Below are 55,275 nucleotides of genomic sequence, written 5' to 3' on the forward strand. Positions count from 1 at the left end.
AAGGCCTCGGCGAGGAAGATCACGTCGGGGTCGGCGCGGTTGATGTCCGCGATGACCCGCTCCCAGAACACGACCGGCTTGGTGTGCGGGTTGTCCACGCGGAAGATCCGCACCCCGTACGACATCCAGTGCCGCAGGACCCGCACCGTCTCGGCGATCAGGCCCTTCATGTCCGCGTCGAACGCCAGGGGGTAGATGTCCTGGTACTTCTTCGGCGGGTTCTCGGCGTAGGCGATGGTCCCGTCCGGGCGGTGGTGGAACCACTCGGTGTGCTTGTGCACCCAGGGGTGGTCGGGGGAGCACTGCAGGGCGAAGTCGAGGGCGATCTCCAGACCGAGCTCGCCCGCCCGCTCCACGAACCAGGCGAAGTCCTCGATGGTCCCGAGGTCCGGGTGGACGGCGTCGTGGCCGCCCTCCGGCGAGCCGATCGCCCACGGCACCCCGACATCGTCGGGCGCGGCGTTCAACGTGTTGTTGCGGCCCTTGCGGAAGGTCGTGCCGATGGGGTGGACGGGCGGCAGGTAGACGACGTCGAAGCCCATCGCGGCGATGGCGGGGAGCCTGCGCGCGGCGGTGCGGAACGTGCCGTGCGGGCGCTCGGCGGTCCCCTCGGAGCGGGGGAAGAACTCGTACCAGGCGCCGTACAGGGCGCGTTCGCGCTCGACCAGCAGCGGCAGCGGCTCGGAGGCGGTGACCAGCTCCCGCAGCGGATACCGGCCGAGCACGGCGTCGACCTCCGGCGTCAACGCCGCCGCGTAGCGCTCGGCCACCGGGACCGAGTCGTCGAGCAGCTTCTTCGCCGCGTCCCGCAGCAGGGTGCGTTCCGGTCCGCGCGGGGCCCGGGCGGCCGCCCGCTCGTGGAGCTGACCGCCCTCCTCCAGGACCAGACCCGGGGCGATCCCGGCCGGGATCTTGATCTCCGCGTGGTGGCGCCAGGTGGCGATCGGGTCGCTCCAGGCCTCCACGGTGTACGTCCAGCGGCCCATGGCCTCCAGGGTCACATCGGCTCCCCACCGGTCACTGCCGGGGGTGAGTTCGCGCATCGGTGTCCAGGGCCCGCGGCCGCCGTCGGGGTCCTTGAGGACCACGTTGGCGCCGACGGCGTCGTGACCCTCGCGGAACACCGTCGCGGAGATCCGCACCGTCTCCCCGGTCACGGCTTTCGCCGGCCGCCTACCGCACTCCACGCGCGGTTCGACGTCCCGTACCGGGATACGGCCGATCGCCCTGGTGGACTTCACCCTTGCACCTCCGCTGGCTCGAAATTGGCTTCGTCCGCCCGGTGTTGGGCGAACGGACTGCACCTGCGCGCCGGGCTACGTCTCCGCGGGCAGGCAGGGGAGCGGCCGGGTCGCGGAGAGCCGCGCGACGCCGTTCCTCCGGCTCAGGCTCCAGCGCTCCCGGTGCAGGGCGTCCACACCGGCCCGCAGATACTGCTCGGCGGCGTCCGCGGCCTCCCGTGCGCAGCGCTTGCCCATCAGCACACAGAGGGTGTAGCCGCAGTCCTCGAACGCGGCCCGCGCCGTGCGGTCGTCGGGCCGCGCCAGCATGTCCCGCTCCCAGGCCCGGTAACTGCGCAAGGTCCTGGCGACTTCTGTCTTCGCTGGTTGCAGCATCGCGCTGTGCACCTTCCGGGAGTTCAAGCAAGAGGGAGGTCGCTCGAGGCGGCCGGGTCGGCCCGTTGCGCGGAGGCGCGAAAGTGTCGAACCCTGTGAGGCCTTCACTTATGGTGCACGGCGCATCACCCAACGTCCTGTTGGATCTTGGTTGTGGTGTGCTCGTGTTGCACGAATGGCGTAGCAGCCCCACTGTGGTTGTGACTCTGAAGCGATTACCGCTCACGCTTCGTATTGGGGAACTCTGGCCCGTCGGGCCGAGCAGGAGTGGGAGCCTCGCCGGTGAGGAGCGAACGACGATGAAGACAGCAGTCCCCTGCTACTACCACCTCGATGTGGACGTCTGCCCGGAACGGGTCGGACAGGTCAGGCGGATCCTGGCCGCCCATCTGTCCCACTGGAACCTCGAAACACATGTGGAGACCGTCTGCCGCGGCGCCGAGATGCTGCTGACCGCTATCGACGAGCACGCCACGGACAAGCACACCTCGATCGAGATGTGGTGGAACGGGCAGCACCTGATCACGGCCGTCGGCGGTCACGACCACCGGCTGCGTCCCGACCAGGACCTGCGGGCCTGTCTGGAGCGCATCGCCGTGATGAGCGACGGCTGGGGGTGCTGCGCCACCGGCGCCGGGAGCCAGGTCATCTGGTTCTCCCAGCGGGCCCGCTCCGGCGAACGCGTCCCACTGGTGCCGACCGCGCCGGCGCCGAGCCTGCGCGAGGTGCGTCAAGTACCCCGCGAACTGCCGGTGGCGGCCCTGGCCGCCCCGGTCACGGCGGGCCGGGCGCACGGCGTCCTGGTGGCCGCCCGGTGACCTCACGGCCGAACCGGAAGGACCGCAGGACCCGGACGGACCGTACGGACCGCATGGACCGTACGGACCGTACGGACCGCAGTGCCGGGGTGCCCGCCTGGAGCGGGCACCCCTTCCCGCTGGGGGCCGACTTCGACGGAGAGGGCACCAACTTCGCTCTGTTCAGCGAGGTCGCCGAACGCGTCGACCTCGTCCTGGTCGACGACGACGGCACCACCCGCGGTGTCCCGCTGACCGAGGTCGACGGCTTCGTCTGGCACGCCTACCTGCCCGGGACCGGTCCCGGGCAGCGCTACGGCTTCCGGGTGCACGGGCCGTGGAACCCCGGCTCCGGCCACCGGTGCAACCCGGCGAAACTGCTCCTCGACCCCTACGCGCGCGCCGTCGACGGCCAGATCGACAACCACGCCTCCCTCTTCGAGCGGGCCGGTGACCGCCCCGACCCGGCGGACAGCGCCGGGCACACCCTGCTCGGCGTGGTCACCGACACCGCCTTCGACTGGGGCGACGACGAACCGCCCAGGCGCCCTTACGCCGACACGGTGATCTACGAGGCCCATGTACGCGGCCTGACCCGCACCCACCCCGAGGTTCCGCCCGCCCTGCGGGGCACCTACGCCGGCCTCGCGCACCCCGCGGTGACCGAGCACCTCACCTCGCTGGGCGTGACGGCGATCGAGCTGATGCCCGTGCACCAGTACGTGCAGGACGGTGTGCTGACGGACCGGGGCCTGTCCAACTACTGGGGCTACAACACCATCGGCTTCTTCGCCCCGCACAACGCCTACGCCGCCCACGGCACCCGCGGCGAGCAGGTCACCGAGTTCAAGTCCATGGTGAAGGCGCTGCACGCGGCCGGCCTGGAAGTGATCCTCGACGTCGTCTACAACCACACCGCCGAGGGCAACGAGAAGGGCCCCACCCTCTCCCTGCGCGGCATCGACAACGCCTCCTACTACCGGCTCGTGGACGGCGACTGGGCGCACTACTACGACACCACCGGCACCGGCAACAGCCTGCTCATGCGGCACCCGTACGTCCTTCAGCTGATCATGGACTCGCTGCGGTACTGGGTGACGGAGATGCATGTCGACGGCTTCCGCTTCGACCTCGCGGCCACCCTCGCCCGCCAGTTCCACGAGGTGGACCGGCTGTCCGCGTTCTTCGACCTCATCCAGCAGGACCCCGTGATCAGCCGCGTCAAGCTCATCGCCGAACCCTGGGACGTCGGCGAGGGCGGCTACCAGGTGGGCAACTTCCCGCCGCTGTGGTCGGAGTGGAACGGCCCCTACCGCGACGCCGTACGCGACTTCTGGCGTGCGGAACCCGGCTCGCTGGGCGAGTTCGCCTCCCGGCTGACCGGCTCCTCGGACCTGTACGCCCACAGCAGGCGCCGTCCGCGCGCCGGCGTCAACTTCGTCACCGCGCACGACGGTTTCACCCTGCGTGACCTCGTCTCGTACAACGACAAGCACAACGATGCCAACGGTGAGGGCAACCGGGACGGCGAGAGCACCAACCGCTCCTGGAACTGCGGGACCGAGGGACCCACCGAGCGCCCCGCGGTGCTCGCGCTGCGGGCCCGGCAACAGCGCAACCTGCTCGCCACGCTGCTGCTCTCGCAGGGCATCCCGATGCTCGGCCACGGCGACGAACTCGGCCGCACCCAGGGCGGCAACAACAACGCCTACTGCCAGGACAGCGAAGTCTCCTGGGTCGACTGGCGGTTGACCGACGAGCAGCGGAGCCTGGCGGACTTCTGCCGTCGCCTCGTCGCGCTGCGCGCCGCCCACCCCGTGCTGCGGCGGCGCCGCTTCTTCCGGGGAGAGACCGCCAGACGCGTACGTCAGCCGCTGCCCGATCTCGTCTGGCTGCTGCCGGACGCGCGCGAGATGACGGACCTCGACTGGCAGCGCGCCGACGCGCACAGCGTCGGCGTCTTCCTCAACGGCGACGCGATCGCCGAACCCGACCCGCGCGGCCGGCCCGTCGTGGACGACTCGTTCCTGCTGCTGTTCAACAGCTACTGGGAGCCCGCCGTCTTCCGGCTGCCCGAGGCCGCGTACGGCGAGCGCTGGACGGTGTGCGTCGACACCGCGGAGCCCGACGGCCGCCCGGACGAGACGGAGTACAAGGCGGGCGCGGAAGTGACCCCGGCGGCCCGCAGCCTGATCGTGCTGGCCCGGCCCCCGCGCCGTTCCGACTGAGACGGCCCGCTCAGCGCCCCCGGCGCGAGGTCACCGTGAACTGGGCGCCGTCCGGGTCACGCAGCACGGCCTCGGCGGCGGTCTCGATCAGCACGCTGCCGCCGTGCTTCTCCGCAGCCCGGGCACAGGTCGTCACGTCCGCGACGGCGAAGTGGACCTGCCAGTGCGGACGGATCGTGGGGTCGGGCGCCGCCTCCAGCGCGCCCGACTCGATCCGGGCGACGACATCGCCCCCGCTGCGCAGCACGACCTCGCCACGTTCGTAGTGGACCTCGACGCAGCCGGGACGGTCCGTGGCCCAGTCGAGGATCTCGCCGTAGAAGATGGCGGAGTCGAAGGCGTCGCGGGTGTGGAGCCTGATGAAGGCGGGCGCGTCCTGCCGCCAGGCCTCCCAGTTGCCGATCAGCTCGCCCTCCCAGACCCCGAAGGTCGCGCCGTCCCGGTCGGCCAGCAGGGCAGCCCGGCCCGGCGGCAGCGAGATCGGGCCCACGGCCACGGTCCCGCCGCGCTCCCGGGTCCGGGAGGCTGCGTCGTCCGCGCTGGGCACGGCGAAGTACGGCGTCCAGGCGACCGCCATCTGCCACATCGAGGCGACGGCCGCCACCCCGGCGACCGGGACGGTGCCGACCAGCGCCGTCCGGAAGTGGTCGCCGAGCACGCCCCGGCGCCACTGCCAGCCCAGGACGGCTCCGTAGAAGCCCTGCGTGGCGTCCAGATCACGACTGGTCAGGCTCACCCAGCAGGGCGCACCGAACACGGAGTGCGTGGAGACGGCTCCCCGTGCACCGGGGGCGGATGTGGGGCGACGGTTCATGGCACTCGCGTTTCTGGTCTCTCGGCCGGCGGGCGGGGGCTACCACCAGTGTCCGGCCGGAACCGTCCCGGGCGCCTGCCGAGCGACCCGGTGGCACGATGGAGCGGTGGCACGAGTACCGCGCGGAACGGCCGACGAAACGGCCCGGATCTTCGCACTCCAGGAGGAGGTCGACCAGCTGAAGGAGGCGGTCGCCTCCCACGCCGTGGTCGACCAGGCGATCGGCGTGATGGTCGCCCTGGGGCGGATGACGCCCGACCAGGGCTGGCTCGTGCTGAAGGAGGTCTCCCAGCACACCGACATCAAGCTGCGCAACGTCGCCGATCTGATCCTCGTCCGGGGGCGCACCGGAGAGATGCCCGACGAGATCCGGGCGCGGCTGGAGGAGCTCCTGGACCGGTACGGCCCCACCCAGATTCCCGGGTCGCCGCCCTTGCGTCCCTTGGAGTGAAGCCGCCGGGCGAGAGGCCCCTCGGACCGGCGGTCAGTCCGTCTCCGCGGCGATCTCCTCGCGCAGCCGCGCGAAGCAGCCACTGAGCAGACGTGAGACATGCATCTGCGAGATGCCCAGCTGCTCGGCGATCCGGCTCTGCGTCATACCCGCGAAGAACCGCATGTACAGGATCGTCCGTTCGCGTTCCGGCAGGGCCCGCAGGCAGGGCGCCACGGCCACCCGGTCGACGACGGCGTCGTAGCCGGGATCGGGGTCGCCGAGGGCGTCCTCGAGCGCGTAGCCGTCGGTGCCGGGCAGTTCGGCCTCCAGCGACAGCGCGGAGAAGCACTCCAGCGCTTCCGCGCCGGTGCGCACCTCGTCCTCGGTGAGCTGTGCGTACGCGGCTATCTCGGTGATGGTGGGCGGGCGTCCCGGAGTCGTCTGCGACAGCTCCTTCGCGGCGTTCCGTACCCGGTTGCGCAGATCCTGGACCCGGCGCGGTACGTGCAGGGTCCACATGTGGTCGCGGAAGTGCCGCTTGATCTCACCGGTGATCGTCGGCACCGCGTACGCCTCGAAGGCGCGGCCGCGTTCCGGGTCGTAGTGGCCGACGGCCTTGACGAGTCCGAGGGCGGCGACCTGGTACAGGTCCTCGAGGTTCTCGCCGCGCCCCCGGAACCGGACGGCGATCCGCTCGGCCATGGGCAGCCAGAGGCGGACCAGCTCGTCCTTGAGCGCCTGGCGCTCCGGCCCGTCGGGCAGACCGGCGAGCCGCACGAAGGACTCGCCGGTGTCCGGCGCGTCGTCGTGGGGGTGCTGCTTCGTTCTGACGGTGCTACGCATCACGCGCGCCTTCCAGGAGGAATGCCGAGGGAGGTTCGGACACCGTGGGAAGCACGTACTCGGGCGGGCCGACGGGAGAGCACCCGGGACCGGCCGCTCGGCGGCATCCCACGGACGTGCCTCCTGTCCGAAGCACTAGCTTTCCGATTCCCGTCTTGGAGTAGCTTGAAACAGTTTCACCCTATTTGTTCCGTGTCGCTCTTGACTCTCGCTCGCGACTCCTCGCTCTTGACCCTTCCTTGGGTGGATTACCTCTGACACAGAGGTAATCTCGTCGCGTGGATCAGGAGCGATGGGACCAGGAGACGTTCCCCGAGGAGCTCGCCGACGCGCTCGTCGGCGTCCAGCGGCTGCTCAGGCGGCGGCTGCGGGCCGGCCTGACCGTGCCGCGGCTGCGCGGCGCCGAGGTCGAGCTGCTGCGCCTGGTCGAGGCGCGGCCCGGCATCGGCGTCTCGGACGCGGCCAGGGAGCTGTACCTGGCGGGCAACTCCGTCTCGACCCTCGTCAACCAGCTGGTCAAGGACGGTTATCTGGTCCGCGAGACCGATCCGGCAGACCGGCGCGTCGCCCGGCTGCTGCTCACCGAGTCGGCCGAGGCCCGGCTGCGGGCGTGGCGGGAGCGGCGCGCCGCGCTCGTCGGCCGGCAGCTCGCCCGTCTCGACACCGCCGACCGGGAGGCCCTGCGCGCGGCGCTGCCGGCCCTGCGCGCGCTCGCCGTCAACCTGCACGAGGAGGCCGAGGAGTCATGACGACCGACAACGCCACGGACGCCGTCGCCTGTACCGGGCTCGCCTACGCCTTCGGTGACACCAAGGCGGTCGACGGACTCGATCTGATCGTCCGGGAGGGTGAGGTCTTCGGCCTGCTCGGGCCCAACGGGGCCGGCAAGACCACCGCCATCCGCTGCATCACGACCCTGCTGCCGGTCCCGTCCGCGATGGTCCGCGTCTTCGGTCACGACGCAGCCGGCGACCGAATGGCCGTACGGCGGCTGCTCGGCTACGTCCCGCAGCAGTTGTCCGCCGACTCGGGGCTCACCGGCCGGGAGAACGTCTCCCTGTTCGCCCGGGTCTTCGACGTGTCGCGGCGCGAGCGCGCCGAACGCGTCGGCCAGGCGCTGGGCGCCGTCGGCCTCACGGACGCCGCCGACCGGCTCGCCGGCACCTACTCCGGCGGAATGGTCCGCCGTCTCGAACTCGCCCAGGCCCTGGTCAGCGCGCCCCGGCTGCTGATTCTCGACGAGCCGACGATCGGCCTCGACCCGATCGCCCGAACGGGTGTCTGGGAGCACATCACCGCCGTCCGGGCGGCCACCGGCATGACCGTCCTGGTGACCACGCACTACATGGACGAAGCCGACCAGTACTGCGACCGGGTCGGCCTGATGCACCGCGGCCGGATCCGCGCCCTCGGCACCCCCGCCGAGCTCCGGCAGGGGCTCGGGGAACGCCGGCGCGCCGAGGGCACGCCGGCCACCGCCCCGCTGCCGACCCTGGAGGACGTCTTCCGGGACGTCGCCGGCAGCGGCCTCGACGAGCAGGCAGGAGATTTCCGCGATGTCCGAAGCACCCGCCGTACCGCTCAGCGCGTCGGCTGACCACGCCCGCCCGCAGAACATCGACCTGCTGCTGCGGCCGCCCCGGCCCCGGGTCGGCTGGCGGCTGCTGCCGGCCCGGGTCGCCGCCCTGTGCGCCGTCGAACTGCAGAAGCTGCGCCATGACCGCACCGAGCTGTACACCCGGGCGGTCCAGCCCGCCCTGTGGCTGCTGATCTTCGGTCAGACCTTCACCCGCATCAAGGCGATCCCGACCGGCGGCATCCCCTACATCGACTACCTGGCGCCCGGCATCATCGCCCAGTCCGCGATGTTCATCGCCATCTTCTACGGCATCCAGATCATCTGGGAGCGGGACGCCGGCGTCCTCAACAAGCTGCTCGTCACGCCGACCCCGCGCTCCGCGCTGATCACCGGCAAGGCGTTCGCGGCCGGTGTGAAGTCGGTGATCCAGGCGGTCGTCGTGGTCGTCATCGCCGCCCTGCTCGGCGTGGCCCTGACCTGGAACCCGCTGAAGCTCCTCGGGGTCGCCGCCATCGTCGTCCTCGGCTCGGCCTTCTTCTCCTGTCTGTCGATGACCATCGCGGGCATCGTCCTCAGCCGCGACCGCCTCATGGGCTTCGGGCAGGCGATCACCATGCCGCTGTTCTTCGGCTCCAACGCCCTCTACCCGGTGGACATCATGCCGGGCTGGCTCCAGGCCGTCAGCAAGGTCAACCCCCTCAGCTACGAGGTGGACGCGCTGCGGGGGCTGCTCCTCGGCACGCCCGCGCACCTCGCCCTCGACTTCGGGGTGCTGATCGTGGCCGCCGCGCTCGGCATCGCCGCCGCCTCCTCGCTCCTGGGCCGGCTGGCCCGCTGACCCGGCCCGGGAACGTGATGTGCGGCACGCCCGCGACGAGCCCTTTCGCGGCCCGTCGGCGGATTCTTCCTGCGCACGGCTTGATCAGCGATCAAAAGGGATGAATTCCCTGGCCACAGCGCATTCTGCTCATTTGACAGTGCGATCGGCGCACGGATAGGAAGCAGCCGGTAGAAGTCGAGAGGTGGACTGTGTACGAGCCGAACGTGGTCGGGGACTGGCAGGAGTACGACGAGCATGCCGGTCTGCGGGTCAGCGTCCACCGCCTGGAGCAGAGCGAGCCGCCCAGGGGACGCGACGACGCGGCCGAGGGGCTGACGTACTTCTGCCTGCGGGTGACCGTCGAGAACCGGGGCGGCAACCACTCCACGATCCACCTCGAGGACGGCCAGATCGACGTACGGCTCGGACCCGAGGGCGAGAGCGCGTTCATCGACTGGCGCAACTCGCAGTTCATCGAGGGCTTCGACATCTACCCGCTGCGCCGGGCCACCGCCGTGCTGTACGCGGCGGGACCCGAGGCGTCGCTCGGCCAGGTGGACGTCCAGATCCAGCTGCGGGTCGACGACGACTGGGCCGACCGCCGGTTGTGGACGGGCGGCATCGGCCTGGCCGAGGGATCCGGCGGGGCCCCGGCCGGGGCGGGGCGCGACAGCCTGGCCCGTCAGGTCAGCAACTTCCTGCGCGACCAGGCCGAAGAGGGCAGCGCCTGAGCGGCGCCGCCCTCTTCGATCGACCGATGAGCCGATGAGTCAGTGAGACGGCTGGCCGGCGGACGGTCAGTGCGGGATGCCGTCGATGATCTCGCGCGCGCCCTGACGCAGCAGTGACACCGCCACCGACGTGCCGAGCGTCGCCGGGTCCAGCGGCCCGGCCCACTCGTGGGCGTTCAGCCGGGTCTTCCCGTCCGGGGTGAACACACAGGCCCGCAGGGACAGTTCGCCGCTGCGGTCGACGCGCGCGAAGCCGGCGATCGGGCTGTTGCAGTGCCCCTGGAGCACATGCAGGAACATGCGTTCCGCCGTGGCCTCCCGATGGGTGGCCGGATCGCCCAGCCCGCTGACGACGTCGATGACGTCGGTGTCGCCCTCGCGGCACTGGAGGGCGAGGACGCCCGCGCCGATCGGCGGCATCATCGTCTCCGGCGACAGCACCTCGCTGATGACGTCCTGGCGCCCGATGCGCTCCAGGCCTGACACGGCGAGCAGCAGCGCGTCCGCCTCGCCCGCCGCGAGCTTCTCCAGCCGCCGGTTGGCGTTGCCCCGGAAGGGCACGCACTCCAGCTGGGGATGGGTGGCGGCGAGCTGGGCGACCCGGCGCACCGAGGAGGTGCCGATGCGCGTCCCGGCCGGGAGCTCGTCCAGGGTGCGGCCACCCGGATGCACCAGGGCGTCGCGGATGTCGTCCCGCTTCAGGAACGCGGCGAACACCGTGCCCGCGGGCAGCGGCCGGTCGGCAGGCACGTCCTTGACGCAGTGCACCGCGAGATCCGCCACGCCTGCCAGCAGCGCCGCGTCGACCTCCTTGGTGAAGGCACCCTTGCCGTCGACCTGGGACAGGTCGCCCATCCACTTGTCGCCGGTCGTCTTCACGGGGACGACCTCGGTGCGCACACCGGGATGCAGGGCGGCCAACTCCGAGCGCACACGCTCCACTTGGGCCAGCGCCATGGGCGAGTCACGGGAGACGATACGGATCAATTCCGGAACGGACATGCGGGACACGATAGACCCTCGGGGACCGTGCCCCGTGCCGCTCGCCGGTTTCGGCCACGGGCGGCCGGCCCGTCGACGGCGGCTCCGCGGACACCCGGACGAGGGGCCGGCGACCGCTTCCGCGCCGTCGGGAGGTCACGTCCGGAGGTCTGCTCCGGGAGGTCAGGTCCGGAGGTCTGCTCCGGGAGGTCAGGTCCGGGGGTCAGGTCCGGGAGGTCACGTCGAGGACGAAGCGCCGTTTGTCGGTGCCGAGGGCGCCGAGCCGGGCGTAGAAGCGGATCGCCCCCTCGTTCCACGCCGGGGTCTGCCACTGCACCTCGCTCATGCCCAGGCTCCGGGCCTGGGCCGCCACGGCGCCCGTCAACAGGGCGCCCAGACCCAGCCCGCGGTGGCCGGGGACGAGGAACAGACAGTCCATGAGGAGGTACTCGCGGCCCTCCCAGGTGGAGAGCTCGGGCGCGCAGGTCGCGTAGCCGACGATCTCGCCGTCGGCCAGTTCGGCGACCAGGCAGTACAGCCGGGGAGTCGGCGCGTCGAAGAGGAGCCCGGCCAGCCGTTTCGCGAGGTCGGGCACGGGCGGCGCCGCGCGCTCGTACTCCGCGTGCTGGGCGGCGAGTTCGGCGACACGCGCCAGATCGGACCGTTCGGCGTGCCGGACCCGTGCGACGGCGCTCACCTGACGTCCCCCTCGACCGTGTCCGCGCCCCAGGCGGCCAGCCGCTCCGGGAGGGGGCCGGTGCCGTCCAGGACCTGCCGTGCGAAGGCGTCGCGTTCATGGGCCAGGACGGCCGCCTCCCACACGCACGGCGCCAGCCCCGCCCGCCCCGGCCGCAGTTCCGCCGGCCGGTCGGCCGGACCCGTGAACACCGCCAGGTCCGACATGTGGCCCTCGATCCAGGTGTGAACGAGGACATAGTCCCCGTCGCCGCCCGCGTGCACCAGCACGACGGCCAGGCCCAGCGATCCCCGCAGCGCCCCGAGTTCCAGATGGCCGGCGGCGACCCGCAGCGCCTCGACGGCGGCGGGCTCCGTCACCGTCCGCCCCGGCGCCTCGAGCGCGTATGCCTTGACCAGGTGCCCGGCGACCTCTCGCGTGCCCAACGGCCGTGCGGCGCGGGCGTGATGACTGTCGGCGAGGGCGAGCAGCTCCTTCGCCGGCACGGCCGGCGGCAGTTCGTCGTGAAGATCCATCCGGACATCATGGGGCGTGCGTGCGCCGCCGTCCACGGGTCGGGGAGCGCGCACCCCGACCGCGGACGGCGGCCATGGCTCACGCGGCGGGATCGAAGGCGATCCCGGACGGCTTCGCCGAGGAGAGGTGGTTGTTGAAGTTGGCGTCCTTCAGGCCGAAGTTGGCGCTGCCGAAGTTGTACGCGCTCAACTTGTCACGCAGGCCCGCCGGGTAGCCGTTCCAGCCGACCAGCGGCGGGTACTGCCAGGTGCCCTTGTGGTTCTCCGGCGGCTCGTCGTTGGAGTTCGCGAGCCGGAAGCAGTGCGTGCTGATGCCGTCCTTGTGGTAGACGACCTTCGCGTGCGAGCCGTCGAAGCGCACGCCCGAGGCCGCCGTCACCGTGAACGAGCCGTGGTTGGACGTCGAGACGTACTGCACCTGGCCGTTCTGCACCCAGATCACGACGTGCTCCCAGTCGTGCCGGTGCCCGCCGATGCTGCTGCCCGCCAGGGCCTGGTCCTTCTCGAAGTAGAGGCCGTACAGGTACGCGCACCAGCCGTTGTTGCACTTGTAGCGCGAGTAGCTGTTGGTGTTGTCCAGGTCGGAGGCGTCCCGGCAGCTGCCGTTGAGGGCGCCGGTCGGGTTCAGCCCGCCGTTGATCGTGCCGTCGGGGCCGATGGCGGGCGTCGAGTAGCAGCCGTCCGTGTCGTAGTCGAACGCGGGCTGGTACGTCAGCTCGGCGGCTTCGGCGTTGGACGGCAGGGCCGTCGGCGGGGCGGCGAAGGCCGCCGACGGGAAGGCGACGACGAGTGCGGCGGCACCGGCCAGCCCGGTCAGCCACCTCCTGCGGTGGACCTTGAACTTCGATGACGACACTGCGTCCTCCTCGGGGTTCGGGCGCAGCCGAACGGCTGTGTGGGGAGAGGGAGTTGAAAAGCAGCTCAGCTTCCCCGGTTTTCCCCTCCACGCCAAGAGGTCGCAGGCGTATCAGTGGTGAAGCACAGCCCAATAGTTGGCTGCCGAGGTGAGGTCAGGCGGATATGTCCGGCAGGTCCGCCGCCGACTCCTCGGGCGTCAGGTCAGGCCGCAGCCGAAGCCAGGACGGCTGGCGCAGCAGTCCCGCCCGGGTCCGCGTGCTGTACCGGACCTCGCCGACCAGCCTGGGCAGGACCCATCGCGCGCCCGGCGCCTGCGGTACGGCGTCGAAGGGGCACTCGTCGGTCGAGGCGGCCCGCAGGAGTGCCGCGAGTTCCACCCGCTCGGCCTCGCTCCAGCCGGTGCCCACCCCGCCGACGTACCGCAGCCCCGTGGCGGCCCGCTGCCCCACCAGGACGGCGCCGGGCAGCCCGGTCAGCCGTCCCTTGCCCGGCAGCCAGCCGCCGACCAGGACGTCCGCGACACGCATGTTCCGGATCTTGATCCAGGCCCGGGAGCGCACCCCCGGCTCGTACGCCGAGTCCAGACGCTTGCAGACCAGCCCCTCCAGGCCGTGCGCGCGGGTCGCCTCCAGGGCCTCCCGCCCGTGTCCGACCAGGGCCCGCGGCGTCGACCAGAACGGCCCGTCCAGCGCCAGCGCCTCCAGCCGGGCCCTGCGCCGCGTGTACGACAGCGGGAGGAGGGACTGCCCGCCGAGATGCAGCACGTCGAACAGCACGAGGTGCACGGGGGCCGTCGCCGCCAGCCGCGCGGCCTTGCCCGGCGCCTGGACCAGGCCCATCCGGGACTGGAGCAACTGGAAGTCGGCCCGGCCCTGTCCGTCCAGGGCGAGGACCTCGCCGTCCAGCACGGCAGGCGTGGCGCCGAGCGCTTCGGCCAGTGGCCGCAGCTCGGGATAGGCGCCGGTGATGTCCTCGCCCGAACGGGCGCGCAGGGTGAGACTCCCGTCTCCGGTGAGGTACACCACGGCCCGCTGCCCGTCCTGCTTGGTCTCGTAGGCCCAGCGTGCGTCCTGGGCGGTGGGCGGCAGCCGGCCCGGGGTGGCCAGCATGGGGGCGATGCGAGGGAGGGTCACGGGTGAGTTGTGGACGCGGCCGGGCCGCAGCACGCGGAAGAGGCCGCGGTTTCGCCTGAACGGCGCTGTGCCGGTCGCGCGCTCAGTGGTCGCCGTGCAGCGGCTCGGGCGCCCGGACCAGCCCCGACCGGTAGGCGATGACGACCAGCTGGGCGCGGTCCCGGGCGCCGAGTTTCGTCATGGCGCGGTGCACATGGGTGCGGACCGTCAGCGGGCTGACGAACAGCTCGTCGGCGATCTCGTCGTTGGAGCGGCCCTGCGCGACCCGGGCCGTCACCTCGCGCTCGCGGGCGGTGAGTCCGGCGAGGTCGTCGGGGGAACCGGGCCGGGCGTCCTCCGCGGGGGAGGCGAGGAAGCGGGCGATCAGGGAGCGGGTGGCGAGCGGGGAGAGGAGCGAGTCCCCGGAGGCGACGGTGCGGATCCCGTCGAGAAGGGTGTCGGCGGTCACGTCCTTGCCGAGGAAGCCGCTCGCGCCGGCCCGCAGCGCCCGGGCGACGTACTCGTCGATCTCGAAGGTCGTCAGGATCAGCACCCGGGTGTCGGACAGGTCCGGGTCGGCGCAGACGACGGCGGTGGCGGCGAGGCCGTCGGTGCCGGGCATGCGGATGTCCATCAGGACCACGTCGGGGCGGTGCAGCCGCGCGAGATCGACCGCCTGGGCGCCGTCGCCTGCCTCGCCCACCACCTCCATGTCGTCGCAGGTGTCGATGAGGATCCGGAAGGTCGCCCGGAGCAGGGCCTGGTCGTCGGCGAGCAGCACGCGGATGGTCATGGCGTCCGTTTTTCTGTGGGGCCGGGCTCGGCGTTCACCATACGCACGACAGTTCCACCTCGATGACCGTCGGCCCGCCCGCCGGACTGGTCACCCGCACGGTCCCGTCGAGCGCGGCGACCCGGCGCCGCATGCCCAGCAGCCCCGAGCCGGCGCTCTCGTCGACGCCGCCGCACCCCTCGTCGCGGATCCGCACGCGCAGCCCGGTCCGGGAGCGGGCCAGCACGACCTCGGCCCGGTCCGACCCGCTGTGCTTGGCGGCGTTGGTCAGCGCCTCGGCGATCACGAAGTAGGCGGCGGACTCCACCGCGGCCGGCGCCCGGGGCCCGTCGGGCAGCTCGTCCGTGCGTACGGTCACCAGCAGCCCGCTGCTGCCCGCCAATGCCCGTACGGCCCCTTCGAGTCCCCGGTCGGTGAGGATCGGCGGATGGATGCCGCGTACGACGTGCCGCAGTTCGGTGAGGGCCTCCTCGGCCTGGTCCTGCGCGTCGGACAGCAGCTTGCGCGCGGTGTCGGGGTCCGCCCCGTACGCCCGCTGGGCCAGCCCGATCCGCATCGACAGCGCGACCAGCCGCGCCTGGGCGCCGTCGTGCAAGTCCCGTTCGATGCGGCGCAGTTCGGCGCCGTGCGCGGCGACCGCGTCCGCCCGGGTCGCGGTGAGCTGCTCGACCCGTCCGGCCAGCAGCGCCTCGGGGGAGGGCCTGAGCAGGGCGGCCGACCAGCTCGCCTCCAGGTCGGCGAGCCGGACGAGCAACGGCAGGACCAGCGCCTCGCGGCCCAGTCCGCGCCGCACACCGTCGACGAGGAGGCCGGCCGGCCACAGCGGCAGCACGAGTACCGTCAGCCAGCCGTAGACGTAGTACGCCCCCAGCCAGCGCAGGTCGGTGAGCGTGCCGGGATCCCCGACGGCCGTCCGCAGCCGCTCGCGGAGCGGGCCGGTGACCGTGCGGTACGCCTCCGGTATCTCCCGGCCGGTCCAGGACGCCGTCGACCGCCGTTTCGCCCCGGCGATCCGGCGGATCAGCAGCACGGTCTCGGGCAGCAGCCAGATCCCGACCCCCGCGACCGCGCCCGTGGCGGCGATCAGCAGGACGGTGATGAAGAGGTACGACCCGAAGGCCATGGCGGCGGCCAGGAGGAGGTGGACCGTGGCCCGTGCCGCCTGTCGCAGGGTCGCGCGCATGGAGTGCCGTTCCTCTCGTGAAGAGAAGCGGGGGAGGGGGACGGTGACGGAGAAGGACGCGGGCCGCCGGCCGGTGGGCATTCCCGGACCGGCGGGCCCGCGTGCGGAGTTCCTAGTCGTCCAGCGTGACGACGATCTTCTCCGCCGCGCCCGGGGTCAGGGCCAGTTCGAAGGCGCGGCCGGCCTCGGAGAACGGGACGCGGTGGCTGATCAGTCTGGCGAACCGCTCCTGGTGCTCGACCAGTTCCGGGGTCACCTCGAAGATCTCGGTCGGGTAGCCCTGGGAGGCGATGAGGGTGAGCTCGCTGCGGAGCATGCCGCCGAGGTCGATCTCGCCCTTCTTCTGCACGGCCACCATGACCAGCTTCGCGTGCCACTTCGCCGACTGCACCACGGTGTTGAACACCGCCGGGGCGCCGGCCGCGTCGATGAAGATGTCGGTGCCCGGCCGGGGCTGGCCGAGGGCGTTGGCGCTCTGCCCGTGCAGTTCGGTGAGCCGCGCGGCCACGTCCTCCTCGGCCGAGTGGATGACGGCGTCCGCCCCGACGGCCAGCGCCTTCTCCAGCCGGGAGGGGATGACGTCCGCGACCACCACGTGCTCCACACCGCGCAGCTTCAGCCAGATCGCCGCGCCCAGACCGATCGGACCGGCGCCGAACACGACGACCTTGTCGCCCGGTCCCGCCTCGGAGCGGTTGACGGCGTGCCGGGACACGGCCATCGGTTCGTTGAGCGAGGCCACGTCGAACGGCACGGTGTCGGGGAAGACGGCGACGCTCTTTCCGACCTCGGCGTTCTCGATCAGCAGGTACTCGCTCATCCCGCCGAACCTCCCGCCGCAGCCGATGATGCCGGTGGGCGCGTCCTGCGGGTTGACGACCACCCGGTCGCCCGCCTTCAGGCCGGCCACCTCGGCGCCGACCTCCACGACCTCACCGGCCGGCTCGTGGCCGAGCGCCACCGGGATCAGCTCGCCGCCCAGGTGGGCCCGGGCGGGCATGCCGCCCATGTGCAGGAAGGTGACGTCGGTGCCACAGATGCCGCAGGCGCGGATCCGTACGAGCGCGTCCTTGGGACCGGGCACCGGACGCTCGACGTCCACGACGTCGATGGTGCCGACCCCGCCGGTCCGGACGGACTTCATCGTGCTCATGAGGGAGCCTTTCTCACTGGGTGACTCGGTTGCTGGAGACAGGTGTTGCCGGGCCGGGGGAAGCCCCGACGCCGTCCGGGGGGACCGCGTCCCACTCGGCGGGTCGGCGCGGGGAGGCCGCGCACGTCAGACGCCGAGGGCCTTGAGCACGGCGTCCGCCGTGCCCCGCTCGCCGCGCTCGTTGGGGTGGACGGAGGAGGCCGGGGCTCGCGGTACGAGCGGTTCGACCCAGCGCACCCGACGGTCGGCGCAGGCGTCGCGCCCCACCGAGGGCGTGCAGGTGTCGACACAGCCGGCCCCGGCCTTGCCGGCCCGCTCCCGCAGCATCGTGTTGAGCTGCTGCTCCTTGTCGTGGAGGTAGGCGATGTCGCCCGCGGCCAGGCCCATTTCGGCGCCGCAGCCGGTGGTGCGCGGCGGCGGGGCCGCCGTCCTGGTCCGGGATGTCGGGACCGGCTGTGCAGGAGTCGCCCAGTGCCACGTACGGGCCGCTGGGCGGCGCGGAGCCGGGGGAGTCGTCGGGCCGGCCGATCACGAGCGCGCCGGCCAGCGCGGCTCGTACGGAGGTCTTCATGGCAGGAGTCCTGTCTGTCGTCCCGGGTGATCCACGCCGTGCAGCTGTGGTCGTGGAGCCGTGCTCGGCCGGGGAAGAAGCGGCCGGGGCGGCCGAGCGTGCGTGGAGGGGAAGCGTCCCGGGGCCCGGCGCCGGGCGGGGTGGGTGCCGGCTTGCCGGGCCCGGGGACCGCGCCGATCCCCGTCCCCACGGGTTCGGCGGCCGGGAGGCCGCCTCCGCTCAAGGCGGCCTCCCGGATTGCTTGAGTTAGGCAAACACATCTGGATTACTTGAGTCAAGCAAACCAGGTGATTTACTTGAGTCAGGCAACGAGGAAGGCAGGGTGAGATCATGTCCCACGCACAGCCGGCGGTGCCGCCCGCCTTGCCGGCGGCGGCCGAGATGGAGCGGGCCCTCACCCGGGTCGCCTACCTGGGTGCCCGGGCCCGGCAGCACGACCGGCTGGTCGCCATGGCCGGTGTGCCGCTCGACCGGGCCGCCGTCGCGATGCTGCGCCAGATCGCCGACCACGACCCCCTGCGGCCGGGAGAGCTCGCCCAGGTGCTGGCCGTCCAGGCCTCCCATGTCACCCGCCAGGTACAGCGGCTGCAGAAGGCCGGCTATGTCACCCGGGTCGCCGATCCCGACGACAGCCGCGCCCGGCGCATCCGTCTCACCCCGCGTGGCGAGGACGCCGTCGCGCGGCTGGGCGACGCGGGCGCACGCGGTATGCAACTGGTCCTCGCGCACTGGTCGCCGGACGAACTGCGCCGGCTCGCCGACCTGGTCCACCGCCTGGTGGACGCCTTCCTGGCCCATCCCGTCGACGAAGGGCACGCTGTCGATGCCGGTACGACGACCGCCCCACGGTGACGACGGCCGGGTCGTTCTCGGCGACCCCGGGAGCGCCACCGCCACCGCCCCCGCCGCCACCGCCGCACTCGCGGCCCGTCCGGACTCCCCGCGAACGGGTCCGCCCCTGGACGGCGCCCCGGGGGAGGGACCGTCACCCGCCCGCGGCGCCGCCCGGTCGATCCTGGTCGTCACGGGAGAACCGGACCTCGCCGAACTGCTCGCCGCCGTCCTGGAGCCGGCCGGCTACCGGGTGGGCCTCACCGGCACGGCCGCCGAAGCGCTGGCCCGGCTCGGCGCCCACCGGTTCGATCTGCTGCTCGTCGACATCGCCCGGCCGGAGCTGAGCGGGGCCGACGCGGTGGGCCGCCCGGTGCTCGCTCACCGGCCACCGGTGCTGTACCTCGCCTCCTGCGACTCCCTCGACCGGCTCCTGCCCGAACTCGGCCCGGGGGAGAAGGACTACGTCACCAAGCCGCTGCGGATGCCCGAGGTGCTGACCCGCATGCGGCTGCTGCTGCGCGGCGCCGCCCCCGGTCACCCGGACGACGCACCCGGCTACGGCGACCTGGTCCTCGACGACACCCTCCGCAGAGCCCGCCGCGGCACCCGCGACCTCGGCCTCACGCCCGCCGAGTACCGGCTGCTGCGTCACCTCCTGGTCAACGCGCACCGGGTGCTGTCGAAGGAACAGATCGGCCGGTGCGTCTGGGGTGACGTCCGCGGCGCCAACGCGATCGAGCAACTCGTCTCCCGGCTCCGGCGCAAGGTGGACCGTGAGGCGACCGCCCTGATCCACACCCGGTGGGGCTACGGCTACTGGCTGGGAGAGGAGCGCGGCGAGGACTGAAGGCGGGCGGTGTCACGAGGGCGCGGCGCGGCCCGGGGCGGCCATGTGCCCGTCCCCGTCCGATGCGGGCGACGGCCGAAGGGCCCCGGCGGGCGGTGCGAACCTGCCGGGGCCCCGCCGTGCCTAGTGCCCGAGGCGGATCACGGTCACCTGGTCCTCGCCGTTCGCGCCCGCGCCCGACTTGTCGACCACGTAGGCGACGCCGTCGGCCACCTCCACGTGGTTGGGGTTGGCGCCGGTGGCGACGGTCTCCTCGACGACGCCCCTGCGCGGGTCGACCACCGTGGCGGCGGTGGCGGCGGTGCGGTTGACCACGACGACATCGCCCGAGCGGTCGTCGGTGGCCACGACTGGACCGACGTCCGCATCGCCGCCCTGGGCATGGTCCCGCTCGGGAGCGCGGCGCGGGCCGGATCCGAGCGGGGCATACCGCCGGGTACGGGTGACCGCGTACCATCCGGATACCGGGGGCCGGGTACGGCGGGGGTGCCGTACGCGTGTCGTCCGTCCGCAGTAGTCGCGGTACACGTACGCAGTAACTTACTTGAGTTACGCAACAAGATGGTAAAGTGGGTCGCATGTCCACCGAACCGCTCCCGTTGCCCTCCGTCGCGACTCCGGAAGTGATCGAGATCGAGCGCGCGCTCACTCGCATCACCTACCTGAGCACGCGCGCCCGCCAGCACGACCGGCTGATGACGCTGGCCGGTGTCCCCCTGGACCGCGCCGCCGTGGCGCTGCTGCGGCAGGTCGCCGACTCCGAGCCGCTGCGGCCGGGGGAGCTGGCGCAGCGGCTCGGCGTGGAGGCCTCCCATGTGACCCGCACGGTGCAGCAGCTCCAGAAGTCCGGGTACGTCACCCGGGTCCCCGACCCCGACGACGGCCGGGCCCAGCGGATCCAGCTCACCGAGGCCGGCCGCGGGGCCGTCGGCCGGGTCCGGGACGCGGGCGCCCGGGGCATGCAGCTCGCGCTGGCCGACTGGTCCCCGGAGGAACTGGGCCAGCTCGCCACGCTGTTCCACCGGATGGTCGACGACTTCCTCTCGTACGCCGTGGACGACGAGACCGAGCAGCCGGCGGCGGCCCCCCGCGCCTGACCCTCAGACACGAGAGCCGGTCACGGCCGACAAAGCGGTGGCGGGGGCCGGTTCACGCAGCCCGCGCAGCAGGAACCAGGCCACCACCGGCGGTATCAGCAGGGGAAGCAGACCCGTCCGCAGGGACGTGGCGTCCGCGAGCGCGCCCAGGGCCGGCGCGGCCGCGCCCCCGATGCTGACCGTCAGGCCGAGGGTGACGCCGCTCGCGGTGCCCACGCGCCGGGGCAGACAGTCCTGGCCCAGCGTCACATGCAGCGAGAACGGCACGTAGAGCCCGGCCGAGGCGAGCGCGACGAACAGGTACAGGGGCGGGCCCGGAATCAGGACCACGCCGGCCACCGCGAGCACCGTCACGGCGTACGAGTGCCGTACGACCCGGATCCTTCCCCAGCGCTCGGCCAGCCGGCTCCCGGCCAGCGTCCCCAGGGCGCCGCCCGCGTAGAGCACGCACAGCGCGACCGTCCCCGCCACCGCCCCGCCGCCGGCGCGCTCCCGGACGTACAGGGGGCCGAACGTGCTCAGACCGACGAAGACGACCGAGCGGCACACCACGGCGCCCGACAGGCGCAGGAACGACGGCCAGTCGTCCCGGCCCGCCCCCTCGGCCGTCGCCGGAACGGACCCGGCCCGGCCGGCCGCCGGGCGCATCGCGGCCACGCACAGTGCCACGCCCGCCAGGGCCGGCAGCCCCAGCAGCGGCGAGGCGCGCAGACCCCAGGTCGCGACGACGGTCGCGACCAGCGGCGGGGCGAGCGCGAAGCCGAGGTTGCCGCCGAGCGCGAACCAGCCCATCGCCGTGTGGCGGCCGTCCGAGGCGGCCCGCGCCGCGCGCGCGGCCTCGGGGTGGTAGGCGGCGATCCCGATCCCGGACACGGCCACCGCCGCCAGGGTGAGCGGGTACGAGCCGCCGATCCCGCTGACGGCGATCCCCGCACCCGAGGCCGCCGCCGCGAGCGGCAGCAGCCACGGCATCGCCCACCGGTCGGTCAGCACGCCGAACAGCGGCTGCGCCACCGACGACAGCAAGGAGGCCGCCAGGACGATCCCCGAGGCAGCGGCGTAGGAATAGGCGCGCTCGGCGACGAAGAAGGGGACCAGCGCGGCCACGGCCCCCTGGTACACGTCCACGCAGGCGTGGCCCAGGGACATCAGGGTGATGGATCGGTTTTTCGGCACACGGCGATCGTCACGGCCCGGGTCGTTGTCGCGCTTCCGATAATCTGCCCGCTTGTGACGAACATCCGCCATACCCCGACCGCGCCCACCCGGGTCCAGCCGCTGGCCGCGGGCCGGCGCATCGACGCGCACCGGCACGACGACCACCAGATCGTCTACGCGGGCTCCGGTGTCCTGGCCGTCACCACCGACGCCGGCACCTGGTTCGCACCCGGCACGCGCGCGCTGTGGGTGCCTGCCGGAACCGTGCACGCGCACCGGGCGTACGGCCGGCTCGACCTGCACCTGGTGGGCCTGCCCGCCGACGACAACCCGCTCGGCCTGGACGCGCCGACCGTCCTCGCCGTCAGCCCGCTGCTGCGGGAGCTGATCCTCGCCTACACCCGGGCGCCGGACGACATGAGCCCCGAGCGCGCCCGTCTGCTCGCCGTGCTGCGCGACCAGCTGCGTTCCTCCCCGCAGCAGCCGGCCCGGCTGCCCACCCCGGCCGACCCCCGGCTGGCCGAGGTCTGCGCCCTGGTCCACGCGGACCCGTCCGACCAGCGCACCCTCGCCGCCCTCGGCGCGGCCACCGGCACCGGCGAACGCACCCTGAGCCGCCTCTTCCGCCGCGAGTTCGGCATGACCTTCCCCCAGTGGCGCACCCAGTCCAGGCTCTACCACGCGCTGCGTCTGCTGGCCGACGGCATGCCCGTCACGACGGTCGCCCACCGCTGCGGCTGGTCCTCCGCCAGCGCCTTCATCGACGTGTTCCGCAGGGCGTACGGGTACACCCCCGGCCGGTATCCCGGCCGGGCCCGGGACCTGACCTAGACGCGCACGAAACCGCCGGTCCACTCGTCCTCGTCGAGGGTGTGCTCGTCGATGACGAAACAGTCCGGCTCGTCGGCGAAACCCGGCAGCGACCGGGCCCGGCGCCGGCGCTCCGCCGCCTTCTCGGGTGTGGAGTAGACACCGAGCAGTTTGGCGTCGTCGCCGTCCTCCTCGTCGACGTGCACCGTCTCCCCGTCCAGGTGCAGGGTCGCACCGCCTTCACCGGCTTCGTTCCGGTGCCCGATGTGCCACAGCAGATAGACGGTCATCCCGGCAGGTTATCTTCAGCCACCGGCAACCGCGGTGCGCCGCGGCCCGGTTGGGGAGCGCCGTCCCGCATCCCGCCCCGCGACCCCGCCGCCGGACCCCCGCCTACCCTCCAGTAATGTCGGGCGCCAGGTCATCAGAGGAGGAACCGTGCCCCGGTCCGAACGTTCACCCCTGCTGCTGGCGGGCCTGCTGGCCACCGCCGGGATCGCGCATTTCGCCGTCCCGCGCCCGTTCGACGCGACCGTCCCGCGCGCGCTGCCGGGCTCGCCCAGGGCCTGGACGCACGCCAGCGGCGTCGCCGAGCTGGTACTGGCGGCGGGAGTGGCCCTGCCGCGCACCCGGAAGGCGGCCGCGCTGGCCACGGCCGCACTCTTCGTCGGCGTCTTCCCCGCCAACGTCAAGATGGCGTGGGACTGGCGGCACCGCCCCACCCCGCTCAAGGCCGCCGCCGTGGCCCGGCTGCCGTTGCAGGTGCCGCTCGTGCTGTGGGCCCGCAACGTCGCCGACAACGCCGGCACCGCGAAGATCACGGAGGGACGGTCATGACCAAGGCTCCGGAGACCGGCGATGTCGTCGAGGACTTCGCGCTGCCGGACGAGACCGGCACGGTGCGCAGCCTGACCGACCTGCTCGCCGACGGGCCGGTGGTCCTCTTCTTCTACCCCGCCGCCCTGACCGCCGGCTGCACCGCCGAGGCCTGCCACTTCCGTGACCTGGCGGCCGAGTTCGCCGCCGTCGGCGCCCGGCCCGTCGGGATCAGCGGGGACACCGTCGACCGCCAGCAGGAGTTCGCCGGACGGCACTCGCTCGGCATGCCGCTGCTGTCCGACGCCGACGGGGCGGTACGGGAACGGTTCGGCGTGAAGCGCGGCTTCTCCCTCGCCCCCACCAAGCGGGTCACCTTCGTCATCGGGAAGGACCGCACCGTCCTGGAGGTCGTCCGCAGCGAGCTGCGGATGAACACCCACGCCGACCGCGCCCTCGACGCGCTGCGCGCCCACGGCGGCTGAGCGCCGGAGCGGGACGCCCGGGCGGACCCGGAAGACCTCGGAGGCCGGGGAGGCCGGGGAGGCCGGGGGGCCGGGGAGCGCCGTGCGCCCCGGCCGGCCCGTCGCGGTTGATGCGTCGGGACAAAGGGCCCATTCTGGACGACATGGAGCATGTCGTCGCTGCGGCGGTCATCGATGCCCACGGCATCGTGACGGGCTGGAGCGAGGGTGCCCGTCTGCTGACGGGCCACCCGGCCGCGGAGGCCGTGGGCCGGGCCGTGGCCGACCTGCTCGCCGAGGACCTGCCCCGGGGCGCGGCCGGCGAGTGGACCGGCCCCGTCGTCGTGCGCCACCGCGACGGCCGGCCCGTCACCCTCGTCGTGACGGCCTGCCCGGTGCTCGGCGCCGACGCCCGCCCCACCGGGTTCACCCTCACCGCGCAGCGGCCCGCGGCCCCGGAACCGACGCTGGCGGGGCGAGCCTTCCAGCAGGCCTCCATGTCGATGTCCGTCTTCGATCCCGGGCAGCACTACGTCCGCCTGAACGAGACCGCGTGCAAGGTCATGGGCGTACCGGAGGAGGCCCTGCTCGGCCGCCACTTTCCCGAGACCGTCGAGGACGCCGAGCACAGCCGGGGCTTCGACCGGCATCTGCGCCACGTCGCCGAGACCGGCCGCCCGGTGCGCTACGAGAGCTTCACCGGAGCCCCCTCCCTCAACCGGGAACACGCCTGGAGCATCGAGATGTGGCCCGTCCGCGAGGACTCCGGAGCCGTCACCGGGGTCGCCCTGGCGGCTTTCGACAGCAGCGATCAGTACTGGGCCCGGCAGCGGCTCGCCCTGCTGAACGAGGCGGCGGCCTCCATCGGCACCACCTTGGACGTGGTGCGCACCGCCGAGGAGGTGATCGAGCTCCTCGTGCCGCAGTTCGCCGACTTCGCCAGCGTGGACCTGCTGGAGTGGGTCCTGGGCGCGGACGAACCGCCCCCGGTGCCCGACGGCGAGATCGTGCTGCGCCGCGTCGCCCACGGCTCCGGACACGAGGGCACCCCCGAGGCGGCGGTCCGCCTCGGGGGGACCGACGCCCATCCGCCCTTCAGCCCGCCCGCCCGCGCCCTGCGGCAGGGGCGTGCCGTCCGCCTCCAGGCGGGCGAGCCCGATTTCATGAGCTGGCTCGCCGAACGCAACGCGCGCGCTCCCGAGGGCCGTCGCTTCCGCAGCGGGGTCCACTCGGTGATCGCGGTGCCCCTGCTGGCCCGGGGCACCACCCTGGGCGTCCTGGTCGGCGTCCGTATCGCCCATCCCGACGACTACGAGGCCGACGACGCCGTGTTCGCCGAGGAACTCGCCAGCCGGGCCGCCGTCTGCATCGACAACGCCCGCCGTTTCGCCCGCGAACGCACCACCGCTCTCGCCCTCCAGCACAGCCTGCTGCCCCGCGGACTGCCCGGACAGGCCGCCGTCGAGGTCGCGCACCGCTATCTGCCCAGCGGCTCCACGGCCGGCATCGGCGGGGACTGGTTCGACGTCATCCCGCTCTCCGGCAGCCGGGTCGCCCTCGTCGTCGGCGACGTCGTCGGACACGGCATCCCGTCCACGGCGACCATGGGCCGGCTCTGCATGGCCGTACGCACCCTCGCCGACGTGGATCTGCCGCCCGACGAACTGCTCACCCACCTCGACGACCTCGTCACCCACCTCGCTGGCTACCAGGAGAGTGTCGACGACGAGGTCGCGGAACTGGGCGCCACCTGCCTGTACGCCGTCTACGACCCGGTCGGCCGCCACCTCGCCCTCGCCGCCGCCGGCCATCCCGCGCCGGCCCTCCTGCTGCCCGACGGCCGCGCGGAGCTGATCCGGATGACGACGGGCCCGCCGCTCGGAGTCGGCGGACTGCCCTTCGAGGCGGTCGAACTGGAACTGCCCGAGGGCGCGGTCGTCGCCCTCTACACCGACGGCCTGATCGAGGACCGCGACCGGGACGTCGACCGCGCCACCGGCGAGCTGTGCAGCGCCCTGACCGCACCCGCCGCCACCCTCGACGCCCTGTGCGACACCGTGCTCAAGGCGGTCCTGCCGGAAGAGCCCAGCGACGACGTCGCCCTGCTGCTCGCCCGCACCCGGGCGCTCGGCGCGGATCAGGTCGCCACCTGGGACGTCGAGCCGGACCCCGCCCACGTCGCGGCCGCCCGCCAGGCGGCGACCGCGCAACTCACCGCGTGGGGCCTGGAGGAGGCCGCCTTCGTCACCGAGCTCGTCGTCAGCGAACTCGTCACCAACGCCATCCGCTACGGCGCGCCCCCCATCCGGCTCCGTCTGATCCGCGACCGCAGCCTCATCTGCGAGGTCTCCGACGGCAGTTCGACCTCCCCGCACCTGCGCCGCGCCCACGCCTTCGATGAGGGCGGGCGCGGTCTGCTGCTGGTCGCGCAGCTCACCCAGCGCTGGGGCAGCAGGCAGACGGACCGGGGCAAGACGATCTGGGCGGAGCAGTCGCTGGAGCCCGGGTGATCACTCCGGGACGGTGCCGCCCGGGGGCGCGGCGCCGAGGGCCGGACCGTGCCGTCCGCGCTCAGAACTCCTCGTGCACCTCGGGGTCGCCGCCCAGCCGCCGGTGCGGCCGCTCCGCGATCGCCGCCAGCTGCGCCGGACCGAGTTCGAAGCCGAAGACGTCGAGGTTGGCGCGCTGCCGCTCGGGGCTGGACGACTTCGGGATGGGGACCGCGCCGAGCTGGTGATGCCAGCGCAGGACGACCTGACCGGGCGTCACGCCCAGCGACTCGGCGACGGAGACGACGGCCGGGTCCTCCAGGAGCGCCGAACCGCGGCCCAGCGGACTCCAGCTCTCCGTGCGGACCCCCTTGGCCTCGTGGAAGGCGCGCAACTCGTCCTGCGGGAAGAGCGGGTGCAGCTCGATCTGGTTGACGGACGGCAGCACACCGGTCTCCTTCTCCAGCCGCTCGATGTGCGCGGCGGTGAAGTTGGAGACGCCGATGGACCGGACCAGACCGTCCTCGCGGAGCTTGATCATGGCGCGCCAGGAGTCGACGAACCTGTCGACCCGGGGAAGCGGCCAGTGGATCAGGTAGAGGTCCACGTACTCGAGGCCGAGCCGCTGCCGGGACTCCTCGAAGGAGGCGAGGGTCTCCTCGTAGCCGTGGTGGCGGCCGGGCAGTTTCGTGGCCACCACGAGCTCCTCCCGCGGCACCCCGCCCCGGGCCACGCCCCGCCCGACCCCGGTCTCGTTGCGGTAGTTCGTCGCCGTGTCGACGAGCCGGTAGCCCAGTCCGAGCGCCTCCGCGACCGACCGCTCCGCCTCCGCGTCGTCCATCGGCCAGGTGCCCAGACCCAGTGCCGGGAGCTTCGTGCCGTCGTTGAGCGTGTACTCCGGGATGTTGCTCACCAGGGGACCTTTCCTCGGCAGTGTCGTCCGTGTCGTCCCACCAGCCTCACCGATGAGGCGGGGATCGATCAACCGGAGGCCGCGGGGCGGGGCGTCCGCCGCCGGCGCGGGGTGTGCGACGCCCTGTCGCCAGGCCGCCGATTCGCTGTCACGATCTTCCCGGAACCGTGACGGACGACGAGCGAAGACGAGCGGAGCACGCATGACGACGGACAGCCGGGCCACCCCCTTCGACGACCCGACGGCCGAGCAGGCCGCGCGGGCGGCCGGAGTGGAGGTGAAGCCGGTCGCCGGACACATCGGCGCCGAGATCGAGGGCGTCGACCTGGCCGCGGGACTCGACGACGCCCAGGTCGCCGTGGTCAGGGCGGCGGTGCTGCGCTGGAAGGTGGTGTTCTTCCGCGGGCAGCGCCTCGACCACGCGGGACATGTGGCGTTCGCGCGACGCTTCGGCGAACCCGTCGTCCTGCGCAGGCGCGGCGGCGCCTCGCCCGCGGACTTCCCGGAGATCGAGACGACCGCCGACCGCCTCGAACTCGGCGGGAAGTTCGACATGGAGCACGAGGAGTGGCTCCGGCGCCGCCGGCCCACCCTCCTGCGCGGCTGGCACTGCGACCACGGCGCCCGCGTCGACCCGCCGGCCGCGACGATCCTGCGCGCCGAGACCGTACCGCCCTACGGCGGCGACACCACCTGGTCCAACCTGGCGGCCGCCTACGCCGGACTCTCCGCGCCCCTGCGGGAGTTCCTGGCCGGGCTGCGCGCCGAGCACCGGCTCGGCGTCGGCTACCAGCCCCGCCCCGGCGACGACGCGTACGTCCGTCATCTCCTCGACCACCAGGTCGCCTCGGTCCACCCCCTGGTACGCGTCCACCCCGAGACGGGGGAGCGCGTGCTGTACGTCAACGGCTACTACGTCGAGCAGATCACCGACCTCTCCCGCGCGGAGAGCCGGGCCGTCCTGGACATGCTGCTGGAGGAGGCGACCCGCCCCGAGTACACGGTCCGCTTCCGCTGGGAACCGGGCAGCGTGGCCTTCTGGGACAACCGCGCCACCATCCACCTCGCGCCGAGCGACAACGCGCATCTGCGCTTCCCCCGCACGATGCACCGGGTGATGCTCACCGGCGAGGTCCCCGTCGGAGTGGACGGCAAGCCGTCCGAGCCGGTGACGGGAACCGAGCCGGGCCGTTGGTGAGCGCCCTCAGATTTCGGCGCCGGGCCGCCATCCCAGCGCCGGGCCCAGCTTCGTCGCCATGTCGGTGAGGATCTGTACGTAGTCCTCGTGCCCGAAGGTGAACGGCAGGGCGAAGGCGACCTCGTCGATCTCGCGGAACGCGGCGTGGGCGTGCAGGCGTTCGGCGATCTCCTCCGAGGTGCCCACCAGGTCCGGGGCGAACAGCAGCCGGGCCGGGCCCTGCGGCGAGGTCGTACGGGGGAGCCGCTTCGCCGCGAACTCCTCGTACCTCGCACGCTGTTCGGGCGAGGCGGAGTCGGTGGGGATGACCACGAGCCCCTGGGAGACACGGGCCGCCTCGCCGTCGGGGTGGGCGGCGCGGAAGGCCTGGACGTGGGAGAGCTGGATCTCGGCGAAGTCCCTGGCGTCGTCCGGGCCTTCGGCCTTGACGACGCTGGAGGTGAGGAAGTTCATGCCGTGCTCACCGGCCCACCGAGCCGAACTCAGGCTGCCCCCGCCGTACCACAGGCGGCGGCCGAGACCGGGGGAGTGCGGCTGCACCCGGTCGGAGAACACCTCGAAGCCCTCGACCCCGCTGAAGTCGGTGGCGGACTTGCCGCGCACCAGGTCCAGCAGCCGCCGCGCGCGCTCGTAGCCGAAGTCCTCCGCCTCGGAGGTGTCCGGGTACAGCGCCTCCTTGACCTGCTCGTAGTGCATCGGCGGGCCGACGCTCACCCCCGGGTTGAGCCGGCCCCCGGAGAGGATGTCGACGGTGGCCAGATCCTCCGCGAGGCGCAGCGGGTTCTCCCAGCCCAGCGGGATGACCGCGGTGCCGAGCTCGATACGCCGGGTGCGCTGCGAGGCGGCCGCCAGGACGGCGACGGGGGAGGAGATGCCGTACTGGAGGTGCCGGTGACGTACCCACGCGCTGTCGAAACCGAGCCGCTCACCCAGCTCGATGATCTCCAGCGTGGTCTCGTGCCCCCGGCCCGGATCGTCCGCGTCGAACAGCCCGATGGTGAGGAAGCCCAGCTTGCGCAAGGGGCGTGAGGTCGACGGCACGGGGACTCCTCCATGGTTCGACGGCGTGTACGGCCGTACAGGTGTTCTGCGCCGATTGTCGCAGGCGGTCTCAGCCGAGCGGGATCGTGACCTCGTCCTCGACCGGCGGGTTCAGTTCCTGGGCGCGGTTCCCGGTGGCCGCGAAGCAGCGCAGCCGGACCGACTCCGGTGTGACGTCCAGCCGCAGGAAGCACTTGAAGAACGGCGGGCTGTACGTCACCGAGCTCGGCGAGAAGAGCTGGGTGTAGATCTTGCGCACCGGCAGCCGGAACCGCTTGCGGCGCTCCGGACGGCTCCCGGTGCCCAGCAGACCGGCCAGCAGACGGATCCGCCGGGTCACCCTGACCTCCGGGCCCGGCGTACGGGTCGGCGGGATGCCCAGCCGTTCGGCGACCACCGCCTGGCCCTCGGCCTCGGTCAGGGCGAAGAAGCGGCGCAGCCGCAGCCGGCGCCCGTAGAGCCGGCTGTAGAAGGCGAGGGAGTCGCCGCGCAGCGGATAGCAGCGGAAGTCCTCTTCGGTGACGCCGGCGACGGACACCCGGGGGATGGTGTGCGTGGCGTGCATGAAGGCGCCCCCGCCGCCCGAGACCACGTACTGCAGCGTCCGCCCGTCCGCCAGACGCACCGGGTAGCGCTGGTAGTTGTGGATGTCGCCGCCGATCGCCGCCACATAGTGGTGCTCGGACGCGCTGACGATGTCGTCGACGGTGCCGCCGCCCTCGATGGGACACGGGTGGTGCTCGCCGTCGACGTAGAGGGGCGAGCCGGTGACGAGGATCTTGGGGCGCGGGCCCTGCGACACCGCGCGCAGCCACGCGCCCTGTTCGGCGTCGAGCGTGCCCAGCAGCCCGGTGTCGATGCCGATGATGCGCACGGGGCCGGCGTCGATCGCCCAGTACGGCCCGGGCTGCACCGCCCGCTGGCCGACCGAGGACCTCAACGCACGTGCCTCGGCCAGACGTTGACCGTCGTGCGCCCGCGGCCGGTGCCACAGCAGCGAGCGCAGCCGGGCGCGGCTGAGGAAGCGGGGCGAGGGCTCGGCGGGCAGGGGCGGGGCGTCGCCGCAGAAGACCCGCATGAACGCGCCCAGGTCCTCGTACCAGTCGTGGTTGCCCGGTATCGCGTAGATGGGCGCCGGGTAGTCCCGGTACGGGCGGAAGAACTTGGTGCCGTAGTCGTCGGCACTGCCGACCGGATAGATGACGTCACTGGCGAGCACGGCGAAGGACGTGCCCTGACCTGCCCTCAGAAACCCTGGCACGACGGCGTACTGGGGGTCGTCGCCCTCACCCGTGTCACCGATGACCATGAAGGAGAAGGTGTCCGGGTCCGTGCGCCGGATCACCTTGTCCTCGGGCGCGCCGCCCGCCGCCCGCTGCGCCACCAGGCGGCTGCGGGTACGGCCCGTCGGGTCTCCGAACCACGACGCCAGCACGCCGTTGCGGGCCGCCCACAGCATCCTGGGATCGAGCCACGAGATCTTCTCGGTCCGGTCCGGCATGAGCTGCCGGTAGGCGCCTCGGTCGGCGCCGACCCAGCCGGCGCCTTCGGCGGTATCGCGTGAGGAGTCAGACACCGGTGCACCGTAGCAATGATCCACAGTGCGGCAGGAGTCCACCCGGGCCGGCTTCATGCACCGGCATCTAATGCCCTTGACACTTTCCGGGGCCGACCACGTAGGTTGAAGCGATCTGTCACGAAGGGCGGAGGCCCCGATGCGCGCACCTGGCACGACACCGCACGGTGTCGGCACGGGCACGCGGCTGATCACCCGACGGCATGTCGACTACTGCCGTACCGCCTCCGCCGTCTGTCCTTCCGCACGCCGCTGACCCCGCCGGCCCGTCGGGCCGGTCGACTCGTCGTGCCCCGGAAGGAACTCCCTTTGTCCGGTCCCGCCCTGCGGCTCGCCGTCGAACTCGACGGTGACGGCGCACATCCCGTGGCCTGGCGCCGCGCCGCCCACTCGCCCGACCATCTGCTCACCCCCCGCCGGGTGGCCCGCGTCGCCGCCGCCGCGGAGAACTCCGGGTTCACCCTGATCACCCTGGAGGACGGCGCGCTGCCGCCCGGCGGTGCCCCCGACGTCGCCGGCCGCATCGGGGCGGTGGAGCGGGCCGCGTTCCTCGCCGCGTCGACCAGCGTCGTCGGTATCGCGCCCGTCGTGCCGCTCACGTACGCCGAACCCTTCCACGTCTCCAGCCAGTTGGCGTCCCTCGACCACATCTCGGTCGGGCGCGGCGGCTGGGTGGTGGGCGAGGAGGAACACCCCGAGGCCGCCCGGGTCTGGGGCCGCCCGCACGTCGACGGCGAGGCCGCCCGCGCCCGGGAGTCCCGCGACGGGGTCGAGGTCGTCCGCGCCCTGTGGGACTCCTGGGAGGACGACGCGGTCGTCCGCTCCGTCGCCACCAGCCGCTACCTCGACCGCGACCGGCTGCACTACGTCGACTTCACCGGCGACACCTACGCGGTGAAGGGACCGGCCATCGTGCCGCGCCCGCCCCAGGGGCAGCTCGTCGTCCTCGGCCGGACCGGCCGCGTCCCCGCCGAGCGGCTCGACGTCGCCCTCGTCGAGGGCCGCGACCTCGCCGCGGTCGCCGCGGCCGCCGCCGGCGCCGGGACACCGCGCACCTTCGCCGAGATCGAGGTCGCCCTCGACACGGCCCATGCCACCGCCGAGGAACGCGTCGCCGACCTCGAACAGCACGCGCCCTGGACCGACCGGGGACGGCTGCGCCACATCGGCTCGGCCTCCGGACTCGCCGTCCTGCTCAGCCGGTTGCGGGGCGTCGTGGACGGAGTGCGCCTGCACCCGCTCGTGCTCGACGAGGATCTGCCGGAACTGTCCCGGCTCGTCCTGCCCCACCTCTTCGAGCGGCGCCTCGCCGTGCGCCCGCTGCCCGGCGCGTCCCTGCGCAGCCACCTGGGCCTGGAACGCCCCGCCAACCGCTACGCCGCCGGCCCGGACCTCGAGGCCCTTCAGGAGACCCGATGACCCGCACCGACCCCCTCGACGTCCCCCGGCCGGACGCCCAGCTGCACTTCGGCGTCTTCTTCCAGGGTGTCAACCACTGGACCATCTGGTCCGACCCGGCCAGCGGCTCCCAGATCGACCCCGCGAACTTCCGGCGGGTCGCCCGGACCGCCGAGCGGGGCCTGTTCGACGCGTTCTTCCTGGGAGAGGGGCTGCGGCTGCGCGAGGTCGACGGACTGATCCACGAACTCGACGTCGCCGGACGGCCCGACGCCATCACCCAGCTCGCCGCGCTGGCCGCCGTCACCGACCGGATCGGCCTGGTCAGCACCTCCAACACCACCTTCAACGAACCCGCCGACCTCGCCCGCCGGCTCTCCGGCCTCGACCTGCTGTCCGAGGGCCGCGCCGGCTGGAACGTGGTGACCACCGACAACGCCTGGACCGGGGCCAACTTCCGGCGCGGCGGCTATCTCGACCACGCCGACCGCTACCGGCGCGCCGAGGAGTTCCTCACCGTGGCCCGCGCCCTGTGGGACGGCTGGGCCGACGGGGCCGCCTCCGGCTCGGCGGACGCCCCCGCCTGGGCGGCGCCGGGCGCCGTGGGCCGGGTCCGGCACCGGGGAGCGCAGTTCGACGTCGACCTCGTGCCCACCCTGCCCCGCAGCGGCCAGGGCCACCCGGTGATCTTCCAGGCCGGGGACTCCGGCGAGGGGCGCGACTTCGCCGCCCGCAACGCCGATGTCGTCTTCTCCGCGCACGGCAGCGACTTCGACGACGCGCTCGCGTTCGCCGAGGACCTCCGGCGGCGGCTGCTCGCCGTCGGCCGGCCCGAGGACGACCTGCGCATCCTCCCCGGCACGGAGATCATCATCGGGGCGACGGAGGCGGAGGCGCTGGAGAAGAAGCACTGGATCCGCCTTCAACAGGTCACACCGGCAACGGCGTTGGGGGTGGCCGGCCTGCTGTGGGGCCTCGACCTCTCGGACCGCGACGCCGACGGGCCGCTGCCCAAGGAGGACCCGGTCGTCGCCGAGAACGACGGCTCCTTCGGCGCCCGGCGTGTCGCCGACCCGCGCAAGGTGGTCGCCGAGTGGCGGGAGAAGGCGGAGGCGCACGGCTGGTCGCTGCGCGAGGCCGTCATCGCCCTCGGACCGCAGCGCGGGCACGTCGGAACGCCCGCCGGACTCGCCGACCGGTTCGCCCACTGGGTGCGGCACGGTGCCGTCGACGGCTTCAACGTGACGCCGTACCTCATTCCGGACGGCCTGGACGACATCGTCGACCTGCTCGTCCCGGAACTCCAGGAACGCGGTGTCTACCCCACCGAGTACACCGGCCGGACGCTCCGCGAACACCTGGGCCTGCGCGAGCCCCTCACCCACCGCTCCACGACCGACGGGCGGCAGGCGGGCTGACCGCCTCCTCCGCCGTACCGGCCCGCCCCGCCCGGGCGGCCCGGTTCCACTCGCCGTCGCCGAGCACGAGCAGCGGATCGAACATCACCACCACCCCGGCCATCAGCAGGAAGATCACCGGCCCGATCAGCATCGGCAGCAGCAGGGAGGTGGGGCTGTCGCCGGCCCACGAGGAGGCCGCGCCGTGCACATGGACGCTGACCGCGGCCATCGCCGTGTAGTGCATCCCGGACACGGCGACGCCCATCACCAGGCTGGCGCCCAGACTCGTCAGGAACCCGCGGATCGTGACGGCCGCCCACAGGGCGGCGGTCGCGGCCACCACGGCGATCAGCACCGAGAGCGCCACCGTGCGCGGGGCGTACTCGATGTCGCCGTTGAGCTGCAACGCCGCCATGCCCAGATAGTGCATGGCGGCGACCCCGACGCCCGTGACGGCCCCCGCGAGCGACAACGACCCCCGGCCGGCGCCCCGGTAACCCACGATGAACACGCCGACGCCGACCACGACGACAGCGACGGCGAGGCTGAGCACGGTCAGACCGACGTGATAGCCGATCCGTGTCTCCTCCACCTGGAAGCCGATCATGGCGATGAAGTGCATCGTCCAGATGCCACAGCCGATCGACGCGGCCCCCAGCGCCAGCCAACCCGGCTTCCACGAGCCGCCGTTGAGCAGTGTCCGGACGATGCAGCGCAGCCCCAGAGCTCCGCCCAGGCAGGCCATCACAAAGGCCGCCACCGGAGTCACCACCCCGTACCGGAAGCCGTCTATCGTGCCTTCCATCATCAACTCCCCCCAGAGTGACGACTGTTCGTGGAGGATTGTCTACAAGTAGGGGAGTGGTGAAAGCAAGCGTTTCCTGAGAGTCGACGGTCAAGTTCGCGTGAACACCGGGGCGGGAGGTCCCGTCACCGTCAAGGCCGGTTCAGTTCGCCTTCCACAGGGTCAGCGCGAGGACGTAGTCGCGCCCCTTGTAGCCCTCCGCGTCCTCCCGGGCGACGACGTCCTTGATCTCCAGCATCGCCAGGTTGTTCTCGCCGGTGACGGTGCACAGCATGGTGCCCTTGGTCAGCTCCTGGGCCTGGCTGTCGTCGGCGAGCTCGGCGGGCAGCGTGTTCGTCGCGGCGCCCTCGGCGCACTCCTCGGGGGTGGTGCCCGCGCTCTTCCCCGTGGTCGTCACGAAGCGCAGGGGATGGGTGCTGCCCCACTCCGCGTACTGGAGCTCGGCTCCCGCGGTCGAGCTGCTCGCGTGCGGGTCGATCGCCGGTGCGTCCAGGTCGACGTTGGTGTACGAGCTGCGACCCGAGGTGAACTGGGCGCGCAGGGTGAGCGCCTTGTCCTTGAAGATCTCCGTGTAACCGCTCGGCGCCGGGCTCTCGGCGGGCGACCCGGCCGCGGCGGACGCGGTGTCGGTGGGGGCCTGTGACGTGACGGGGGGCGCCGAGGTGGTCTGTCCGCCGCTGCCCTTCGCCTTGTCGTCCTTGTCGTCCTCGCGGGTGAGGGCCCACGCGGCCCCGGCGACGATCACCACGGCCAGCGCGGCGGCGCCGACGGTGAGCAGGGTCCGTCTGCGGGCCCCCGCCGCGGCGGGAGCCGAGGCGCCGGACGAGGTGGGGGGCGGGGTCGTGGGCGGCCCGGAGAAGAGCGGTGCAGGTGCTCCGTGGGAGGAGGCGACGGTGGGCGGCTGTGGCGGATGGGACGGCTGTGGCGGCTGGGACGGCGGCCCGGTGGGCCGGGGGACATGGGTCGGCGTGTATCCGCCGGGCGCCGCGGAACCGGGCGGCGGCGGCGTCGCCGCGCCTGCCGCGTCCATGGGGCCGCTCGCGGGAACGGGTCCGGGGCCGGGCTCGGGGCCGGGCTCGGGGCCGGGCTCGGTCCGGGCCTGCTCGCGGGCGAGTCGCTCCCGGTCGGCGATGTCCGTCGCGACCGGGGCGGGCAGCCAGCCGGTGAAGTCACGCAGCGGGCGTTCGCTCGACTCCTGGCACAGCGCGGCCAGTTCGGGAGGCGTGGGGCGGGCGGCCGGGTCGGCCGTCAGGGTGCGTTCGAGGAGCGCGCGCAGCGGTTCGGGGTAGGCCGTCAGATCCGGCGGGCGGAACTCGGTGTTGGCGATCCTGGTGGCCAGGGTGATGGCTCCGAAGTCGCCGTAGGGATGGCGGCCGGTCGCCGCCACGGCGGCGATCAGGCCGAGCGAGAAGACGTCGGTCGCCGGAGTGAGGTCCTGGCCGCCCGCGTGCTCCGGCGACATGAACTGCGGGGTGCCGATGAGCCCGCCACTGCGGGTGAGCTGGGTGGCGTCGGCGGCCCGCGCGATGCCGAAGTCGATGATCCACGGCCCGTCGGAGCCGATGAGGACGTTGCTCGGCTTCAGGTCCCGGTGGATCACACCGGCCTTGTGCACGGCGTGCAGTGCCTCCGCCGCGCAGCCGGTCAGCTGGAACACCGTGGGCAGCGGAAGCGTCCCGTGCCCGGCGAGGATCTGGTCCAGGGCGAGGCCGGGGACGTAGGCGGTGGCCAGCCAGGGCTGGGGCCCGGTGGTGTCGTGGTCGACGACGGGGACGATGTGGTAGCCCTGCACGCGCCGGGCGGAGGTCGCCTCCTGCTCGAAGCGGCGACGGAACTCCGCGTCCTGGGCGTACTCCCGGCGGATCACCTTCAGGGCGACCGGCTGGTTGCCGCGTGTGCGGGAGAGGTAGACGGAACCCATGCCGCCCTCGCCGATCCTGGCGAGCAGCCGGTAACCGGCCACCTCTCGCGGGTCGTCGGGCCCCAGCGGTCTCAACCCGCCACCGATCGCTGCATTGTTCATGAATTCAACCCCCTCGCCAGGGCGCGATCGTACCTGGGCCGCCCGGGCGGCGGGAAGGATCCGAGGAGATCAAGGAACACGGTGAAGGGCAGGGAAAATCAGGGGAGTTGAGCGGAAGTCACCGTAGCGAGGGACCCCTTCCCCAGACGAAGATCTCGGTGCTCGGCCGGCGTTCGGAGAACCGGTCCGACGCGGAGGCCTCCCGCAGCAGTCGACGCAGGTCCGCCTCGAAGTCGTCGCGGCGCGTGCCGAACAGATGCGGAGCCGAGAAGGACATCGAGAACACCCCCGCCACGACGTCGTCGACCGTGCGCTCGAGCGGCTGTCCGCCGGGCACCACACGGCGCCGCGGACCGGAGAATCCGGCCCGGGCGAGCACCGCGGCCTCGCCGTCGGGCGTGCCCTGGGGCAGCACGCCCCGGCCGGCTCGTCGCACCGGCCCGAGGTAGTCCCTGATCAGTTCCTCGATCGCCGCACCGGGCACCGCCGGATGGGGAAGGCCGTCGACGCTGAGCGTCTCGGTCTTGAGGTCCGAGACATGCACCAGCGCCCCGCCGGGCCGCAGCATCCCCCAGGTGATCGCCGCCACCCGCTCGCGATCCATCCAGTGGAAGGACTGGCCGAAGGTGGCGACGGTGAACTCGCCCAGACCTGCGGGCAGTTCCTCGGCCCGGGCCCGCACCCAGCGGGCCTTGTGGGCCACTCCTCCCGCGGCGGCCGCACGGCTCGCTTCGGCGATCATCTCCCGGTCCGGGTCCACGCCGACGACCTCGCTGAACAGATGGGCCATGCTCAGGGCGAGGATCCCCGGACCGCATCCCATGTCGACGAGGCGTCCTCGTCCGTCTAGACGCAGAGTCCCGGCGAGCACGTCCGCCAGCCCCGAGGCGTACGGGAGCCGCCCGCGCCGGTAGTGGGCGGCGGTGCCCGCGAACAACGTCTCGTCCCATTCCCATCCGGCCGCCATGTCCGCCCACCGCCTTCGCAGAGCCCCCTTCGTCCGTCAGCCGATGGTCCCACGGCGGGGGCGGCGCGCACCGGCCCGACCGCCCCTCGGTCGCCGGTACAGCGAACGCACAGGTGTCTCACAGTGAGGCCGGGGGGTGCGGCCCCCGCTCCCGCCCGGCACCGAGGGATAACCCTTGAAGCGCCCGGCTTTGGCTGACATGCCACTGTCAAGCCTGCCATTCTCCCACCGAACTACCGCGCACCAGCGGCAAGTTGCCTTTCCATGCTCACGGTCCCGCACAACTCAGCTCGTCCCGGACAGCACACCCGTCTGCCCGGTCTGTCACCGGCCGTTCCCCACGGCCGCCGCAGTAGGAGAACGAGTGAGACCCAACCCCCGCAAGCGGACCACGGTCGGAGCGGCCCTGCTCTCCACCGCCGCACTCGTGGCCCTCGGTGTCCAGACGGTTCCGGCGACCGCGCTGCCCGCAGCCCCCCACCCCAGCCCCGTGCGCGCCGGTGGCCTGCCCGCCGACCTCACACCCGCCCAGCGCACGACGCTGATCAAGAGCGCCGAGGCGAAGACGACGGACACGGCCGCCTCCCTCGGCCTCGGCGCCCAGGAGAAGCTGGTCGTCAAGGACGTCGTGAAGGACAACGACGGCACCCTGCACACGCGTTACGAGCGCACCTTCGCCGGTCTGCCCGTCCTCGGCGGCGACCTCGTCGTGCACACGGCCCCGGCCTCGCTGGCCGCCGGCACGGTGAGCACGACCTTCAACAACAACCGCCGTACCGTCTCGGTCAAGTCCACGACCGCCACGTACAGCAAGGCGGCCGCCGAGTCCAAGGCCCTGACGGCGGCCAAGGCGCTCGACGCGCAGGACCCCGCCGCCCAGAGCGCGCGCAAGGTGATCTGGGCCGGCGAGGGCACGCCCAAGCTCGCCTGGGAGACCGTGGTGAGCGGTCTCCAGGACGACGGCACGCCGAGCAAGCTGCACGTCATCACGGACGCCGCCACCGGCGCGAAGCTCTCCCAGTTCGAGGGCGTCCAGACCGGCACCGGCAACAGCCAGTACAGCGGAACCGTCACCATCGGCACCACGCTGTCCGGCTCGACGTACCAGCTGAACGACACCACGCGCGGCACGCACAAGACGTACAGCCTCAACAACGCCACGTCCGGCACCGGCACCCTGATGACGGACGCCGACGACACCTGGGGCACCGGCTCCGGCTCCAACACCCAGACCGCAGGCGTCGACGCCCACTACGGCGCCCAGGTGACGTGGGACTTCTACAAGAACACCTTCGGCCGCAGCGGCATCAAGAACGACGGCGTCGCCGCCTACTCCCGCGTCCACTACAGCACGGCGTACGTCAACGCCTTCTGGGACGACGACTGCTTCTGCATGACCTACGGCGACGGCACCAGCAGCACCCACGCGCTGACCTCGCTGGACGTCGCGGGCCACGAGATGACGCACGGCGTCACCTCCAACACCGCGAACCTGAACTACACCGGGGAGTCGGGCGGCCTGAACGAGGCCACCTCCGACATCTTCGGCACGGGCGTGGAGTTCTACGCGGCCAACTCCTCCGACGTCGGTGACTACCTCATCGGCGAGAAGATCGACATCAACGGCGACGGCACGCCGCTGCGTTACATGGACAAGCCCTCCAAGGACGGCGGCTCCGCGGACAGCTGGTACTCCGGCGTCGGCAACCTGGACGTCCACTACTCCTCGGGCCCGGCGAACCACATGTTCTACCTGCTCTCCGAGGGCAGCGGCACCAAGGTCATCAACGGCACCTCCTACACCAGCACGACCTCGGACGGCGTCGCCGTCGCCGGCATCGGCCGGGCCGCGGCCCTGCAGATCTGGTACAAGGCGCTGACGACGTACATGACGTCCAGCACCACCTACGCCCAGGCCCGCACCGCCGCGCTGAACGCCGCCTCGGCGCTCTACGGCGCCAGCTCCGTCCAGTACGCCGGAGTGGGCAACGCCTTCGCCGGCATCAACGTCGGCAGCCACATCACGGTTCCGACGACAGGCGTCACGGTGACGAACCCGGGCAGCCAGTCCGCCACGGTCGGCACCGCGGTGAGCCTGCAGATCGCCGCCAGCAGCAGCAACAGCGGCTCGCTGACGTACGCAGCGACCGGTCTGCCGGCCGGCCTGTCGATCAGCAGCTCGACCGGTCTGATCTCCGGTACGCCGACCACGGCCGGCTCCTCCAGCACCACCGTCACGGTGACCGACAGCACCGGCGCGACCGGTACGGCGGCCTTCACCTGGACGGTCAGCACCTCCGGCGGCGGCGGGTCCTGCACCGCCACGCAGCTGCTGGGCAACGCGGGCTTCGAGTCGGGCAACACCACCTGGACGGCGAGCAGCGGAGTGATCACCAACTCCAGCAGCCAGGCGGCCCGGACCGGCTCCTACAAGGCCTGGCTCGACGGCTACGGGTCGACCCACACCGACACGCTGACGCAGTCGGTGACGATCCCGAGCGGCTGCACCAACACCACGTTCACCTTCTACCTGCACGTCGACACGGCCGAGACCACCACCAGCACCCAGTACGACAAGCTGACGGTCACCGCCGGGACGACCACACTGGCCACCTACTCCAACCTCAACGCCGCCACCGGCTACGTCCAGAAGTCCTTCAGCCTCGGGTCCTTCGCGGGCTCCACCGTGGCGCTGAAGTTCTCGGGCGTCGAGGACTCCTCGCTCCAGACCAGCTTCGTCGTGGACGACACCGCCGTCACGACCGGCTGACAACGACAGGCTGACAACTAAAGGCTGATCGCCATCGGGTGATCCGCTTCGAACGACGACGTCCCGCACGCGGGCTCCCTCCGCGTGCGGGACGTCGTCGTGTGCGCTCGGTTCAGTCGCTCCGGTCGGTTCGGTTCAGTTCAGCGGGTCGAGCGTCAGGTACGCCTGGAGCGGGGAGCCGTCGTGGACGAGGGACTCCTGCTGTCCGACGTCGTCGAAGGCGAACGCGTACGCCTTGCCGTCCGCCATCTGCGCGTGGATCTTGCGGGCGTAGTGGTTGGTCACCGTGTCCTGGTAGAAGTTCGCCGTCGTGGTGTCCGGCTGGTTGGGGTTGACCAGGAGCGTGGAGCGGTTGAAGCCCGCGCACAGGGTGCGGGAGATCGGTCCGCGCACCGCGTCGTTCGGTGCGTCCAGCAGTCTGTGGCAGCCGAAGATGCTGGCCGCGTCCGGCTTCTGGAAGCTGGTCACCACCGCGCCGGAGGAGTTGGTGAAGTTCATGACCCCGCCCGAGACCCGGCCGTAGTACTTGGTGCCCGGCTGGTCGGCGAAGGGGGTGACGGTCAGCGTGGTCGTCGCGTACTTCTGCCAGACGCGGTTGACGTAGTCGTCCATGACGTTCGCCGGGAGGGCGCCCGTCTCCACCCCGTACAGCGGGGCGAGAGCCCGCAGGACGGTGCCGTCGGACCGGGTCTGGATGAGGTTCGCCCAGCCGCCGGGCTGTCCGCGCAGGGCGTTGAAGAAGCCGGTGTAGCCACCCGCCTTGAGGTGTCCGGCGCTGAGGGTGGTCCCGTCGGCACGCTGCACGCCGACCGCGTACGGCGCGGAGAACATGTCGACCTGAGTGCTGTTCAGCCACAGCCCGGAGTCGTTGAGCGTGTACTCGGACCAGTTGAACAGGATGTTCCGGTTCGGGTCGGTCGGGTTCTGCACGGCGGGCTGTACGAGCCCGCCGGTGGTCAGCCGGAAGTCGAGTTTCTGGCCGTAGGAGAAGTACACCCGGCCGGAGAACTTGGGGATCCGGATGGTGGCGGACCGTCCGGCGGCCGGGCCCGCGATCGAGGCGTCGGGCGCGGGGGTCGGCGGGTTGCCGCCGGCGGGCCAGGCGTGGAAGGTGCCGTTCGCGTCCGCCCAGCCCTGCCGGCCCGTCGTCAGCTGGGTGCCGAGGTTGTAGACGTACAGGGCTTCGCCGCGCCCCGAGTTGTTGGTGATCTTCAGCGGGATGGTGTCGGGGACGGCCGCCTGGGCCGGGGGGCCGAGGGAGAGCAGCGCGCCGACGAGAGCGGCGGCTCCGGCGATCCTGAGTGTGAGCGTGATCCTTGAGAGCACTCTCCACCTCCGTGCGGGTAGGCCTGTGGGGTTGGTCCGTACCATGTTGAGAGCGCTCTCAAAGTCGCACCGAGGTTGTGCCCATGTCAACAATGTGGACAGAGACGGCGGCGGAAAATGAAAGGGCGCCCTCAGGTACGACTCGTGCCGGAGGGCGCCCTCGCGCTCAGAAGGTCCGCTTCAGCAGGTCCAGCAGCGCGGCCCAGTGCCGCTCGGATCCCTTCTCGTCGTACGCGGCGGTGTCGGCCTGCGTGTAACCGTGCTCGGCGCCGGCGTACACCTCGCAGGTGTGACGGACGCCCGCCGCCGTGAGGGCGTCCTCGAAGCGCGCGATCTGCTCGGGCGGCAGGGAGTGGTCGTTGTCGGCGTGGCCGAAGTACACCTCGGCCGTGATGTGCTCGGCCGCCAGGTGAGGGCTGTCCGGCGCGTCGGTCGCGAGCCGCCCGCCGTGGAAGCCGGCCGCCGCCGCGACCCGGTCCGGATACCCGCCGGCGGTCCACAGGACGAGGCGGGCGCCCATGCAGTACCCGGTCAGCGCGACCGGCCCGGCCGTGACGAGGGGGCTCTCCTCCAGCCAGCGCAGATAGGCGCCCGCGTCCCGCACCGCCGACTCGGAGGTGAGGGACTGGATGAGCGGACCCAGGGCCGCGAAGATCTCCGGACGCGCGCCGGGGTCGATGAACTCGGGCATCTCCACGACGGGCGCGCGTCCGTGCCGGTAGAACACGTTCGGGACCAGCACCGTGTAGCCGGCCCCGGCGAGCCGGTCGGCCATCGCCCTCAGATGCGGGCGCAGCCCGAAGGCGTCCTGGTAGAGCAGCACACCCGGCCGGGGCGCCCCGTCACCGGGATGCGCGAGATAGGCGTCGGCGACGCCGTCCTCGGTGGGGATGTCCACGGCTGTTCCCTGTACGGAGGTCATGGGGGTGCCTCTCTGCGCGGTGCACTACGGCGAGCGGACGAGCGATCGACCGGCCCGGTGGGACCGGGCGGCGACCATCGTTGCATACACCATCCACCTGCCCTCCGGGCCCCCCGGACCGCGAGGCCGGGGCGCGGAGCGCGCTACTCGAACCGGGAGGTGTCACCCGCCCCGTGCCGCACGATCGCCGCCTCGCCGTCGGAGAAGTCGATGACCGTCGTCGGCTCGGTGCCGCAGTCCCCGGAGTCCACCACGCCGTCCACCACGTGGTCGAGCCGGTCCTTGATCTCCCAGCCCTGGGTCATCGGCTCGTCCTCGCCGGGCAGCAACAGGGTGCTGGACAGCAGCGGTTCACCGAGCTCGGCGAGCAGGGCCTGGGTGACCACATGGTCCGGGATGCGCACGCCCACCGTCTTCTTCTTCGGGTGCTGGAGCATGCGCGGCACCTCCTTGGTCGCCGGGAGGATGAAGGTGTAGCTGCCCGGCGTCGACGCCTTGATCGCGCGGAAGACGTCCTTGTCCACGCGTACGAACTGGCCGAGCTGCGCGAAGTCCTGGCACACGAGGGTGAAGTGGTGCTTGTCGTCCAGCTCGCGGATGGCCCGGATCCGGTCGATGCCGTTCTTGCTGCCCAGCCGGCAGCCCAGCGCGTAGCAGGAATCCGTGGGGTACGCGATCAGCGCGTCCGCCCGGATGGCGGCCGCGACCTGGGAGATGGTGCGCGGCTGAGGGTTGTCGGGGTGCACGTCGTAGTACTTCGCCATTGGCCGAGCTTATGCCGTGCCACGGGGTGGCGACTCCGCAGGAGTGCCCGGCGGCCCGCCCGGGAGGAACTCCCGGCTGTCGGCGAGCGGCCCGAGTGCCGTCGCGATGGGTGTGGCGCCCGTCTCGGACACCATGCCCGCGCAGCTTCGGGCGGGCCGTCGTCAAGGGCAGCGGCCAGGTCTTCAGGAACGGCCTGGACGCCGCCTCCGTGGTCACCGGCCTGCTGTGTGCCGCGGGAGCCGTCCTGGCCGCCGTCGGCATCAGGAAGTCAGCGGCCGCCGGCCGGCCTCGCCCGGTTCCGCACGCGGTACCCCGTCCCGCGGGCGGACGTTCCGCCCCCGCGTGAGGTAACGTCCCCGACCGATATGACTGGTTCGGCCCGCCCGGGCCGTGAGGGACGAGGAGAGCGCCGACATGGCCGGCCGGGACGACGGGAACCCCCACACCGACGCGGCGGACGACGCCGGCTCGGCGTGGGCGCAGGAACTCCTCGGACATCTGCGCCCCACCGGCGGCGACCTCCGCAGAGTCCTCGACTGGCTGGCGGACACGCTCGACGCGACCGTCTCCCTGCGCGACGACACCGGCGCCCCGCTCGCCGGACCGCTCACCCCGCTCGACGAGAGCCTGGTCGCCGCCGTCATCGGCGGCCGGCTCGCCTCCGCCGCCTGGGAGGGCGAGGGCAGGTTCGTACGTCTGACCAGGGTCGAACTCCCGCGCCCCGCCTCGTCGGGCGTGCTCGCGGTGACCCGGACGAGCCCCTTCGGCCGACGCGCCTCCGCCATCGTCACGCACACCGTGGGCGTCCTCGAACTCCTGCTGCGCGCGCAGGAGACCGCCGCGACCGGACACCGGCTGGCCCGCGCCACCGCCGACCTGCGCCTGGCCATTCTCCAGCTCCTCATGGTCGAGGACACCGTCGCCGCCCGCCGCGTCGCCGCCGGCCTGTGGCCCGGTCTGCTCGACACCGACACCGCCTGCGTCTACGTGGTCGAGACCAGCCCCGAGGAACGCGACCGTCTCGCGGCGGCCTGCGTGGCGGCGACCCACGACGAGGCCCTCGTCGTGCGGTGCCCCGCCATGGACGGCCACGTCATCGTCGTCGTCCCGAACGACACCGCGGGCGGTGCGCTGCGCGCCCTGTGCGACCGGCGCGCCGGCACGTTCCTCGGCGGCAGCGCCCTCCAGAGCCTCGCCCGCACCGCCACCGCCTACGGACAGGCCGTCAGCGCCCTCGCCGTCGCCCGCTTCCGCCCCGACAAGACGGCCGTCTACGCCGAACGCACCCACCCCGAACGCCTGATGGACCCCGAGATCCTGCGCACCTGGACGACCCGGCTGCTGCGCCCCCTCGACACCCTCCCGCACCACACCCGCGCCGAACTCCTCGCCACCACCCGGCTCGGCCTGGAGTTCACCGCCGTCAACGCGGCGAAGGTGCTCGGCGTCAGCCGCAACACCGTCCGTGCCCGCATGGAACGCGTCGAGAACCTGCTGCGCGCCGACTTCTCCGACCTCACCGTCCGGGCCGCGGTCCACCTCGCGCTGCACACCCAGGTCGCCATCGCCGGGCACCTGACGGGGACCGCGGTGGCCCCCGCCCGGCTCGGCGAGCTGCTCGGCGGCCCCGCCCTGCGCGGCTGGGCGCGGGACCTGCTGGCCCGTCTCGACTCCGACGGCCGGGACCTGCGCGGCACGCTGCGCGCCTGGATCGCCGCCGGCGGCAACGCCGAACGCGCCGCCCAGCTGCTCGGAGTGCACGCGCAGACCGTCCGTGAACACGTCCGCAGCGCCGAACCCGTCCTCGAACGACAGCTGCTCGCGGCCGGCAGCGACCTGTACGAGGTCGTCCTGGCCCATGTGGCGGCCGGTGACCTGGACCAACCCGACCTGCACGAATCCGCCCCCTGGACGGAATCGGGCCATCCGGACTCACCTGTGCACAGGTGAGCCCTCCGGCGGCCGGAGCGGGCATCGACACGATTCCCAGCCGCTCGCCGGGAACGTAGCTTCGAGGAGCCGCGGGGGTACGACCGGAACGGGGGACCGGTCGCACCCCCGCGCTTCAGTCCCGCAGACGCACCGGGATCTCCTGCCAGCCGCTCGCGATGAACGAGGGCACCTGCCGCAGCTCCGCGGCCCCGGTGTCCAGCCGCAGCGCCGGGAACCGGTCGAACAGCGCGGGCAGCGCCGTCAGCGCCTCCATCCGGGCCAGCGGAGCCCCGATGCACCGGTGCACACCGATCCCGAAGGCCAGCTGGTCGTCCGCCGCGCGGGCCGCGTCGAACACATCCGCGTCCGCCCCGTAGTGTGCCGGGTCCACGTTCGCCGCCGCGTACGTCGTGATGATGGCGTCCCCGGCCGGGATCGTCACCTCACCCACCGTGAGGTCGTCGACGGCGAACCGCAGCGGCAGCGTGGCGATCGGCGGGTGCAGCCGCAGCGTCTCGTCGACGACCGCGTCCCAGCCGATCTCGCCCCGGCGGACGGCCGCCAGCTGGTCGGGCCGCCGCAGCAGCGCCACCGCCGCGTTCCCGATGAGGTTGACCGTCGTCTCGAAACCGGCGCCGATGACCAGCAGCAACGTGTACAGCAGTTCCTCGTCGCCGAGCCGGTCGCCCTCCTCGTCGCGCACGCGGATCAGCTCGGTCGTCAGGTCGTCGTCGGGGTGCTCGCTCTTGTACGCGATCAGCCCGCCCAGCACCGCGCCGATCTGCTCCTGGACGCGGGCGGCGTGCTCCGGCGTCGGGTCCGTGGTGTCCATGATGGCCGCGACCAGCCGGACGGTGGCCTCCCGCAGGTCGTCCGGCACCCCGAACAGTTCACAGACGATCTGCATCGGCAGCGGATGCGCGAAGGTGGCCTTGAGGTCGACCGCGTCATCGCCCTTCTCCAGCGCGTCCAGCAGCTCCTCGGTGATCGCCTCCACCCGGGTGCGCAGCGCCTCGGTGCGCCGGTGGGTGAAGCTCGGCGCCACCAGCTTGCGCAGCCGGGCGTGGTCGGGGCCGTACGTGGAGAGCATGTTGATCACACCGACCCAGCCCAGGATCCAGCCCCAGGACGGGTGCTCGCCGAGTTCCGCCCACTGCCGCCAGTGCCGCCGCGGGTCCTTGCTGACCCGCGGGTCCAGGATCAGCGACTTCAGGGTGTCGTACCCGGTCGGCGCCCAGGCCGGAATGCCGCCGGGCAGCTCCACGGGCACGATCGGGCCGAGGGCGCGCAGCCGGGCGCTCTCGGCGTGCACGTCGGTGCCGAACGGGTCGAGGACGATGCGGTCGGTCACGGTCACGAACGGACTCCTGAGGGTTCGGAAGCGGGGGAGCGGGGGCTGAAGCGGACGGGCAGCGCGGTCAGCGCGCGGTGGAAGGGGCCGGGCCGCCAGGACAGCCGATCGCGGGGCACGACGGGATCGAGGTCGGGCAGCCACTGGGTCAGCCGCTCGATCGCCTCGGTGACCAGCAGCAACGTGTGCTGCTTCACCGGACAGGCATGCGCTCCCGCTCCCCACGACAGGTGCGAGGCGTCGTTCGGATGCCGGCCCTCGGTGACCTCCCGTTCGGCGAGGATCCCGAGCGCCCCGTACGACACCACGACCGGCACCGCCTCACGCAGCCACACCCCGTGGAAGGCCACGGGCCGGCGGACGTAGTAGATGCCGTAGTTCGCCAGCGGCGTCTCGTGGTGCAGCACCTCGACCACCGCGTCCATGACGGGGCGCGCGCCGTCGGTGAGGGTGGAGTAGTAGAGCGGGTTGCCGAGGATCCTCGACAGCGTGTTGGACAGCAGGTTCGCGGTCGGCCCGTATCCGGCGCCGAGGGTGAGGAACACCTGCCAGGTGACCTCCTCCCGGGTCAGCCCGGCCGGGTGGTCGAGGAGCCGGCTCGGCAGGTCGTCGCCGCGCCGTTCGGTCTTGGCGGCGATGAGGTCCAGTACGTACTGCGCGTACTCCGCCTCACCCACGGTCGCCCGGTCGCCGCCCTCCATCATCTTGCCCACGCCCGAGTGCAGCCGGTCGCCCTGGCTCTCCGGCAGACCGAACAGGTCGTTGAACACCAGCGCCATCAGCGGCTCGGCGAAGTCGCCGACCAGGTCGGCCTCGCCCCTCGGCCCGATCCGGCCCACCAGCAGCCGCACCGCCCGGTGCACCCGCCCCCGCAGGTCGTGCGGTTCCACCAGGTCGAACACGTCGATGAGCGTGGTCCGGTAGCGGACGTGCGCGGCTCCGTCGGCGAACAGGGCGTTGGGCCGCCAGCGCATCATGCCGAGCACCGGAGAGTCGTCGGGAACGGTCGACTCCCACGCGCGCGGGTCGTGCGAGAACGTCTCCTCGTCGTGCAGCACGTCCAGCGCGGCGCGCCGGTCGGTGACGACGTACGCCGGCACCCCGGGCGCCAACTCGCCCCAGCCGACCGGTCCCTGGTTGCGCAGCGCCTGGTAGTGGCGGTGCGGGTCGGCGGCGAAGCTGTCGTCCCACAGCCGCACCGGCGCGGAGCGCGCGAAGTCGCGCCGGTCGGGGGGATGAATGGTCACCGGGCCTCCACGGCGTCATGTCCGATCAGATGGTCGACGAGCGCGAGGAGCGCGTCGATCGAGGAGTCGGGGTCCCGCGCGTCGCAGGTCACCATCGGTGTCCCGGGCTCCAGGTCCAGCGCCTGGCGCAGCCGCTCAGGACCGTAGTGGCGGGGCGCGTCGGGGAACGTGTTGAAGGCCACCGCGTACGGCAGCCCGCTCTCCTCGACCAGGCCCAGCACGTCGAACGACGCGTCGAGGCGGCGGCTGTCGACGAGGACGAGCGCGCCCAGCGCCCCGTAGGCGATGTCGTCCCACAGCGCGCGGAAGCGCTCCTGGCCGGGTGTGCCGAACAGGTACAGCACGACGTCACCGGGCAGGCTGATCCGGCCGAAGTCGATGGCGACGGTCGTCGTCGACTTCTCGCGCACCCCGGCCAGGTCGTCCACGTCGGCGGACGCCTCGGAGAGGTGTTCCTCGGTGTGCAGCGGCCGGATCTCGGACACCGAGTCGATCAGGGTCGTCTTGCCCACCCCGAACGGCCCCGCGACCAGGATCTTCACCAGGTCGCGGGCGGTGTCGGGGCGGTGGACGGCACCGGGCGCGCCGGCGCTAGGGGTGGTGTTTGAGGGCGCGGAGGCCATCGGCCACTCTCTTCAGCAGGTCGGGGTCGAACCGTTCGGCGGGCGGGATCGGCGCGCGGGCGAGAACGAGGTCCCGGTCGACCAGGCCGGCCGCCAGCACCCGCACCGCGGAGACCGGCAGCCTGAGCAGCGCCGCCGCCTCCACCACCGCCAGTGAGCCGCCCTCCAGGGTGTCCAGCAGGGCCAGTTCGGCGGCCGGCAGACCGACCGGCAGCGGCTCCTCGGTGCGGGCGAGCACCGACAGCCGCTCCAGGTGGGGCCGGCTGGGCCGGGCCACCCCGCCGGTCGACAGGTACGCGGGGACGAGCTGACGGCCGGCCGGGCGGCGGGTCATGCCGGCGCGTTGTCGTCGGCTCCTCGGGGCGCGGCCGCCATGGCCTTCTCGCCCAGTCGCGCCACCTGGGAGTGGACCCGGTGTGCCAGCAGGTCCAGTCGCGTCTCGCCGTCGCCGTACGCGGCCACGCAGGTGCCGTGGTCGGTCGGCACGATCAGCACATAGCCGTGGTCGGACTCGATGACGATCTGGCGGACTTCGGCCCGCTCCCGGTCGGCGAACGCGGCCGCCGCCGTCCGGCAGGCCCCCTGCACGGTGCTCGTGATGGCGGCCACCCGCTCGGCCGACGGCTGCGACAGGGCGTCGGTGTAGCCCGTCACCAGTCCGTCCCGGGTCAGCATGACGGCGGCCAGCACGTGCGGCACCTGCAGGATCGGTTCCAGCACCCATGCCGTGTCGCCCGTATTACGGCTGGTCATCTCGCCGCTTCCCCCTCGATGTCGGTGTGGTCGGTGTGGTCCGGGTGGTCCGGGTGGTCGCTCTCGCCGGTCCGGCCGCCCGGGGCGCTCCCGTGGCCGGCCCCGGGGTTCTCGGCGGCCGCGCGGGCCGCCGCCGTGCCGGACTGGAGCGCGCCGAGGGCGGCCGCCGCGTCCTGCGGCCTCCGCGCGGTGCCTTGCGCGGGTCTGTGCGCCGGGCTCTCCTCGGGCGCGGCGGCCCGGGTGCGGCGACGGCGCTGCGGCAGGCCGTCGGTGTCCGTCGGCTCGTGGTGCCCCGGCGCAGGCTCGGGGGCGCCGGTCTCCGTGCCGTACGTGTGGGAGGGCGCGGGCCGGTCGGCCGCGGCCTTGCGCGTCGTGCGCGGCGCGCTCGCGGCCGGCGGCCGGTCGGCCGGGTCGAGACGGCTGAGGAGATGGCTGTCGACCCGCAGCACCGCGCGCACGCCGCCGTACGGGGAGGCCGAGGAGACATCGACGCCCAGGTCGAACTGCCGGGTGAGACGGCCGATGGCGGCCAGCCCCATGCGCGGCGGATCGCCCAGGTCGGTCAGCAGGATGAGGTCGTCGCCGGCCACCAGCCGCTGGGCGCGGTCGCGTTCGTCCCGCGTCATGCCGAGACCGGCGTCGTCGACCGTGACACACACGCCGTGGTGGACATGTTCCAGGCTCACCACGACGTCGGTGTCCGGGGCGGAGTGCCTGAGCGCGTTGTCGAGCAGTTCGGCGACGATGATGGCCACCGGCTCGACGGCGTGCGAGACCAGGGCCGTACCGGTCTCGAGATGGTTGTGGACCTGGACCCGTTGGTAGCCCGCGAGCCGGGCCTGACCGCCGGTCACCGCGTCCACCAGGTGCGACTCCTCGCGCGCCAGCCCGACCCACGCCCCGCACACCACGGCGGTGACCTGCGCGCGGCGCAGCGACTGCTCGTTCTCGTGGTCGAGCCGGAACAGGGTCTGCGCCAACTCCGGGTCGTCGTAGCGTTGCTGGAGTCCGCGCAGCGCGTCCTGGAGCCGGTACAGGGCCGCCTGGATCTCGCGGGTGGCGCCCCGCATCCCGGCCTGCGCGGCCGCGTCGACCCGGGTGCGCTGGGCGGCCACCTCGGACTGGAGCGCCAGCACCACGTTCTCCAGGGCGATGCCCAGTGGGGTGCCGGTGGTCAGCGGCTGGAGCGGGCCCGGTTCGGGTACGTGCGGATGGGCCACCTGGCGGGCCGCGGCGGGCACCCGTCGGCCGGCCAGATGCTCGACCTCGGCCGTGAACGCCCTCAGGGACCCGTCGAGTTGGGTGCGCAGTGCGGCGATCTCGGCTCGCTGCCGGGTCTGCTGCCGCCGCAGGCGCAGCAGACCGCCGCCGAGGGCGAGCGCGGACAGTGTGCCGGCGGCCAGGCCGCCGGCCACCAGGTCCGGTAGTTCGATCATCGATTCGGTTCCAGGGAGGGTCGGGCGTCGTCGCGGTGCTCAGGGCAGGGGTGGGTCCGATGGGCTCGGACCGGGCACTCGCAGCACAGTACACACCGTCATCGATCGATCCCGCACGGTTGAGCGAGACTTGCCTCCCAAAGAGCCCGGTATCTGTTCACTTCTGCGTCGACTGTCTGAATTGCCGTACGCCGTAAGCGAGTTAGACGGCCGTGTAACCGCCGTCGACGAGGTGGTAGCTGCCGGCCACGAACGAGGCCCGGTCCGACAGCAGGAAGACGATCAGCTCGGCCACCTCGGCGGGTCCGCCGAGCCGGCCGGCCGGATGCAGGGCGACGAGGCTGTCGTAGGCGTCCCGGTCCATGCCCTTGAGGAGCGGTGTCTCGATGAAGCCGGGGCCGACCGCGTTGATCCGGATGTTCTTCGCCGCGTACTCGGCGGCCGCCGCCTTGGTGAGACCCACCACGCCGTGCTTGGCGGCGACGTACGCGGACGAGCCGGCGAAGCCCACCGAGCCCAGGATGGACGCCACGTTGACGACGGCGCCGCCCGTGCCGCCCGCCTCGATGGCGGGGAGTTCGTGGCGCAGGGAGTAGAAGACGCCGTCGAGGTTGGTGCGCACGACCCGGTCGTAGGCCTCGATGTCGTACGCGCCCGTCGGGGCGCTCGGGCCGCCGATCCCGGCGTTGTTCACGGCCAGCTCCAGCCCGCCGAAGGTGTCGACGGCGAACCGCACGGCCGCCTCGACGGACGCGGGCCGCGTGACGTCGAGTTCGACGGCCGCCGCCTTGATCCCCTCCGCCAGCAGGTCGGCGGCGGCCTTCTCGGCGCCCTCGGCGTTGAAGTCGGCGATGACGACGTTCGCGCCGCCGGCGCCGAGCCGGCGGGCGGTGGCCAGGCCGATGCCGGAGGCGGCGCCGGTGACCAGAGCGGTCTTTCCGGCGAACTCGGTGGCGTATTCGGTGACGGCCGCGGGGGTGGCGGGGCCGGTGCTCTCGGGGGTGTCGCTCATGGTGTGCTCACTCTTCGGTAGTGCCGGGGGAGTCCGCGGCCGCGGCCTCCCCGATGAGGGCGTCGTAGGACCGCTCGACCAGGGCGGCCAGGTCCGCGGCCGCCGAGTCGTCCGGGGTGCTGCCGTCCGTGCGGCGCGCCCAGACGCGCAGGGCGGCCGTCAGGACACCGGCGGCGGCGCCGACGACGACGGCGGGGCGTATGTCCCGGACGTCGTCGCTCCCGAGCCGGCCGGCGACGATGCGGATCGACTCCTCCTGGGCGTCCACCCGGATGCGCTCGTACGCGGCGAACAGGGCGGGCTCGCGGTCCACGAGGGCCAGCAGCCCGCGGATGCGGGGCCGCACGTGCCAGGCAGGGTCGTCCCGGTCGGCCAGCCAGTCGCGCACGGCCCGGCGGTAGGCGAGCAGCGGGGGCTCGTCGGCGGGCCGGGCGCGCAGCAGCGCGTTGATGCGGTCGCCGTCGCCGCGCACGAAGTCGAGCGCGGCGTCCTCCTTGCCGGTGAAGTGGCGGCTGAACGTGCGCCGGGTGATGTCGACGCGCTCGGCGATCGCCTCCACCGTGGTGGCCGCGAGGCCGCGCTCCAGGATCAGGTCGAGCGCGGCGCCGGCCAGCGCGGCCCGGGTCTGCCGTGTCTTGCGGCGACGCCGGTCCTCGGGGGCGCCGGCGGACGGTGCGGCGGCGGACGGTGCGGCGGGGGGCTCCGATGCCTTCATGCCTCCGACCGTACCTCGATAATGTCCCTATGGGACACAAGTCCCGGTGAGACTTGTGTCCCATGGGGACATTATTCGGCTATCGGCCGCACATCGGGGTCAGCACGGCCAGCGTGCCGTTCGCCTGACGCAGGGCCAGCTCCAGCGTCACGGGCGCGTGCAGCATGCCGGTCCCGTCCGGCGGGACCAGCCACTCCAGGAACCGCGCGGCCCGGTAGGGCGGAGGAACCGCCACCCAGGAGCCCCGGCCCGCGCGTCTCAGTCCCGCGCCGATCCACCGGCTGCCGGGGTCCGGCGGGAGGAGGAAGCCGACCCGGTGCGCCGCGGTGTCCACGAGTGTGGGTCCCGGGGCGGGCCGGGACGTCTGCCACAGCAGGTCCAGGGTGAGCAGGCCCAGCCGGTCCGGCACGCTGAGGACGTCCCAGTAGCGGCCCGCCTCCAGCAGGGCGATCCCGTCGCCCTGGTCCCATTCCCGCTTGCACAGCCGCGGGTCCGTCGCGGCGGCGGCGAGCCACTCCACGCCGCGTGTCCACATCGCATCGCTCATGTCGGCTCCGTGTGACATCCGCCCCCGGCCGCATGCCGAGGGGGCATATGCATGCTGGTAGATATTTCTACGTGGCGGAAGGGGTGGCGAACCGTGGCGTTTCGGTGTGTTTCGTTCGAGTTCCGAGCCGCTGTTCGGAACCGCGGCGTCGGCCGGACCCTAGTGGTCGTTCTCCAGGTGCAGCTTGAGCAGATCCACGCCGTAGTCGCCGCCGTTGGGGGTGCGGATGATGGTGTGGATGTGCTGCTGGGTCGGGGTCCCGCCCGGTCCGCCCATGCCGCCGCCGCCGTCCTTGGTGCCGTAGGCGAGCGGCGACTGGGCGTCGTACTCGATGAGGACGACCGGGCTGTGCACGCGGTAGTAGAAGGCCGAGGAGTCCTTGGTCTCGCCGATCCAGTAGAAGTACGTGTCGTCGAGGTGTTCCTCCACCTCCTTCATCTTCACCTCGGCGTGCCCGTCGTCCATGTTGCCGACGTAGACGCGCACCAGGGCCAGCAGACTGCTCTTCTGTGCGGCGGTGAACCCGGAGGCGACGAGGCCCTGGTGGGCGAGCTCGAGGTTGTCCTGGCCGGCGCCCGCCTTCAGGTTGTCCCCGGCCTTGGCCTCCGCGGAGACGACCTTCTTCCGCTGGGCGTCCGTGAGCGACCGCAGCAGCGTGAGGCCGGCCGTCGTCTCCTTCTCGAAGAGGGTGATCTTCTCGCCGTCGTAGGTGGCGGAGGTCGGCTCGGAGCCCATGAAGGTGGGCGTCATGACCACCTGGTCGCCGAGCACGAAGTAGTTGATGGCCACATGGTGGCCCTCGTACTGGAACCCCCACGGCTCGCCGGTCGACGGGGTGCCCATGAAGGTGAAGAAGTAGGCGCCCTCGGTGAGCGTGTCCCGGTTGCCGCCGCTGTAGTCGCCGAGGAACGCGTTGAGCTTCATGATGTTGCGGGTCTGGGTGAGTCCCTCGGCGGAGAGCGCGACCCCGAGCAGCGCGTACCCGAGGTCGCGCTGCTTGTCGGTGAGGTCGCCCATCCGGGCGCCCTCGCGCTGGTAGCCGTCGACGTTGCTCCAGGCGAGCCACTCGTCGTCGTCCACCTCGAAGACGGAGGCCTTGCGCTCCTTGGCGGTCAGCCCGTCCAGGAACGCCTGGGCGGCCTTGACGACCTTGTCGGTGGAGACGTCCGTCGCGTGGATCGAGTACAGGTCGTCCGCGACCTTGCCGTCGGTGGTGACACCGACGAAGTCCGCGTACTTGACCTCGCTCGCTCCGGGGCCCATTCCGCCGGCGCCGCCGCCGGGTCCCCCGGAGGGCATCCCGCCCGGGCCGCCGTAGGACGCGGCGGCGCCCGCGGTGTCGGAGGAGCCGGAGGAGCAGCCGGTCATGGTCGCCATCGCGGCGACACCGCCGGCGAGCAGCGCCTTGTTCATGAACCAGCGGCGGCTGCGGTCGGATGCGGGGGTACGTGGTCGGTGTCCGTGCATGGGCCCAAGCTTCAGGAGATACCTGAAGGAAACCTGAAACCGTCCCCGCCGTCCTCGCCGGCCCACCGTGCCTGCCGGCTACCGCCCCCTGCCTCCTGCCTCCTGCCCTTGTCCCCCTTCCCGTTCCTGGCTCCGTCCGCGTCCGCGTCCCCGTCCGCGTCCCCGCCCGTGTCACGTCCGGCCGGTGCTGCCCTGCGGTACCGGCAGCGGCAGGTCGGCCTGGCGCAGCTCCGCCAGCAACTCGTTCTGTCCGGCGAGGAGTTCGGTGAGGATGCGGCGGGCGGCCCGCAACAGCTCGGCCACGTCGCCGCCCGCAAGCGCGTAGCTGACCGTCGAGCCCTCCCGGATCGACACCACGATCCCGGCGCGGCGCAACACCGCCAGTTGCTGGGACAGGCTGGACGGTTCGATCTCGATCTCGGTGAGCAGGTCCCGCACGGCGACGGGGCCGCCCTGGAGCAGTTCGAGGACCCTGATGCGGACCGGGTGCCCGAGCATGCGGAAGAACTCGGCCTTGGCCTGGTAGAGGGGAACCTGCATGGTCTCTCGCTCGCTCCCTGCCGCGTACGGGTGCGTGATGCGCGACGGCGCCGCGGCCCGCCCGGCCGCCCGTACGCCGCCGCGCGCCACGTGCTGCGTCACGATCCTGGTGGCTGCGGACTCCGCACACCCGTGTGATGCGCTGATCTGGATGTGTCGAGATGAAGAAATCTTCAATTCGAGGGTGTGCGAAGCCGCGAGCCGTTCGTTCGTCTACACCTCGAGCTCGGCCTCGATCCGCTTGAGCTGGTGGCGGGCCATGGCCAGGTTGGACCGGCCGCGGTCCAGGACGAGGTAGATGAACAGCCC

General features: G+C 72.6%; 56 protein-coding genes (1 of these 56 only partly in view). 19 read left to right on the top strand and 37 right to left on the bottom strand.

What is annotated here, in order from left to right:
• Together ABT070_RS38250 and ABT070_RS38255 are read right to left on the bottom strand one after the other, a co-directional pair.
• Positions 1-1,241: maltotransferase domain-containing protein (locus ABT070_RS38250; protein WP_351767523.1), on the bottom strand; the 1,241-nt coding region annotated here is incomplete at its 3' end.
• Positions 1,242-1,316: 75 nt separating this feature from the next.
• Entirely contained in the window at positions 1,317-1,616 is a 300-nt protein-coding gene (locus ABT070_RS38255) for a DUF5133 domain-containing protein (RefSeq protein WP_351767524.1), read from the bottom strand.
• 299 nt (positions 1,617-1,915) lie between these two features.
• Between ABT070_RS38255 and ABT070_RS38260 the strand changes: the two genes are divergently transcribed.
• Together ABT070_RS38260 and glgX are read left to right on the top strand one after the other, a co-directional pair.
• Complete coding sequence (locus tag ABT070_RS38260; RefSeq protein ID WP_351767525.1) at positions 1,916-2,434, top strand: pep a2; 519 nt, start codon at positions 1,916-1,918, stop codon at positions 2,432-2,434.
• 53 nt (positions 2,435-2,487) lie between these two features.
• Positions 2,488-4,641 (top strand): glycogen debranching protein GlgX, encoded by a 2,154-nt coding sequence (glgX, locus tag ABT070_RS38265; RefSeq protein ID WP_351767526.1) that lies wholly within the window; start codon positions 2,488-2,490, stop codon positions 4,639-4,641.
• Between the two features lie 10 nt (positions 4,642-4,651).
• Here glgX and ABT070_RS38270 read toward each other — a convergent pair whose 3' ends face one another.
• Positions 4,652-5,455 (bottom strand): VOC family protein, encoded by an 804-nt coding sequence (locus ABT070_RS38270; protein ID WP_351767527.1) that lies wholly within the window; start codon positions 5,453-5,455, stop codon positions 4,652-4,654.
• Positions 5,456-5,561: 106 nt separating this feature from the next.
• Between ABT070_RS38270 and ABT070_RS38275 the strand changes: the two genes are divergently transcribed.
• Positions 5,562-5,906, top strand: coding sequence for an ANTAR domain-containing protein (locus tag ABT070_RS38275; protein ID WP_351767528.1), 345 nt, complete (start codon positions 5,562-5,564; stop codon positions 5,904-5,906).
• Between the two features lie 33 nt (positions 5,907-5,939).
• Here the strand turns inward: ABT070_RS38275 and ABT070_RS38280 are convergent, their stop codons facing one another.
• The gene (locus ABT070_RS38280) at positions 5,940-6,731 is read right to left on the bottom strand and encodes a SigB/SigF/SigG family RNA polymerase sigma factor (protein WP_351767529.1); all 792 of its coding nucleotides are present in this window, start codon (positions 6,729-6,731) and stop codon (positions 5,940-5,942) included.
• Positions 6,732-7,009: 278 nt separating this feature from the next.
• On the opposite strand from ABT070_RS38280, the gene ABT070_RS38285 reads away from it, so the two are divergent.
• The 4 genes from ABT070_RS38285 to ABT070_RS38300 all read left to right on the top strand — a co-directional run bounded on the left by ABT070_RS38285 (position 7,010) and on the right by ABT070_RS38300 (position 9,861).
• Positions 7,010-7,480: a MarR family winged helix-turn-helix transcriptional regulator gene (locus tag ABT070_RS38285; RefSeq protein ID WP_351767530.1), complete on the top strand. Its 471-nt coding sequence runs from the start codon at positions 7,010-7,012 to the stop codon at positions 7,478-7,480.
• Positions 7,477-8,328: an ABC transporter ATP-binding protein gene (locus ABT070_RS38290; protein ID WP_351767532.1), complete on the top strand. Its 852-nt coding sequence runs from the start codon at positions 7,477-7,479 to the stop codon at positions 8,326-8,328. Before ABT070_RS38285 ends, ABT070_RS38290 begins: the two co-directional genes overlap by 4 nt.
• A complete protein-coding gene (locus ABT070_RS38295) occupies positions 8,288-9,148 on the top strand; it encodes an ABC transporter permease (protein ID WP_351767533.1) in 861 nt (286 codons plus the stop codon). Before ABT070_RS38290 ends, ABT070_RS38295 begins: the two co-directional genes overlap by 41 nt.
• A gap of 191 nt (positions 9,149-9,339) precedes the next feature.
• The gene (locus tag ABT070_RS38300; RefSeq protein ID WP_351767534.1) at positions 9,340-9,861 is read left to right on the top strand and encodes a hypothetical protein; all 522 of its coding nucleotides are present in this window, start codon (positions 9,340-9,342) and stop codon (positions 9,859-9,861) included.
• A gap of 66 nt (positions 9,862-9,927) precedes the next feature.
• Here ABT070_RS38300 and hemC read toward each other — a convergent pair whose 3' ends face one another.
• From hemC to ABT070_RS38345, 9 genes are all read right to left on the bottom strand, one after another.
• Positions 9,928-10,863, bottom strand: a complete 936-nt coding sequence (gene hemC / locus ABT070_RS38305) for a hydroxymethylbilane synthase (RefSeq protein ID WP_351767535.1) — start codon at positions 10,861-10,863, stop codon at positions 9,928-9,930.
• A 202-nt stretch (positions 10,864-11,065) separates the two neighbouring features.
• Positions 11,066-11,539, bottom strand: a complete 474-nt coding sequence (locus ABT070_RS38310; protein WP_351767536.1) for a GNAT family N-acetyltransferase — start codon at positions 11,537-11,539, stop codon at positions 11,066-11,068.
• Positions 11,536-12,054: a hypothetical protein gene (locus ABT070_RS38315; protein ID WP_351767537.1), complete on the bottom strand. Its 519-nt coding sequence runs from the start codon at positions 12,052-12,054 to the stop codon at positions 11,536-11,538. The genes ABT070_RS38310 and ABT070_RS38315 overlap by 4 nt, the downstream gene beginning before the upstream one ends.
• A gap of 79 nt (positions 12,055-12,133) precedes the next feature.
• Positions 12,134-12,910 carry an NPP1 family protein gene (locus tag ABT070_RS38320; protein WP_351767538.1) on the bottom strand — a complete coding sequence of 259 codons (777 nt, stop codon included), beginning with the start codon at positions 12,908-12,910 and terminating at the stop codon, positions 12,134-12,136.
• A gap of 154 nt (positions 12,911-13,064) precedes the next feature.
• A complete protein-coding gene (locus tag ABT070_RS38325) occupies positions 13,065-14,045 on the bottom strand; it encodes an ATP-dependent DNA ligase (protein ID WP_451102448.1) in 981 nt (326 codons plus the stop codon).
• 82 nt (positions 14,046-14,127) lie between these two features.
• On the bottom strand, positions 14,128-14,817 hold the full coding sequence (locus ABT070_RS38330; protein WP_351767539.1) for a response regulator transcription factor: 690 nt from the start codon (positions 14,815-14,817) through the stop codon (positions 14,128-14,130).
• Between the two features lie 34 nt (positions 14,818-14,851).
• Positions 14,852-16,000: a sensor histidine kinase gene (locus ABT070_RS38335; protein WP_351767540.1), complete on the bottom strand. Its 1,149-nt coding sequence runs from the start codon at positions 15,998-16,000 to the stop codon at positions 14,852-14,854.
• 112 nt (positions 16,001-16,112) lie between these two features.
• Positions 16,113-17,153, bottom strand: a complete 1,041-nt coding sequence (locus tag ABT070_RS38340) for a zinc-dependent alcohol dehydrogenase (RefSeq protein WP_351767541.1) — start codon at positions 17,151-17,153, stop codon at positions 16,113-16,115.
• A gap of 126 nt (positions 17,154-17,279) precedes the next feature.
• Positions 17,280-17,540: an SGNH/GDSL hydrolase family protein gene (locus ABT070_RS38345; protein ID WP_351767542.1), complete on the bottom strand. Its 261-nt coding sequence runs from the start codon at positions 17,538-17,540 to the stop codon at positions 17,280-17,282.
• A 514-nt stretch (positions 17,541-18,054) separates the two neighbouring features.
• On the opposite strand from ABT070_RS38345, the gene ABT070_RS38350 reads away from it, so the two are divergent.
• The gene (locus tag ABT070_RS38350) at positions 18,055-18,576 is read left to right on the top strand and encodes a MarR family winged helix-turn-helix transcriptional regulator (RefSeq protein ID WP_351767543.1); all 522 of its coding nucleotides are present in this window, start codon (positions 18,055-18,057) and stop codon (positions 18,574-18,576) included.
• Positions 18,548-19,405: a response regulator transcription factor gene (locus tag ABT070_RS38355; RefSeq protein WP_351767544.1), complete on the top strand. Its 858-nt coding sequence runs from the start codon at positions 18,548-18,550 to the stop codon at positions 19,403-19,405. Before ABT070_RS38350 ends, ABT070_RS38355 begins: the two co-directional genes overlap by 29 nt.
• A 123-nt stretch (positions 19,406-19,528) precedes the next feature.
• On the opposite strand, the gene ABT070_RS38360 is transcribed toward ABT070_RS38355, so the two are convergent.
• Positions 19,529-19,753: a hypothetical protein gene (locus tag ABT070_RS38360; protein WP_351767545.1), complete on the bottom strand. Its 225-nt coding sequence runs from the start codon at positions 19,751-19,753 to the stop codon at positions 19,529-19,531.
• 230 nt (positions 19,754-19,983) lie between these two features.
• On the opposite strand from ABT070_RS38360, the gene ABT070_RS38365 reads away from it, so the two are divergent.
• Complete coding sequence (locus ABT070_RS38365; RefSeq protein WP_351767546.1) at positions 19,984-20,502, top strand: MarR family winged helix-turn-helix transcriptional regulator; 519 nt, start codon at positions 19,984-19,986, stop codon at positions 20,500-20,502.
• A 3-nt stretch (positions 20,503-20,505) separates the two neighbouring features.
• Here the strand turns inward: ABT070_RS38365 and ABT070_RS38370 are convergent, their stop codons facing one another.
• The gene (locus ABT070_RS38370) at positions 20,506-21,651 is read right to left on the bottom strand and encodes an MFS transporter (protein ID WP_351767600.1); all 1,146 of its coding nucleotides are present in this window, start codon (positions 21,649-21,651) and stop codon (positions 20,506-20,508) included.
• Positions 21,652-21,732: 81 nt separating this feature from the next.
• Between ABT070_RS38370 and ABT070_RS38375 the strand changes: the two genes are divergently transcribed.
• Positions 21,733-22,491, top strand: a complete 759-nt coding sequence (locus tag ABT070_RS38375; RefSeq protein ID WP_351767547.1) for an AraC family transcriptional regulator — start codon at positions 21,733-21,735, stop codon at positions 22,489-22,491.
• Here the strand turns inward: ABT070_RS38375 and ABT070_RS38380 are convergent.
• Entirely contained in the window at positions 22,488-22,760 is a 273-nt protein-coding gene (locus ABT070_RS38380; protein ID WP_351767548.1) for a DUF7336 domain-containing protein, read from the bottom strand. The two genes, ABT070_RS38375 and ABT070_RS38380, sit on opposite strands and share 4 nt — an antisense overlap.
• A 148-nt stretch (positions 22,761-22,908) precedes the next feature.
• On the opposite strand from ABT070_RS38380, the gene ABT070_RS38385 reads away from it, so the two are divergent.
• The 3 genes from ABT070_RS38385 to ABT070_RS38395 all read left to right on the top strand — a co-directional run bounded on the left by ABT070_RS38385 (position 22,909) and on the right by ABT070_RS38395 (position 26,260).
• The gene (locus ABT070_RS38385; protein ID WP_351767549.1) at positions 22,909-23,307 is read left to right on the top strand and encodes a DoxX family protein; all 399 of its coding nucleotides are present in this window, start codon (positions 22,909-22,911) and stop codon (positions 23,305-23,307) included.
• The gene (locus ABT070_RS38390) at positions 23,304-23,771 is read left to right on the top strand and encodes a peroxiredoxin (RefSeq protein WP_351767550.1); all 468 of its coding nucleotides are present in this window, start codon (positions 23,304-23,306) and stop codon (positions 23,769-23,771) included. Before ABT070_RS38385 ends, ABT070_RS38390 begins: the two co-directional genes overlap by 4 nt.
• 143 nt (positions 23,772-23,914) lie before the next feature.
• The gene (locus ABT070_RS38395; RefSeq protein WP_351767551.1) at positions 23,915-26,260 is read left to right on the top strand and encodes a SpoIIE family protein phosphatase; all 2,346 of its coding nucleotides are present in this window, start codon (positions 23,915-23,917) and stop codon (positions 26,258-26,260) included.
• A 61-nt stretch (positions 26,261-26,321) separates the two neighbouring features.
• Here the strand turns inward: ABT070_RS38395 and ABT070_RS38400 are convergent, their stop codons facing one another.
• Positions 26,322-27,152 carry an aldo/keto reductase gene (locus ABT070_RS38400; RefSeq protein ID WP_351767552.1) on the bottom strand — a complete coding sequence of 277 codons (831 nt, stop codon included), beginning with the start codon at positions 27,150-27,152 and terminating at the stop codon, positions 26,322-26,324.
• A 202-nt stretch (positions 27,153-27,354) separates the two neighbouring features.
• Here ABT070_RS38400 and ABT070_RS38405 point away from each other — a divergent pair, with 202 nt between their 5' ends.
• A complete protein-coding gene (locus ABT070_RS38405) occupies positions 27,355-28,350 on the top strand; it encodes a TauD/TfdA dioxygenase family protein (protein WP_351767553.1) in 996 nt (331 codons plus the stop codon).
• 6 nt (positions 28,351-28,356) lie between these two features.
• Here the strand turns inward: ABT070_RS38405 and ABT070_RS38410 are convergent, their stop codons facing one another.
• Together ABT070_RS38410 and ABT070_RS38415 are read right to left on the bottom strand one after the other, a co-directional pair.
• Entirely contained in the window at positions 28,357-29,391 is a 1,035-nt protein-coding gene (locus ABT070_RS38410) for an LLM class flavin-dependent oxidoreductase (RefSeq protein ID WP_351767554.1), read from the bottom strand.
• 70 nt (positions 29,392-29,461) lie between these two features.
• Positions 29,462-30,967 carry a metallophosphoesterase family protein gene (locus ABT070_RS38415; RefSeq protein WP_351767555.1) on the bottom strand — a complete coding sequence of 502 codons (1,506 nt, stop codon included), beginning with the start codon at positions 30,965-30,967 and terminating at the stop codon, positions 29,462-29,464.
• Positions 30,968-31,276: 309 nt separating this feature from the next.
• On the opposite strand from ABT070_RS38415, the gene ABT070_RS38420 reads away from it, so the two are divergent.
• Both ABT070_RS38420 and ABT070_RS38425 read left to right on the top strand, forming a co-directional pair.
• Positions 31,277-32,386 (top strand): LLM class flavin-dependent oxidoreductase, encoded by a 1,110-nt coding sequence (locus tag ABT070_RS38420; RefSeq protein ID WP_351767556.1) that lies wholly within the window; start codon positions 31,277-31,279, stop codon positions 32,384-32,386.
• Positions 32,383-33,783 carry an NtaA/DmoA family FMN-dependent monooxygenase gene (locus ABT070_RS38425; protein WP_351767557.1) on the top strand — a complete coding sequence of 467 codons (1,401 nt, stop codon included), beginning with the start codon at positions 32,383-32,385 and terminating at the stop codon, positions 33,781-33,783. Before ABT070_RS38420 ends, ABT070_RS38425 begins: the two co-directional genes overlap by 4 nt.
• On the opposite strand, the gene ABT070_RS38430 is transcribed toward ABT070_RS38425, so the two are convergent.
• The 3 genes from ABT070_RS38430 to ABT070_RS38440 form a co-directional block, all read right to left on the bottom strand.
• Positions 33,743-34,570, bottom strand: a complete 828-nt coding sequence (locus ABT070_RS38430; protein ID WP_351767558.1) for an MHYT domain-containing protein — start codon at positions 34,568-34,570, stop codon at positions 33,743-33,745. The two genes, ABT070_RS38425 and ABT070_RS38430, sit on opposite strands and share 41 nt — an antisense overlap.
• A gap of 142 nt (positions 34,571-34,712) precedes the next feature.
• Positions 34,713-36,593 (bottom strand): serine/threonine-protein kinase, encoded by a 1,881-nt coding sequence (locus ABT070_RS38435; protein WP_351767559.1) that lies wholly within the window; start codon positions 36,591-36,593, stop codon positions 34,713-34,715.
• Positions 36,594-36,711: 118 nt separating this feature from the next.
• Entirely contained in the window at positions 36,712-37,560 is an 849-nt protein-coding gene (locus tag ABT070_RS38440) for a class I SAM-dependent methyltransferase (RefSeq protein ID WP_351767560.1), read from the bottom strand.
• Positions 37,561-37,924: 364 nt separating this feature from the next.
• On the opposite strand from ABT070_RS38440, the gene ABT070_RS38445 reads away from it, so the two are divergent.
• Positions 37,925-40,330 carry a M4 family metallopeptidase gene (locus tag ABT070_RS38445; RefSeq protein WP_351767561.1) on the top strand — a complete coding sequence of 802 codons (2,406 nt, stop codon included), beginning with the start codon at positions 37,925-37,927 and terminating at the stop codon, positions 40,328-40,330.
• A gap of 135 nt (positions 40,331-40,465) precedes the next feature.
• Here the strand turns inward: ABT070_RS38445 and ABT070_RS38450 are convergent, their stop codons facing one another.
• The 3 genes from ABT070_RS38450 to ABT070_RS38460 form a co-directional block, all read right to left on the bottom strand.
• Positions 40,466-41,701, bottom strand: coding sequence for a glycoside hydrolase family 64 protein (locus ABT070_RS38450; protein ID WP_451102442.1), 1,236 nt, complete (start codon positions 41,699-41,701; stop codon positions 40,466-40,468).
• A 121-nt stretch (positions 41,702-41,822) separates the two neighbouring features.
• On the bottom strand, positions 41,823-42,578 hold the full coding sequence (locus ABT070_RS38455; RefSeq protein ID WP_351767563.1) for a dienelactone hydrolase family protein: 756 nt from the start codon (positions 42,576-42,578) through the stop codon (positions 41,823-41,825).
• 143 nt (positions 42,579-42,721) lie between these two features.
• Entirely contained in the window at positions 42,722-43,342 is a 621-nt protein-coding gene (locus ABT070_RS38460; protein WP_351767564.1) for an L-threonylcarbamoyladenylate synthase, read from the bottom strand.
• A gap of 415 nt (positions 43,343-43,757) precedes the next feature.
• On the opposite strand from ABT070_RS38460, the gene ABT070_RS38470 reads away from it, so the two are divergent.
• A complete protein-coding gene (locus tag ABT070_RS38470; RefSeq protein WP_351767565.1) occupies positions 43,758-45,293 on the top strand; it encodes a helix-turn-helix domain-containing protein in 1,536 nt (511 codons plus the stop codon).
• A gap of 115 nt (positions 45,294-45,408) precedes the next feature.
• Here ABT070_RS38470 and ABT070_RS38475 read toward each other — a convergent pair whose 3' ends face one another.
• The 12 genes from ABT070_RS38475 to ABT070_RS38530 all read right to left on the bottom strand — a co-directional run.
• Positions 45,409-46,632 carry a cytochrome P450 family protein gene (locus ABT070_RS38475; RefSeq protein WP_351767566.1) on the bottom strand — a complete coding sequence of 408 codons (1,224 nt, stop codon included), beginning with the start codon at positions 46,630-46,632 and terminating at the stop codon, positions 45,409-45,411.
• On the bottom strand, positions 46,629-47,873 hold the full coding sequence (locus tag ABT070_RS38480; protein ID WP_351767567.1) for a cytochrome P450 family protein: 1,245 nt from the start codon (positions 47,871-47,873) through the stop codon (positions 46,629-46,631). Before ABT070_RS38480 ends, ABT070_RS38475 begins: the two co-directional genes overlap by 4 nt.
• Positions 47,870-48,496, bottom strand: coding sequence for a GTP-binding protein (locus ABT070_RS38485; protein ID WP_351767568.1), 627 nt, complete (start codon positions 48,494-48,496; stop codon positions 47,870-47,872). Before ABT070_RS38485 ends, ABT070_RS38480 begins: the two co-directional genes overlap by 4 nt.
• Positions 48,465-48,830: a DUF742 domain-containing protein gene (locus ABT070_RS38490; RefSeq protein ID WP_351767569.1), complete on the bottom strand. Its 366-nt coding sequence runs from the start codon at positions 48,828-48,830 to the stop codon at positions 48,465-48,467. Before ABT070_RS38490 ends, ABT070_RS38485 begins: the two co-directional genes overlap by 32 nt.
• Positions 48,827-49,249: a roadblock/LC7 domain-containing protein gene (locus ABT070_RS38495; protein WP_028806383.1), complete on the bottom strand. Its 423-nt coding sequence runs from the start codon at positions 49,247-49,249 to the stop codon at positions 48,827-48,829. Before ABT070_RS38495 ends, ABT070_RS38490 begins: the two co-directional genes overlap by 4 nt.
• Positions 49,246-50,685, bottom strand: a complete 1,440-nt coding sequence (locus ABT070_RS38500; protein WP_351767570.1) for an ATP-binding protein — start codon at positions 50,683-50,685, stop codon at positions 49,246-49,248. Before ABT070_RS38500 ends, ABT070_RS38495 begins: the two co-directional genes overlap by 4 nt.
• 202 nt (positions 50,686-50,887) lie before the next feature.
• Complete coding sequence (locus ABT070_RS38505; protein WP_351767571.1) at positions 50,888-51,697, bottom strand: SDR family NAD(P)-dependent oxidoreductase; 810 nt, start codon at positions 51,695-51,697, stop codon at positions 50,888-50,890.
• A 7-nt stretch (positions 51,698-51,704) separates the two neighbouring features.
• Positions 51,705-52,412: a TetR/AcrR family transcriptional regulator gene (locus tag ABT070_RS38510; RefSeq protein WP_351767572.1), complete on the bottom strand. Its 708-nt coding sequence runs from the start codon at positions 52,410-52,412 to the stop codon at positions 51,705-51,707.
• A gap of 79 nt (positions 52,413-52,491) precedes the next feature.
• Entirely contained in the window at positions 52,492-52,959 is a 468-nt protein-coding gene (locus tag ABT070_RS38515) for a hypothetical protein (RefSeq protein ID WP_351767573.1), read from the bottom strand.
• Positions 52,960-53,118: 159 nt separating this feature from the next.
• Entirely contained in the window at positions 53,119-54,426 is a 1,308-nt protein-coding gene (locus ABT070_RS38520; RefSeq protein ID WP_351767574.1) for a DUF3500 domain-containing protein, read from the bottom strand.
• Between the two features lie 171 nt (positions 54,427-54,597).
• Positions 54,598-54,966 carry an ArsR/SmtB family transcription factor gene (locus tag ABT070_RS38525; RefSeq protein ID WP_351767601.1) on the bottom strand — a complete coding sequence of 123 codons (369 nt, stop codon included), beginning with the start codon at positions 54,964-54,966 and terminating at the stop codon, positions 54,598-54,600.
• Positions 54,967-55,179: 213 nt separating this feature from the next.
• Positions 55,180-55,275 carry the 3' end of a hypothetical protein gene (locus tag ABT070_RS38530; protein WP_351767575.1) on the bottom strand. Its footprint extends 279 nt past the window's final position, so 96 of the gene's 375 nt are visible here — the last part of the coding sequence; its start codon lies beyond the right edge, outside the window; its stop codon occupies positions 55,180-55,182.

Origin of the sequence: Streptomyces sp. NPDC002884, from assembly GCF_040295245.1 — a bacterium.
GTDB lineage: Bacteria > Actinomycetota > Actinomycetes > Streptomycetales > Streptomycetaceae > Streptomyces.

Excerpts from the sequence above, each read along its gene's own strand:
- ABT070_RS38330 (WP_351767539.1), bottom strand. The coding sequence starts at position 14,817 with ATGACCATCCGCGTGCTGCTCGCCGACGACCAGGCCCTGCTCCGGGCG.
- ABT070_RS38425 (WP_351767557.1), top strand. The coding sequence starts at position 32,383 with ATGACCCGCACCGACCCCCTCGACGTCCCCCGGCCGGACGCCCAGCTG.
- ABT070_RS38340 (WP_351767541.1), bottom strand. The coding sequence starts at position 17,153 with ATGAGCACGATGAAGTCCGTCCGGACCGGCGGGGTCGGCACCATCGAC.
- ABT070_RS38440 (WP_351767560.1), bottom strand. The coding sequence starts at position 37,560 with ATGGCGGCCGGATGGGAATGGGACGAGACGTTGTTCGCGGGCACCGCC.
- ABT070_RS38505 (WP_351767571.1), bottom strand. The coding sequence starts at position 51,697 with ATGAGCGACACCCCCGAGAGCACCGGCCCCGCCACCCCCGCGGCCGTC.
- ABT070_RS38270 (WP_351767527.1), bottom strand. The coding sequence starts at position 5,455 with ATGAACCGTCGCCCCACATCCGCCCCCGGTGCACGGGGAGCCGTCTCC.
- ABT070_RS38370 (WP_351767600.1), bottom strand. The coding sequence starts at position 21,651 with ATGTCCCTGGGCCACGCCTGCGTGGACGTGTACCAGGGGGCCGTGGCC.
- ABT070_RS38380 (WP_351767548.1), bottom strand. The coding sequence starts at position 22,760 with ATGACCGTCTATCTGCTGTGGCACATCGGGCACCGGAACGAAGCCGGT.
- ABT070_RS38255 (WP_351767524.1), bottom strand. The coding sequence starts at position 1,616 with ATGCTGCAACCAGCGAAGACAGAAGTCGCCAGGACCTTGCGCAGTTAC.
- ABT070_RS38315 (WP_351767537.1), bottom strand. The coding sequence starts at position 12,054 with ATGGATCTTCACGACGAACTGCCGCCGGCCGTGCCGGCGAAGGAGCTG.
- ABT070_RS38280 (WP_351767529.1), bottom strand. The coding sequence starts at position 6,731 with ATGCGTAGCACCGTCAGAACGAAGCAGCACCCCCACGACGACGCGCCG.
- ABT070_RS38430 (WP_351767558.1), bottom strand. The coding sequence starts at position 34,570 with ATGGAAGGCACGATAGACGGCTTCCGGTACGGGGTGGTGACTCCGGTG.
- ABT070_RS38485 (WP_351767568.1), bottom strand. The coding sequence starts at position 48,496 with ATGGCCTCCGCGCCCTCAAACACCACCCCTAGCGCCGGCGCGCCCGGT.
- ABT070_RS38500 (WP_351767570.1), bottom strand. The coding sequence starts at position 50,685 with ATGATCGAACTACCGGACCTGGTGGCCGGCGGCCTGGCCGCCGGCACA.
- hemC (WP_351767535.1), bottom strand. The coding sequence starts at position 10,863 with ATGTCCGTTCCGGAATTGATCCGTATCGTCTCCCGTGACTCGCCCATG.
- ABT070_RS38405 (WP_351767553.1), top strand. The coding sequence starts at position 27,355 with ATGACGACGGACAGCCGGGCCACCCCCTTCGACGACCCGACGGCCGAG.
- ABT070_RS38365 (WP_351767546.1), top strand. The coding sequence starts at position 19,984 with ATGTCCACCGAACCGCTCCCGTTGCCCTCCGTCGCGACTCCGGAAGTG.
- ABT070_RS38470 (WP_351767565.1), top strand. The coding sequence starts at position 43,758 with ATGGCCGGCCGGGACGACGGGAACCCCCACACCGACGCGGCGGACGAC.
- ABT070_RS38335 (WP_351767540.1), bottom strand. The coding sequence starts at position 16,000 with ATGCGCGCGACCCTGCGACAGGCGGCACGGGCCACGGTCCACCTCCTC.
- ABT070_RS38490 (WP_351767569.1), bottom strand. The coding sequence starts at position 48,830 with ATGACCCGCCGCCCGGCCGGCCGTCAGCTCGTCCCCGCGTACCTGTCG.
- ABT070_RS38395 (WP_351767551.1), top strand. The coding sequence starts at position 23,915 with ATGGAGCATGTCGTCGCTGCGGCGGTCATCGATGCCCACGGCATCGTG.
- ABT070_RS38520 (WP_351767574.1), bottom strand. The coding sequence starts at position 54,426 with ATGCACGGACACCGACCACGTACCCCCGCATCCGACCGCAGCCGCCGC.
- ABT070_RS38450 (WP_451102442.1), bottom strand. The coding sequence starts at position 41,701 with ATGGTACGGACCAACCCCACAGGCCTACCCGCACGGAGGTGGAGAGTG.
- ABT070_RS38295 (WP_351767533.1), top strand. The coding sequence starts at position 8,288 with ATGTCCGAAGCACCCGCCGTACCGCTCAGCGCGTCGGCTGACCACGCC.
- ABT070_RS38345 (WP_351767542.1), bottom strand. The coding sequence starts at position 17,540 with ATGGGCCTGGCCGCGGGCGACATCGCCTACCTCCACGACAAGGAGCAG.
- ABT070_RS38455 (WP_351767563.1), bottom strand. The coding sequence starts at position 42,578 with ATGACCTCCGTACAGGGAACAGCCGTGGACATCCCCACCGAGGACGGC.
- ABT070_RS38510 (WP_351767572.1), bottom strand. The coding sequence starts at position 52,412 with ATGAAGGCATCGGAGCCCCCCGCCGCACCGTCCGCCGCCGCACCGTCC.
- ABT070_RS38355 (WP_351767544.1), top strand. The coding sequence starts at position 18,548 with ATGCCGGTACGACGACCGCCCCACGGTGACGACGGCCGGGTCGTTCTC.
- ABT070_RS38460 (WP_351767564.1), bottom strand. The coding sequence starts at position 43,342 with ATGGCGAAGTACTACGACGTGCACCCCGACAACCCTCAGCCGCGCACC.
- glgX (WP_351767526.1), top strand. The coding sequence starts at position 2,488 with ATGGACCGTACGGACCGTACGGACCGCAGTGCCGGGGTGCCCGCCTGG.
- ABT070_RS38525 (WP_351767601.1), bottom strand. The coding sequence starts at position 54,966 with ATGCAGGTTCCCCTCTACCAGGCCAAGGCCGAGTTCTTCCGCATGCTC.
- ABT070_RS38260 (WP_351767525.1), top strand. The coding sequence starts at position 1,916 with ATGAAGACAGCAGTCCCCTGCTACTACCACCTCGATGTGGACGTCTGC.
- ABT070_RS38290 (WP_351767532.1), top strand. The coding sequence starts at position 7,477 with ATGACGACCGACAACGCCACGGACGCCGTCGCCTGTACCGGGCTCGCC.
- ABT070_RS38495 (WP_028806383.1), bottom strand. The coding sequence starts at position 49,249 with ATGACCAGCCGTAATACGGGCGACACGGCATGGGTGCTGGAACCGATC.
- ABT070_RS38350 (WP_351767543.1), top strand. The coding sequence starts at position 18,055 with ATGTCCCACGCACAGCCGGCGGTGCCGCCCGCCTTGCCGGCGGCGGCC.
- ABT070_RS38435 (WP_351767559.1), bottom strand. The coding sequence starts at position 36,593 with ATGAACAATGCAGCGATCGGTGGCGGGTTGAGACCGCTGGGGCCCGAC.
- ABT070_RS38390 (WP_351767550.1), top strand. The coding sequence starts at position 23,304 with ATGACCAAGGCTCCGGAGACCGGCGATGTCGTCGAGGACTTCGCGCTG.
- ABT070_RS38515 (WP_351767573.1), bottom strand. The coding sequence starts at position 52,959 with ATGAGCGATGCGATGTGGACACGCGGCGTGGAGTGGCTCGCCGCCGCC.